The organism is endosymbiont of Galathealinum brachiosum (genome assembly GCA_003349885.1).
Classification (GTDB): Bacteria; Pseudomonadota; Gammaproteobacteria; order SZUA-229; family SZUA-229; genus SZUA-229.
In genome coordinates, this window is the sequence record QFXC01000011.1 from 692,056 (window position 1) to 736,864 (window position 44,809).

General features: G+C 40.5%; 39 protein-coding genes, 1 pseudogene and 1 riboswitch (1 of these 41 cut by a window edge). Of the genes and pseudogenes, 11 read left to right on the forward strand and 29 right to left on the reverse strand.

What is annotated here, in order from left to right; all coding sequences use genetic code 11:
• Positions 1–1,568, forward strand: the 3' end of a protein-coding gene (locus DIZ80_11625) for a histidine kinase (protein RDH82910.1). It extends 4,441 nt beyond the left edge of the window; only the last 1,568 of its 6,009 coding nucleotides appear in the window; its start codon lies off the left edge, out of view; it ends in the stop codon at positions 1,566–1,568.
• Entirely contained in the window at positions 1,568–2,023 is a 456-nt protein-coding gene (locus DIZ80_11630) for a hypothetical protein (GenBank protein ID RDH82911.1), read from the forward strand. The genes DIZ80_11625 and DIZ80_11630 overlap by 1 nt, the downstream gene beginning before the upstream one ends.
• A gap of 37 nt (positions 2,024–2,060) precedes the next feature.
• On the opposite strand, the gene DIZ80_11635 is transcribed toward DIZ80_11630, so the two are convergent.
• From DIZ80_11635 to DIZ80_11650, 4 genes are all read right to left on the reverse strand, one after another.
• Positions 2,061–2,789: a 16S rRNA (uracil(1498)-N(3))-methyltransferase gene (locus DIZ80_11635; protein RDH82912.1), complete on the reverse strand. Its 729-nt coding sequence runs from the start codon at positions 2,787–2,789 to the stop codon at positions 2,061–2,063.
• Positions 2,790–2,813: 24 nt separating this feature from the next.
• The gene (gene metF / locus DIZ80_11640; protein ID RDH82913.1) at positions 2,814–3,665 is read right to left on the reverse strand and encodes a methylenetetrahydrofolate reductase [NAD(P)H]; all 852 of its coding nucleotides are present in this window, start codon (positions 3,663–3,665) and stop codon (positions 2,814–2,816) included.
• Positions 3,666–3,772: 107 nt separating this feature from the next.
• Complete coding sequence (locus tag DIZ80_11645; GenBank protein ID RDH82914.1) at positions 3,773–5,179, reverse strand: adenosylhomocysteinase; 1,407 nt, start codon at positions 5,177–5,179, stop codon at positions 3,773–3,775.
• 93 nt (positions 5,180–5,272) lie between these two features.
• The gene (locus tag DIZ80_11650) at positions 5,273–6,439 is read right to left on the reverse strand and encodes a methionine adenosyltransferase (GenBank protein RDH82915.1); all 1,167 of its coding nucleotides are present in this window, start codon (positions 6,437–6,439) and stop codon (positions 5,273–5,275) included.
• A gap of 163 nt (positions 6,440–6,602) precedes the next feature.
• A riboswitch (S-adenosyl-L-homocysteine riboswitch) is annotated at positions 6,603–6,674 on the reverse strand.
• Between the two features lie 96 nt (positions 6,675–6,770).
• Here DIZ80_11650 and DIZ80_11655 point away from each other — a divergent pair.
• Complete coding sequence (locus DIZ80_11655; protein ID RDH82916.1) at positions 6,771–7,682, forward strand: EamA/RhaT family transporter; 912 nt, start codon at positions 6,771–6,773, stop codon at positions 7,680–7,682.
• 194 nt (positions 7,683–7,876) lie between these two features.
• Here the strand turns inward: DIZ80_11655 and DIZ80_11660 are convergent, their stop codons facing one another.
• From DIZ80_11660 to DIZ80_11675, 4 genes are all read right to left on the reverse strand, one after another.
• Positions 7,877–9,628, reverse strand: coding sequence for a DNA primase (locus DIZ80_11660; protein ID RDH82917.1), 1,752 nt, complete (start codon positions 9,626–9,628; stop codon positions 7,877–7,879).
• Between the two features lie 165 nt (positions 9,629–9,793).
• On the reverse strand, positions 9,794–10,690 hold the full coding sequence (locus DIZ80_11665; GenBank protein ID RDH82918.1) for a phosphate ABC transporter substrate-binding protein: 897 nt from the start codon (positions 10,688–10,690) through the stop codon (positions 9,794–9,796).
• Between the two features lie 247 nt (positions 10,691–10,937).
• Complete coding sequence (locus tag DIZ80_11670) at positions 10,938–12,326, reverse strand: porin (GenBank protein RDH83164.1); 1,389 nt, start codon at positions 12,324–12,326, stop codon at positions 10,938–10,940.
• A gap of 3 nt (positions 12,327–12,329) precedes the next feature.
• The gene (locus DIZ80_11675; GenBank protein ID RDH82919.1) at positions 12,330–12,767 is read right to left on the reverse strand and encodes a hypothetical protein; all 438 of its coding nucleotides are present in this window, start codon (positions 12,765–12,767) and stop codon (positions 12,330–12,332) included.
• Positions 12,768–12,987: 220 nt separating this feature from the next.
• Between DIZ80_11675 and DIZ80_11680 the strand changes: the two genes are divergently transcribed.
• Both DIZ80_11680 and DIZ80_11685 read left to right on the forward strand, forming a co-directional pair.
• On the forward strand, positions 12,988–13,581 hold the full coding sequence (locus DIZ80_11680; protein RDH82920.1) for an RNA polymerase subunit sigma-24: 594 nt from the start codon (positions 12,988–12,990) through the stop codon (positions 13,579–13,581).
• Positions 13,581–14,279, forward strand: coding sequence for a hypothetical protein (locus tag DIZ80_11685; GenBank protein RDH82921.1), 699 nt, complete (start codon positions 13,581–13,583; stop codon positions 14,277–14,279). Before DIZ80_11680 ends, DIZ80_11685 begins: the two co-directional genes overlap by 1 nt.
• Before the next feature lie 229 nt (positions 14,280–14,508).
• On the opposite strand, the pseudogene DIZ80_11690 reads toward DIZ80_11685, so the two are convergent.
• Positions 14,509–14,676: pseudogene (locus DIZ80_11690) on the reverse strand (hypothetical protein).
• Positions 14,677–14,870: 194 nt separating this feature from the next.
• Between DIZ80_11690 and DIZ80_11695 the strand changes: the two are divergent.
• Positions 14,871–15,827 carry a molybdenum ABC transporter substrate-binding protein gene (locus tag DIZ80_11695; GenBank protein ID RDH82922.1) on the forward strand — a complete coding sequence of 319 codons (957 nt, stop codon included), beginning with the start codon at positions 14,871–14,873 and terminating at the stop codon, positions 15,825–15,827.
• A gap of 150 nt (positions 15,828–15,977) precedes the next feature.
• Here the strand turns inward: DIZ80_11695 and gltD are convergent, their stop codons facing one another.
• From gltD to DIZ80_11725, 6 genes are all read right to left on the reverse strand, one after another.
• Positions 15,978–17,426 carry a glutamate synthase gene (gene gltD, locus DIZ80_11700; GenBank protein ID RDH82923.1) on the reverse strand — a complete coding sequence of 483 codons (1,449 nt, stop codon included), beginning with the start codon at positions 17,424–17,426 and terminating at the stop codon, positions 15,978–15,980.
• A 102-nt stretch (positions 17,427–17,528) separates the two neighbouring features.
• A complete protein-coding gene (locus DIZ80_11705; protein RDH82924.1) occupies positions 17,529–22,085 on the reverse strand; it encodes a glutamate synthase large subunit in 4,557 nt (1,518 codons plus the stop codon).
• Between the two features lie 312 nt (positions 22,086–22,397).
• Entirely contained in the window at positions 22,398–23,231 is an 834-nt protein-coding gene (gene galU, locus DIZ80_11710; GenBank protein ID RDH82925.1) for a UTP--glucose-1-phosphate uridylyltransferase, read from the reverse strand.
• 170 nt (positions 23,232–23,401) lie between these two features.
• Positions 23,402–24,469 (reverse strand): uroporphyrinogen decarboxylase, encoded by a 1,068-nt coding sequence (locus DIZ80_11715; GenBank protein RDH82926.1) that lies wholly within the window; start codon positions 24,467–24,469, stop codon positions 23,402–23,404.
• Between the two features lie 106 nt (positions 24,470–24,575).
• On the reverse strand, positions 24,576–25,031 hold the full coding sequence (locus DIZ80_11720; protein ID RDH82927.1) for a glutamyl-tRNA amidotransferase: 456 nt from the start codon (positions 25,029–25,031) through the stop codon (positions 24,576–24,578).
• A gap of 12 nt (positions 25,032–25,043) precedes the next feature.
• Positions 25,044–25,271: a 30S ribosomal protein S21 gene (locus tag DIZ80_11725; protein ID RDH82928.1), complete on the reverse strand. Its 228-nt coding sequence runs from the start codon at positions 25,269–25,271 to the stop codon at positions 25,044–25,046.
• Between the two features lie 134 nt (positions 25,272–25,405).
• Here DIZ80_11725 and tsaD point away from each other — a divergent pair, with 134 nt between their 5' ends.
• Positions 25,406–26,446 (forward strand): tRNA (adenosine(37)-N6)-threonylcarbamoyltransferase complex transferase subunit TsaD, encoded by a 1,041-nt coding sequence (gene tsaD / locus DIZ80_11730; protein ID RDH82929.1) that lies wholly within the window; start codon positions 25,406–25,408, stop codon positions 26,444–26,446.
• Positions 26,447–26,502: 56 nt separating this feature from the next.
• Here tsaD and DIZ80_11735 read toward each other — a convergent pair whose 3' ends face one another.
• Together DIZ80_11735 and DIZ80_11740 are read right to left on the reverse strand one after the other, a co-directional pair.
• Positions 26,503–26,979: a hypothetical protein gene (locus DIZ80_11735; protein ID RDH82930.1), complete on the reverse strand. Its 477-nt coding sequence runs from the start codon at positions 26,977–26,979 to the stop codon at positions 26,503–26,505.
• The gene (locus DIZ80_11740) at positions 26,976–27,566 is read right to left on the reverse strand and encodes a glycerol-3-phosphate acyltransferase (protein ID RDH83165.1); all 591 of its coding nucleotides are present in this window, start codon (positions 27,564–27,566) and stop codon (positions 26,976–26,978) included. The genes DIZ80_11735 and DIZ80_11740 overlap by 4 nt, the downstream gene beginning before the upstream one ends.
• A gap of 93 nt (positions 27,567–27,659) precedes the next feature.
• Here DIZ80_11740 and bioH point away from each other — a divergent pair, with 93 nt between their 5' ends.
• On the forward strand, positions 27,660–28,454 hold the full coding sequence (gene bioH, locus DIZ80_11745) for a pimeloyl-[acyl-carrier protein] methyl ester esterase (GenBank protein RDH82931.1): 795 nt from the start codon (positions 27,660–27,662) through the stop codon (positions 28,452–28,454).
• A gap of 4 nt (positions 28,455–28,458) precedes the next feature.
• On the forward strand, positions 28,459–29,337 hold the full coding sequence (gene bioC / locus DIZ80_11750; protein RDH82932.1) for a malonyl-[acyl-carrier protein] O-methyltransferase BioC: 879 nt from the start codon (positions 28,459–28,461) through the stop codon (positions 29,335–29,337).
• 11 nt (positions 29,338–29,348) lie between these two features.
• Here bioC and DIZ80_11755 read toward each other — a convergent pair whose 3' ends face one another.
• From DIZ80_11755 to DIZ80_11785, 7 genes are all read right to left on the reverse strand, one after another.
• Positions 29,349–29,744: a hypothetical protein gene (locus DIZ80_11755; protein RDH82933.1), complete on the reverse strand. Its 396-nt coding sequence runs from the start codon at positions 29,742–29,744 to the stop codon at positions 29,349–29,351.
• 39 nt (positions 29,745–29,783) lie between these two features.
• Positions 29,784–30,320, reverse strand: a complete 537-nt coding sequence (locus tag DIZ80_11760) for a GNAT family N-acetyltransferase (GenBank protein ID RDH82934.1) — start codon at positions 30,318–30,320, stop codon at positions 29,784–29,786.
• Between the two features lie 213 nt (positions 30,321–30,533).
• Positions 30,534–31,151 (reverse strand): hypothetical protein, encoded by a 618-nt coding sequence (locus DIZ80_11765; GenBank protein ID RDH82935.1) that lies wholly within the window; start codon positions 31,149–31,151, stop codon positions 30,534–30,536.
• Between the two features lie 380 nt (positions 31,152–31,531).
• Positions 31,532–31,825, reverse strand: coding sequence for a hypothetical protein (locus tag DIZ80_11770; GenBank protein ID RDH82936.1), 294 nt, complete (start codon positions 31,823–31,825; stop codon positions 31,532–31,534).
• Positions 31,826–32,207: 382 nt separating this feature from the next.
• Entirely contained in the window at positions 32,208–33,215 is a 1,008-nt protein-coding gene (locus DIZ80_11775; GenBank protein RDH82937.1) for a carboxymethylenebutenolidase, read from the reverse strand.
• A gap of 174 nt (positions 33,216–33,389) precedes the next feature.
• On the reverse strand, positions 33,390–33,803 hold the full coding sequence (locus tag DIZ80_11780) for a hypothetical protein (protein ID RDH82938.1): 414 nt from the start codon (positions 33,801–33,803) through the stop codon (positions 33,390–33,392).
• Between the two features lie 500 nt (positions 33,804–34,303).
• Entirely contained in the window at positions 34,304–34,627 is a 324-nt protein-coding gene (locus tag DIZ80_11785) for a hypothetical protein (protein RDH82939.1), read from the reverse strand.
• A gap of 454 nt (positions 34,628–35,081) precedes the next feature.
• Between DIZ80_11785 and DIZ80_11790 the strand changes: the two genes are divergently transcribed.
• Both DIZ80_11790 and DIZ80_11795 read left to right on the forward strand, forming a co-directional pair.
• Complete coding sequence (locus DIZ80_11790; GenBank protein RDH82940.1) at positions 35,082–38,510, forward strand: hypothetical protein; 3,429 nt, start codon at positions 35,082–35,084, stop codon at positions 38,508–38,510.
• Entirely contained in the window at positions 38,507–40,102 is a 1,596-nt protein-coding gene (locus tag DIZ80_11795) for a hypothetical protein (protein ID RDH82941.1), read from the forward strand. The genes DIZ80_11790 and DIZ80_11795 overlap by 4 nt, the downstream gene beginning before the upstream one ends.
• Before the next feature lie 359 nt (positions 40,103–40,461).
• Here DIZ80_11795 and rpoH read toward each other — a convergent pair whose 3' ends face one another.
• The 5 genes from rpoH to DIZ80_11820 all read right to left on the reverse strand — a co-directional run bounded on the left by rpoH (position 40,462) and on the right by DIZ80_11820 (position 44,767).
• Entirely contained in the window at positions 40,462–41,322 is an 861-nt protein-coding gene (rpoH, locus tag DIZ80_11800) for an RNA polymerase sigma factor RpoH (protein RDH82942.1), read from the reverse strand.
• A 133-nt stretch (positions 41,323–41,455) separates the two neighbouring features.
• Positions 41,456–42,316, reverse strand: coding sequence for a hypothetical protein (locus DIZ80_11805; GenBank protein RDH82943.1), 861 nt, complete (start codon positions 42,314–42,316; stop codon positions 41,456–41,458).
• Between the two features lie 204 nt (positions 42,317–42,520).
• Positions 42,521–43,477, reverse strand: a complete 957-nt coding sequence (locus tag DIZ80_11810) for a cell division protein FtsX (protein RDH82944.1) — start codon at positions 43,475–43,477, stop codon at positions 42,521–42,523.
• On the reverse strand, positions 43,470–44,150 hold the full coding sequence (gene ftsE, locus DIZ80_11815) for a cell division ATP-binding protein FtsE (protein ID RDH82945.1): 681 nt from the start codon (positions 44,148–44,150) through the stop codon (positions 43,470–43,472). Before ftsE ends, DIZ80_11810 begins: the two co-directional genes overlap by 8 nt.
• 134 nt (positions 44,151–44,284) lie before the next feature.
• Complete coding sequence (locus DIZ80_11820) at positions 44,285–44,767, reverse strand: hypothetical protein (GenBank protein RDH82946.1); 483 nt, start codon at positions 44,765–44,767, stop codon at positions 44,285–44,287.
• Positions 44,768–44,809 lie beyond the last annotated feature (42 nt).

Consider the following 44,809-nt stretch of genomic DNA (forward strand, 5'->3'; position numbering starts at 1 on the left):
CTACAATGCAGCAGATATCTCGAAGCTTGCAGGAAACAGTGGGTGATATAGAAAGTATTAAAGATCTGTTATCAGAAGAGGTTCGTGACTCTGAAACATTACTGTTACAGGAGTCCAGAGTAAGTTCTGAATTACAGGAAGGTTTAATGCGTACGCGTATGGTTCACTTCGGTGGGCTTGCTTCTAGATTGAGAAGAATTGTACGCCAGACTGCGCGTGAGTTAGATAAAGAGGTTGAGCTTGAGATCGTTGGTGAAACATCTGAGGTCGATCGGACGGTACTAGATCGTATTGTTGCACCGCTTGAACATATGTTAAGAAATGCGGTTTCTCACGGCATAGAAAATGTAGATGAACGTAAGGCTGCAGGTAAACAGGGAACAGGAACATTAAGAATAATTGTTGATCGTGAAGGTTCAGATGTAGTTATAACCGTTGATGATGACGGGCGTGGTATTGATGTTAATGCCATACGTAAGAAAGCTACAGATAAAGGATTGTTAACTGCGGATAGCGTGATAAGTGACCATGATGTGCTGCAATATATTATGGAAGCCGGTTTTAGTACGGCAGAAAAAGTAACACAAATATCCGGCCGTGGTGTTGGAATGGATGTTGTTGACAGTGAAATAAAACAGCTTGGTGGTGTGCTTGAAATAGATACAGTTCAGGGTAAAGGCACAACGTTTAAAATTCGCCTGCCACTGACACTAGCAATTAATCATGCGTTACTGGTTAACGTTGGTGAGGATATCTACGCGGTACCATTAAACAGTATAGAAGGTGTAGTGCGTTTATCTGGGCCAGAGCTGCAGCAGTTTTATAATAGTGGTGAAAACAGTTATGAGTTTGCTGGTAGTTCGTATGAGCTAAAACACCTGGGTGCGCTATTAACAGGTGAGCAAGCAGATTATTCAAGGCAAGGTCAGTTATTCCCTGTGTTGCTTGCACGAACAGGCGATCAGAGTGTTGCACTACATGTCGACGATTTAATTGGACGACGTGAAGTTGTTGTAAAACCAGTTGGTGCGCAGATTAGTACAGTGCGTGGTATATCTGGTGCAACCATTCTTGGTGATGGTCGTGTGGTTATTATTCTTGAAATGAATTCACTGGTATTAGGTGACTCGCTCTTCCATGTAACCGACTCAGATGATGAGTTAGGCGAAGAAGTAGAAGCAATACCCGTTATTGAAGAGAAACGAGAAACTATTGTTATGGTGGTCGATGACTCAATAACAATACGTAAAGTAACAGAACGAATGTTAACACGACATGACATGAAGGTTATTACAGCAAAAGATGGTGTCGATGCTGTGTCGCAATTACAGGAAGTAAAACCTGATGTTATGTTGTTAGATATAGAAATGCCAAGAATGGATGGTTATGAAGTTGCGACTCATGTTAGAAATGATCCGCGTCTTGCCGATTTGCCTATTATTATGATTACATCTCGAAGTGGCTCCAAGCATAAAGATAAAGCGATGGAAATAGGTGTAAATAAATATATGGGTAAACCATTCCAGGAAGATGAATTGCTAGAAAATATTCACGAGCTGATTGACTGATGTCCGAAGAAATAAAATGCATGATATTAAAAATTAATGGTGACGAACTGTTAATGCCGAATGCGTCGGTGGCAGAAATAATACCTATTAAAAATATTATTAACGTAGCGAATAAGCCAGCCTGGATGTTAGGTTATCTTGACTGGCGTGGACATTCTGTTCCGCTGGTCTCGTTTGAAGCAATGGGTGAAGTTCGAATGCCTAGTCTGGCTTCTGGTAATGTGAAAGCAGCCGTTTTGTTTTCTATCGGAGAAGACTCAAACTTTCCGTTTATGTCTATTTTAATGCAGGATGCACCTTCAATTATTAATGTAAAAGAAGCAGATGTGATTTCAAATAAAGAAAAAATTAATCATCCAGCAGTAGGTGATAAAGTTATGATGGCTGATGGAACGTATAGCATTATAAATCTTGAAAAGCTGGAATCAATTGTAAAAGAAGTTATGACGCATTAGCAGTTTGATTTAAGTCATTTTCTGGCCCAAAAAGGCACTACCTACCTAAATCACCCCAAAGAAGTTGAACTGAAGTTATTGCAGCTAATGCTGCAGTTTCAGTACGCAATATCCTGGGTCCAAGTTTGATACCTTCGAATCCGTTGTTCTTTGCTGCAATAATTTCACTTTCAGAAAGCCCGCCTTCAGGACCGATTAAAAGATGAATATTGGTGGCAGCTGATAGAGATTGAAGGTTATTACTTGAAAGTGGATCAAGTAATAACCTTGAATCAGCAGAGCTGTCATTGAAGATTGTTTCTAGTTTACCTACTGGATTTATTGCGGGTAGGTAGTTGCGACCAGATTGTTCGCATGCGCTAATTGCTATTGAGCGCCAGTGATCCAGTTTTTTTTGTTCTCGCTCGCCTTTCAGGTTGACTACAGTTCGCTCGGTGATAACAGGCGTAATTTGAGTGACACCCAGTTCAATTGATTTTTGAATCGCAAAATCCATGCGATCGCCTTTTGAAATACCCTGAAACAGGTGAATGTTAATATTGGATTCATTGTCAATAACAGTTGAGGACTCGATGTGAGCAATCGCTTTTTTTCCTGAAACTTCCAGGCGAGCTGAATACTCAGTGCCTTCGCCATTAAATAAAGTAAATATATAATTGTTTTTTAATCGAAGAACTTTAATCAGGTGGTTGCTTGAAAACTTATCAAGTTGAACGATGTCATCCTTGTCGAACAGCCCCGATTGATATATTCGAATTGATTTCATGTAAAAATTTAAAACAATCTCAAACTATAGTTTGAGATTGTTCCATATTTTTAAAGTTGCTTCTGACTGATTCATAGAATAGAAATGCAGTCCAGGAGCACCCATTTCCAGTAACTTTTGACACATAGAAGAAACGAAATCGGCTCCAAATTCTTTTATGGAGTCAGTGTCATCGGCATATGATTCCAGCTTTCGTCTTAGCCAGCGTGGAATTTCAGCACCACACATGTCAGAAAAACGAGCCAGGTTGCTGTAATTAGTGATTGGCATGATACCGGGTACTATTGGTAAGTCTAACCCCGCTTTTTCGCAATTATCAATAAAGTAAAAGTAACTATCAATGTTATAAAAGTATTGAGTGATTGCGGAGTCTGCGCCAGAAAGTACTTTATTTTTAAAGTTTAACATATCCTGATTGGCGTTTTCAGCTTGTGGGTGTGTTTCAGGGTAAGCGGCAACTTCAATATGAAACTGATCATTGTAATTATCACGTATAAAGCCGACTAGCTCATTAGCGTAATTAAAGTCGCTTTGTGAAACTGTACCAGATGGCATGTCTCCACGTAGCGTAACGATACGCTTAATACCCTGATTTTTATAATCGTCGAGAATATCTTTCAGTTGTTGTTTGCTAGAGCCAATGCATGAAAGGTGCGGAGCTACATCGCAGCCAGTACTTTGTTGAATCTTTGTGACAGCATTGAATGTGGTTTCACGAGTGGATCCGCCAGCACCAAAAGTAACAGAAAAAAATTCAGGATTAATTTCATTTTTTAATGTTTCAGCCGTGGAGAGCAGGTTTTCCATTCCCTTGTCAGTTTTGGGTGGGAAAAATTCACAACTGAAATTTTTATCTAGTTTTTTTTGGGTTTCCATCAATAAAACCTGTGTTAATCAATTATTCTTTAAAGCTATCCTTTCAGAAGTAACAGGCAACAATAATGAATGCTTGTCATTTCTAAAAGGGCAGTAAGGCCGCTGAATTAGTAGCGGTAGTGCTCAGCTTTGTATGGGCCTTCAACAGGTACATTAATATAATCTGCCTGTTCCTGAGAAAGCTCTGTTAGGTGAGCACCAATCTTGGTTAAATGTAAACGAGCTACTTTTTCATCTAATTGCTTAGGAAGAATGTAAACTTTATTCTCATATGCTTCAGCATTAGTAAAGAATTCAATTTGTGCCATAACCTGATTGGTGAACGAAGCAGACATTACAAAACTAGGGTGACCTGTTGCGCAGCCCAGGTTTACCAGACGACCTTTAGCGAGAATAATGATCTTTTTGCCATCAGGAAAAATCACGTGATCAACCTGTGGTTTAATTTCTTCCCACTCATATTTTTCAAGTGAAGCGATATTGATTTCAGAATCGAAGTGACCAATGTTACAAACGATTGCTTCGTTCTTCATTGCTTCCATGTGGTGATGATCAATAACATTTAAGTTACCAGTTGTAGTAACAAAAATATCGCCCTGACTTGCAACTTCATTCAGGTCTACAACGCGGTAACCTTCCATTGCTGCCTGAAGTGCACAGATAGGATCGATTTCTGTAACCCAAACCGTTGCCCCCATACCTTTGTATGCTTGAGCGCAGCCTTTACCAACATCACCATAACCGATAACAACACAGATTTTACCAGCGATCATTACGTCAGTTGCGCGTTTGATACTATCGATTAATGATTCACGACAACCATATAAGTTATCGAATTTTGATTTAGTAGCAGAATCATTAACATTCATCGCAGGGAATAATAATTCACCTTTTTCCTGCATTTCATATAAACGGTGAACACCTGTAGTGGTTTCTTCGGTTACGCCTTTAACGCTAGCCGCAATATCGCCCCAAACTGTTTCGCCTGATTTGATTGTACGGCGAAGCACGTTAAGCACTTCTTTGTATTCTTCGTTATCATCATCTTTAGTAGCTGGAACAGCACCGGCTTTTTCAAACTCAACACCTTTATGAACTAATAATGTAGCGTCGCCACCATCATCAAGAATCATATTTGGTAACTCACCGTTAGGCCACATAAGAGCCTGCTCCGTGCACCACCAGTATTCTTCAATCGTTTCACCTTTCCATGCAAATACAGGAATATTCTGTGCAGCAATTGCAGCAGCAGCATGGTCTTGTGTTGAGAAAATATTACATGAAACCCAGCGTACGCTTGCACCAAGATCTACTAATGTTTCGATCAATACAGCAGTTTGAATTGTCATGTGAATGCTGCCCATAATACGGCAACCTTCTAAAGGTTTTTTGCCAGCATATTCTTCACGTAGAGCCATAAGACCTGGCATTTCGATTTCAGCAATTGATATTTCTTTACGACCCCAATCGGCCAGTGACATATCTGCAACTTTATAATCTGTAAATTCGCTCATTGTAATAATTCCTAAATAATTTTATTTTGTAGGTTCGAATTTATTCGAACAAGTGTGAAATGAAAGTGCGAACAGGTTCGCACCTACAAAAAACTAAATGCCAGCTGCATCTCTTAATGCATCAGCCTTGTCAGTACGTTCCCATGTGAAGTTATCTTCTGTGCGGCCAAAGTGGCCGTAAGCAGCAGTGTTTTTATAGATAGGGCGTAATAAATCTAACATTTGAATCAAACCTTTTGGTTTAAGATCAAAGTGCTCACGAACCAGTTCTTCTATACGGCTGTCTTCTATTTTTCCTGTGCCAAATGTTTCAATAGAAATTGAAGTAGGTTCAGCAACGCCAATAGCATAAGAAACCTGAATTTCACATTTGTCAGCAAGGCCAGCAGCAACAATGTTTTTAGCAACATAACGACCAGCGTATGCTGCAGAACGGTCTACTTTAGATGGGTCTTTACCTGAGAACGCGCCACCACCATGACGAGCCATACCACCATATGTATCAACAATAATTTTACGACCAGTTAAACCACAGTCACCAACCGGGCCACCAATTACAAAGTTACCTGTTGGATTAATATGAAACTGAGTAGCTTTATTAATTAAAGACTCTGGAAGTACATGTTTGATAACCTCAGCCATAATCGCTTCGCGTAATGCGCTTAAACTAATATCCGGTGAATGCTGAGTTGATAAAACAACGGCATCGATAGAGGTAGGTACACCATCTTCATAACGGAAAGTTACCTGACTTTTTGCATCTGGACGTAACCAGCTTAAAGTGCCGTTTTTACGAACTTCAGCCTGACGTTTAACCAGTTTATGTGCGTAAGTAATAGGTGCAGGCATAAGTACATCAGTTTCGTTACAGGCGTAACCAAACATAAGGCCCTGATCGCCAGCACCTTGTTCCAGGTCATCACCTTCGCCTTCATTAACGCCCATCGCGATATCTGGAGATTGTTTATCTATAGAGGTGATGACGGCGCATGAATCAGCATCAAAGCCCATTTCAGAGCTGGTATATCCAATATCACGTACTGTATCACGCACGATTTGCTGCATATCAACCCAGGCTGATGTGGTGATTTCACCTGAAAGTACAACCATACCCGTATTTATCAGGGTTTCGCAGGCAACACGAGCTTTAGGGTCCTGTTCAAAGATAGCATCTAAAATGGCATCAGATATCTGGTCAGCAACCTTATCCGGGTGACCTTCTGATACAGATTCAGATGTAAATAAATGACTTTTCGACATGTTTTATTCCTCGATACAAGTAACTAGTTCGCCAGAATACCTATAATAATCAATGGCCTATTACCATAGGTAACTTAAGGTAAAGCAATATGAGGGAATCAGAGGTTGGTAGATTATTCTACCGAGATAAGATCCGTGCCCATTTTTAGCTAAACTAGAAACTAATAAATGAGCGCAGTTTAAAATTGATGCACCAAGCCTGACAGAGATATCTGCTGCAGCGCTCCTCAGTGCGGATAGAGATTATAGTTCAAAACATAAGAAATGGCTAATTTATAGTCTATATCAGTATGTTGAGGGTAGAATGCGGTAATTAAAAAATTGGATCAATGTGTTGTTTAACAATCTATCCCCCCTTTCTCCAAAGATATCAGGTTTTTTATTAGCCATAATAGGCACGGCTCTCTTTTCGCTTAAATCAATATTTATAAAGCTGTCTTATATGCAGGGACTAAATGCAGACAGTGTGTTAATGCTTCGAATGGCAATTGCGCTGCCAATATATGCAGGTATTTTAATATGGTTGTACAGCAAACAGGAATCGGTTCCAGAGTCTTTACATAAAAATATCTATAAGATTATCTTTCTGGGGTTTATCGGATATTTTTTATCTTCATGGCTTGATTTGAAAGGGCTTGAGTATATTTCTGCACAACTGGAAAGGTTAACGTTATTCAGCTATCCAGTTTTAGTAGCTGTTCTTGGTTCGGTATTTTTTAAAACACCACTGACTAAAAATATTGTACTGGCATTAATTATTACTTATGCAGGCGTTTGGGTAGTTTTTAATCAGGAGTTAACATTGTCAGGTGAGAATGTTGAGTATGGAACATTACTGGTTTTTCTAGCGGCGCTGAATTTTTCAATATATGTATTGATGGGTAAAAAAGTAATACATGAAGTAGGAAGTCTGTGGTTTACAAGCATAGCAATGATCGTATCAAGTGTATTTGTATTGTTATATTACGCAGCATTTTTTAACTACAGTTCGTTGGTAGTGACAGCTATGGCCTGGTTTTGGCTGATTTTGTTAGCCATTTTTAGTACGGTTATCCCCAGTTTTATGATTGCCGAAGCCATCGCAAAAATAGGCCCCGCACAAACAGGTGTCATCGGAACATTAGGGCCAATGATAACAATAGTACTGGCCGTTGTATTTTTGAATGAGTCGTTTACCGTTTCACATGCAATTGGCATATGTCTGGTTATAGGTGGCGTAACCGTTTTAGCAAGAGGGAAGTAGTCAATGAGTTAAGGAGCGTTTCCATCAGGGGCTGGCTCCGTTTTTTTGGGGGGCAGTCCTATGAGGCGAGGCAACCATTAAGTTGAGCGAAGTCGTTCATCGCGCTGTTAATGTGATGGTTATACATAAAAGGGGACAGAGCGGGAAAAATGCTCTGTCCCCGATGATGAAGTACCTGAGCCGAGAAGGATTTATTAGTTTTGGTAAAGATTACTCAGTTCTGTTTTTTCTTCTGCACTAAGTTCGGTGCTTCGACTTTTATTCAGTAGCTCCTCTAAACGCAGGCCTCTGTGTTTTTTTAGTAAATTACCAAATGCGTCATTAAGTGATGTTAATTGCGTCTCTTTATTTGAATCAGGAATGTCCAGCTGCATGAGTTTGTTAATAACGGCAGCATCATCTGTATTACGCCAACGTTCTACAAGAACGGAAGGTGAGCAGGTTTCAGTTTGTAGTATAGTTTGATGTATTTTGATTAATAAATTAATGCCGGGTAAGTCAGATGCCTGTAATTCATTGGGTATATCACATTCTTTTGCAAGTACTGGAAACTGTAGTAATAAAGCTATGGCAAGGCGTGTGGGTGTCATGCTTATTTGATATTTCGATGAAGCTGGTTTTCTGTTGTTAATTTGATGAGTGTGTTCTGGCTGGCTTCCTGTTTCCGGAATATGGTGTTGTAAATTTGAGGTTGATAAACCGATCAATTTTGAAAGTTGATTTAATAAAAGATCTTTAAAAACACCATCAGCAATTTTACTGATTAATGGTTTCGCTTTTTCAGATAAACGACCACAACCATCAGCGGATGATAAATCCAGATCTTCAGATAAATGCTGTAACATGAAATCAGCGAGAGGCGTGGCATTGCTTAAACGTTGTTCAAAAGCTTGCTGACCTTCCTGGCGGACCAGAGTGTCCGGGTCTTCGCCATCCGGCAAAAATAAAAAACGAGCCTGTACACCATCACGTAGAACTGAAAGAGAGTTTTCTAAAGCTCGCCAGGCGGCTTTTTTCCCTGCTGCGTCACCGTCGTAACAAAAAATCAACTCAGGAACAATACGAAATAATTTTGATATCTGTGTGCCGGAAGTTGCAGTGCCCAGAGTTGCTACAGCATATTTAATACCATGCTGAGCAAGAGCAACGACATCCATATAACCCTCAACAATAACAATACGATTTAAATCTTTAACTGACTGGCGTGCTTCATATAAACCATATAACTCTTCACCTTTATGAAAAACAGGTGTTTCTGGTGAGTTAAGATATTTGGGCTCGCCCTTGTCGAGTATACGCCCACCAAAACCAATGGTGCGACCGCGCCGATCGCGAATAGGAAACATAATGCGATCACGAAAGCGGTCATATTGTTTCTGCGGGTTTTTCTCGATCGTTAAACCGGATTTCAAACAGGCTGCTTTTCCTTCATTATCGGTGCCCAGATGTCCTGATGTGAAATCCCAGCTATCTGGCGCGTAACCCATTTGAAAGTCTTTGGCAATTTCCCCGCTAAGTCCTCTTTGTTTGAGGTATTCTACAGCTCTGGGAGTTGTCTTTAATTCGTTAGAAAAGCGGATAGCGGCTTTTTCCAGAATTTCATAGAGAGGTTTTTTATCGTCCTGTTGCGCAGTGAAATTGCCCTGTTCACGCGGAACATCGACGTGGTACTCTGCAGCAAGAACATCAATAGCATCAACAAAATCAAGGCGTTCATACTCCATTATAAAACCCAGAGCGGTTCCGTGGGCGCCACAGCCAAAGCAATGGTAAAACTGCTTATTCTGGCTTACTGTAAAGGAAGGGCTTTTCTCATTATGAAACGGGCAGCAGGCAATATATTCTTTTCCGCGCTTTTTAAGGGCGACACGTGAATCTACTACGTCGACGATATCTGCGCGGTTTATAAGGTCATCAATGAACTGCTGGGGTATTCTGCCTGCCATGTGTGTATTTTGCCACAGAGACACAATGAGAACAGAATTTTATCAATGTAATCGCACTATTTTAAGTAGATGACGCTTCGCCTGACCATACGTAAGCTTAAATGCAGATCATTAATTAAGTATTCACTTAAACGGCTGAATTAGTCATTTATGTAAGTTGGTATTTTATTTATAAGTCAAATTCGCATTACTGTGTAATTGAGAGTTTAATGACTGCCGTGACTGGATCATTACAAGTCTTAATGCGTTGATATATGGAACTACACCGTTATCGACCATTATGTCTCTACCGGTTTTACTATGAGCAAAGCGTATAAAATCTTTAATTTGATTTAAATTCTTACTCTGAGGGTTATACGTAATATAAAGGGGGCGGTATAAAACATAATGCCCGCTTTTAATTGAGTCATAATCAGGCTGCTTGTTGTTCAGGCTTAATATTTTTACCTCTCTGAGGCGAGCACTGCTGACTCCGGTAATGGCAAAACCATTAATATTTGATTCGACAGCTTTTTCAATAGGGCCGCTTGATTTTAATATGGTGGAGTTAGGAAACTTCTTTTCTATATCTGAAAATATTAAAGAACGAATAGAGTACCCAACGCCGGATATTTTTCCTTTTCGTGTGAATAATTCGATCATGGCGTCATTGCCACCGACTTCTTTCCAGTTAGTTATATTGCCAGAATATATTTGTTTAACCTGAAAAAGTGATAGATTTTCAACAGGGTTATCAGGGTGGGTGATCAAAGCCAGGGCATCCCATGCAACAGGTTCGAATCCAACTTTCATTTCCTGATTGTTTTCAGGAAGATAAAATCGACAGGCGCCACCAAAGTCGGCTTCTAAATTAGAAACATCTCGTATGCCGCGAGTTGCACCGCCACCCTGCAGATTAATATCAGTCTTTGTCTGATCGCTGTATGCTTTAGCCAGACGTGTCATATAAGATTTTTTACTTATACCGCAGCCTACCCAGTTAAGAATATCCTGCTGTGAATAAAGTGTGCTTGAATAAAAAATAAATATGCAGCTGCAAAGCTGTAATAAGAAATGTCGCAATGAAGTCCCCTTATATATCTACATGTTAAAAAATTTAACAAGAATAACCACACTGCTTAATAATCTGATGTCCTGTCAGATGTAAGTATTAAAGCATAAAAATATAGTTAAGTAATTGCTAAATGCAATATGCAACTAAAATAAGTAATAGATAATAAAAATCCTCCCTCGTTAGAGGGAGGAAAACGTTTCCATTTGTGATCTGACTTTTTCATTAATTAAAATAATTAAATAAGTCTTATAGTTATTAAAATATTACTAATAATTGTAATGATAGTAAATCATCTAAGCTATCAGCGATTTGATTTGGTGCTGCTGTACTGGCAAAGTCAGGAGCTTCCTGGTTGCGTATTTCATAGTTGAACGTTATGCGGCTCTTTTTATTTAGAAAGTATTGAGCACCTAAAGTTAGAGTGTCGAATTTACGCTCACCTGCAGCCGTTTCTGTAGCTCTGTTTAATACATCATAGCGAACATCTAGTTCAAGTTTGGGTAGTACCTTGTACCCAAAATCAACGTAGTATCCATCAGACTTATCTTCAGTAAGGACGTTGATATCAGATTTAGCATCACCGGCATTATTGGTTGATCCAGGAATCGCACCCGCATCGGAGCCATTAAAAATCATACCGTCAGCTGTCATATATTCAGCGCCAAATCTATATTTGTCTTTAAGGAATGTCACCCCTAAACCTGAACGGTCACGATCGTACTCACCTTTACCATTAGCATCAGATGTTGTTAAAGTTCGGGTGCCCGACTGGTTCCATGCGAATAGTTTCATGCCCTGACGACGAGCACCTTTGCCACCAAAGATCAATTCAGATGACCAGTAAAGGTAAGTATCTTTAGCGTCATTATTATCAGATCGATTAATTCCATTGCCGTTTCCGTACATCACAGCATAACTGTGTTCCCAGTCATTAACTTTAAAAGTATCAAATACCTGAATACCCTGGTCACGGAAAGCACCTACAGAACCATTAATGCCGTTGAAGGTACCACCGGTTTTAAATTTAGGGTTTGGAGTAACACCATCGGCTAAAAATTCTGGCTGACCATTAACTTCTGAGCCATCTCCATCGGTATATCGCTCTAACATCATCTGATTAGTTATATTAGTGAAATTCACATAGTTAAATACATGAATAGCCTGTAAACCTTCCTCAGATGTAGGGGTTTTAAACTGACCAACTCGAACTCGTGCGCCGGGAATGTGATTTAATGTGATGCTTGCATCAGTTAGAGCTACAGCAGTTTTACCATTTTTAGTTATACCATTATGGCCAAGCTCAGCTAATAAAAAATAATTAACTTTATCGTCTAGAGGGAAGCCTGTGCCGCGAACGCCAATTCGTGCACGGCGAATATTAAAAGTTTCAGTTGATGTGTTATCAGGTCTAATCACATTCGGTGACATAATCTGACCTGCAAAAGGACCTGCTTTAAGTTCTCCGCCATCAGTGCTTTGATATTCAGGCTGAACAAAACCCCAGAGTTTAGCTCGAGCAGAGGAGCCGGGTTTTTCAGTGCCCTGTAGTGACAACCAGTTAGCTGCATAGGTTTGTGTGCTTAATAAAGTTAAACCAGCAAGTAGTGATAATTTTTTTATATTCATTAAATTTTCCTTAAACATCATTTATGGTTTTACAAGGGTGTAACCCTTGGCAGTGAGATCGAGAATTCGAACAACACCTGCGTTGACAGGAACAGCCTGAGACACAAGCTCAGGTGTATGGCCAAGTTTTTTAGCAAAACCAGCAATGGTATTTTTGCAGGCTGAAAATTGAACGCCTGAAGAATTTAAACCACTAATACGAGACTGATTACTGTTGCCAGCCATTAGCAGACGTAAACCTGGACCGAAAGCAACAATTTCCACGTCTACTTTGTCCTGTCCGTAATGTTTAATTAGATTATTGGCAACATTTAAAACAAGAGTTTGTTTAAATGGGTTAGGATCACTTATTTGCAAAACAATACGTTTTTCAGCAAAAGGCTTTGATTCGCTATCTGCAAATACTGGTATTGAAACCAGGCTAAGCAGTAGCGTTAATAATAGTGTTATAGATTTCATTTACGTATTAACCTCCTAAGGTATATTTTTTATCGACTCAGAAATTAAGATGTAACTCGATCCAGATATATTCCATAAATTGAAATAAAATCAATAATTTAGAGCCAGCCAATATTCACTCTTACTAATATTTATAAAAAACGTAAATAAATGGAATAAAATCAGATATAGGTGTATCTCTATGTAGAGAAAGAAAAAAGTTGTAAGAAGAGAGCTTTGTATGGTGAAAATAATAAGGTTGGCCTGCCGTAAAGTTGCGCTTGTAAAACGAATAGAGCGTAGCCGGGACAGGTTATTTCGTATGGCATATGCCTGGTGTCATGACCAAATGCTTGCAGATGATCTAGTTCAGGAAGCACAGATGAAAGCATTGCAGAAAATAGATCAGTTAAAAGATGAAGCTGCATTTGATGGCTGGATGTATGCGATATTAAATAATGCCTGGTTAGGGTATTTGCGCAAAACGCGACCATGTGAAGATATAGAGAAAATTGTTATCAGTGGCAATGAATCACCCGAGCATGAAATGTTATTGCTGCAGATAGATGAGATGATTGCCGTTGGTATGGCGAGTTTGCCAAATGCTCAACGACAGGTAGTGAGTCTGGTTGATATTGATGGCCTCAGTTACAGTGAAGTTGTTGATATATTACAGGTGCCGATTGGCACGGTAATGAGTCGGTTAAATAGAGCGAGATCAGCACTAAGTAAGAGTATTAAAAAAAGCCGTATAGAATATAAAAATAAGGCGCATTTATCAATTAAAGCATCGGGTAGTGGTGCTGAAAACAGATTAAAAGTGGTGAAAAAATAATGAAATTTTCTAATGAAATTATAAATGCCTATGCAGATGGTGAATTGCAGGGTGGTGAAAAAATAGAATTTGAAAAAGTTCTGCACAATGATGATGAATTGCAACAGGAACTGGATGATTTGTATGCACTGAAGGCTCAATTACATAATGCATATAAAAACGTTGAGTTACCAGTGAGGCAGCAGTATGCATCTGGACGAGCCCGGTATGCTATGTATGCTGCTCTGTTGCTATTAACATTTTCAGGTGGCTGGTTTAGCGGCGAAATGATCAACAATAGTTCTATTGCGAAAATAGAATCATTTGATCCTGCTATGAAAGTTATTACAGAACAGCCGGGAAAATATATTCTACACATTAGTGTTCATGATAAAAATAAGTTTAAACAAACACTTGATCAGGCAGAAATGTTGATGGCGAGTTATAAAAATAAAGGTCAGAATATTGAGCTGGAAATACTGGCTAACTCGGGTGGGTTAGATTTGTTCCGTGAGGATGCAACCCCATATACTCATAGAGTTAAACAGTTAAGTAAAGATTATCCCAATATTCGATTTATTGCCTGTAGTAATGCAATTCAAAATCTTCGTGAAAAAGGTCTTGAGCCAAAATTAATCAATACGGTACATCAGGGTTCGACCGCAATTGATCAGGTAGTAAAACGTGTTCATCAGGGCTGGTCATACATTAAAATTTAGTGATTGTTGTTCTCATTAGCAGGGGTCGGAGTTATTTTTTAGTGGATTTATTAAGGGTGTATTTGAGTTAGGTTATAAATATGACTCCGTCCCAGATTGCACCTGTTATATTATTTTACCGTTGCGTATCTGTAAGTTTATTTAATACTTTTGTCGTTTTGTTAATAATAGTGGCTCGATCGTTGATGCCGTGTCGTTGACTAATATATGAAGGGTCATTATACCTCAATCATACCTGTCCTTTTGCATACTCCCATGTGAGCACTTTCATCGGCGAATCAATTTCAGCTGTTTGATTAGAGGTAAATAGCTGGCTTGCTGGTTTTTGATTACCAGAAAAAGCTAATTCGGTTGGTCTTAAGTTGACTCCAGCCTCCCTTGCTCGTTGGTTATGATTCCATCTGTGCCTGCGTCAGATATTAAAGATTAATGCGTAAGATCTCTGAATAATAGTTGTAATATCTCTTTTGAAACAACCAAATTAAATTCTAATATCAACGTGTTTAGCTATCGTTAAAATAAATGGAATAAAAATTAATTAAAATCATCCTTATATAATTGAAATATAAAATTAATTAACAGGAGATAGAAATGAATAAAACGTCATTAATGATTATGGTGTCTGCTTTTATGCTGATGCTGTTTACATCGATTGTGAATTCAAAAGATGCAGGTCATGGGCACGATTATAGAACTTTTCATACAAATGGAAATATAGGTTATGGTGAAATAAAAGATTCATATACGGCTGATCTGGTTATGTATCTTGCAGGGAATCAGTTTATGGTTATGGAAGAGTTGATTAAGGATTTTCAGAATAAGAATAAAAATATAAAGAGTATATATGTTGAAACCATTCCCCCGGGTCAAATTCTAAAGAAACAATTGTTGGCTCAGGGAGAAATAAACGGTGTGAAAACATCGATGACACCAGACTTGTATGCAAGTGTTAAAATAAATCACCTTAAAAAATTAAACAAAAAAGGTCTGTTAGATACGCATATTATTTATACCCATAATAAACTTGAGTTGATGGTTGCAAAAGGTAACCCAAAAGAAATTAAAGGTGCAGCTGATCTTGCCAGAGCTGATATTGTTCAGTCTCATCCTAACCCATTAACCGAAGGTATTTTTAAGTTTTATGGAAGTGAGATGTTAAAAGATTTAAAAATACATGATCAGGTGACCGGCGGTAAAAAATGTAAACAATGCTGGGCGGTTCCGGGTAAAACCTGGTTTACAGCTCGTCATCATCGAGAAACACCTCATCGTATAGAAAATGGAGAAGCCGATGTCGGTATAGTCTGGACAACTGAAGTTGCACACGCAAAAGCCGGCGGGCGTAATATAGACGGTGTGGAAATTAAATCACCATTAAATAAGCAAGATAAAGTAGCGTACGCAATAGGGATTATGAACAAGGCAAGAAATACTGCGAATGCAGAGTCTTTTTTAAAGTATCTTGGCACGACTAAAGCGCAGGAGATTTATCAGTCGTATGGTTTTGTTGCAGCAAGTAAAGATGAATTAAAAATCAGAACTTTCTAATAAAAAAATGCTAAAGCGAAACTCAATCGGGGAAAGGTCGCTGCTTTTTGCGCCCTGTCCCCTGTTGTCATACCACTAAAAGAAGATAGCATGGTTTCAAATGGAGTTTGTAATTGTAAGGGTGAGTGTAGGGCTGCCCTTACAATTATTTTATGCGTTTAAATAAATATCTATTTCACATGCAGCCTGGCGGCCTTCGTTTATACCCCAAACCACTAATGACTGACCACGACGACAATCACCGGCAGCATAAATGCCTTCAATGTTTGTAGCGTATTTACCGTATTCAGCTTTATAGTTTGAACGTTCGTCGTATTCAACTTCAAGTGCATCACTTACATAATGTTCAGGGCCAGTAAAACCCATTGCCAGTAATACTAAATCAGCTGGCCATTCTTTTTCAGAACCGGCAACTTCATGCATTTTCCATTGGCCGGTTTCTTCATCACTTTGCCATTCAACTTCTATAGTTTTAACACTGGTGATATTACCGTCAGTTCCTGAAAAACCTTTGCTCAGTACACAGTAAGTACGCGGATCTTCGCCCTGTACTTTCTGCGCTTCTTCGTGGCCATAATCTACACGGTAGATATGAGGCCAGGCCGGCCACGGGTTATTCTCAGCACGGGCTTCAGGCGGTGTAGGCATTAACTCAAAGTTAACGACAGATTTACAGCCATGGCGTAATGAAGTGCCAATGCAGTCAGTGCCCGTGTCGCCACCGCCAATAACAACAACATGTTTATCTTTAGCGTTGATATAATTGCCGTCTTCAAGATTCGAATCTAACAGGCTTTTTGTATTTGCAGTGAGGAAGTCCATTGCGAAATGAACACCATTTAAATCACGGCCATCAACCGGCAAGTCACGCGGTGTGGTTGCACCTGTGGCAAATAAAATAGCATCAGTGTTTTGTTTTAGTTCTTTAATATCGACATTGTTACCAACATCGGCATTGGTTATAAACTCAATACCTTCGTCTTTCATTAACTGAACTCGGCGGTCAATAACGCTCTTTTCCAGTTTCATATTTGGTATGCCGTACATTAACAGGCCACCAATACGATCAGCACGTTCATAAACAGTAACAGAATGGCCTGCGCGATTTAATTCCTGTGCGGCAGCCATGCCTGCAGGGCCAGAACCAACAACCGCTACTTTTTTACCACTGCGATTTTCAGGTGTTTGTGCTTTGATCCAGCCTTCATCAAATGCACGATCAACAATCGCGCATTCAATATTTTTAATGGTTACTGCAGGGTTGGTGACGCCTAACACACATGAGCCTTCACAGGGTGCAGGGCATACGCGACCAGTGAATTCAGGAAAATTATTCGTATGGTGTAAGCGCTCATTAGCATCTTCCCAGCGATTGTTATAAACCAGATCATTCCATTCAGGAATCAGGTTATCAACCGGGCAGCCATCGTTAGACTGGCAGAAAGGGATGCCGCAATCCATACAACGTGCACCTTGAGTAATCAGGTGTTCATTATCATGTTCAGTATAAATTTCACCGAAGTCTTTCAGGCGCGTAGTAACATCACGATAAGGCGCTGTTTTGCGTTCGAACTCTTTAAAACCTGTAATTTTGCCCATGTTTCTTTCTTTAACCTATGTGTATAAAAGAAAACGCTCAATCGTGCATTCTCTTTAGTCTCTCTTTTATTTTAAAAAATAAAATTATGCCACTACAATTAATTATGCAGCGTCAGCTTTTTTCTTTTGCTCTTCAAGCACACGTTTGTAATCCGTTGGCATTACTTTTACAAACTGACTTAAAGCGCCATCCCAGTCTTTTAATAAACGATCAGCAACCGCTGAATCGGTATATTTAAGATGGTTTTCAATCATTGTTTTTAGTTCAAGGATATCTTCATCAGCTGAAACCGATTCAAGTTCAACCATACCCATATTGCATTTGGTTGATAGGTCGCCAGCATGATCCCAGATGTAAGCGATGCCGCCACTCATGCCAGCAGCAAAGTTACGACCAATAGAGCCCAGAACTGCAATGCGTCCGCCTGTCATATATTCACAGCCGTGATCGCCAATGCCTTCAACAACAGCCGTTGCCCCCGAGTTTCTTACGCAGAAACGTTCAGCAGCGATGCCGCGGAAATAGGCTTCACCTGAAGTTGCGCCGTATAAACAAACATTACCAACAATAATATTTTCTTCAGCAATAAAGGTTGCGTTTTTAGGTGGTGCGACAATTACGCGTCCACCACTCAGGCCTTTGCCAACATAGTCGTTAGCATCACCTTCAACTTCAATGGTTATACCACTGGCTAAAAATGCACCCAGTGACTGACCAGCAGAACCGGTTAATTTAATATTAATAGTTCCATCAGGTAGTAATTCTGAGCCGTATTTTTTTGCAACTTCGTTTGACAACATGGTGCCAACAACACGATTCGTATTGATCACCGGTAAATCAATATTAACTTTTTTACCACTTTCTAAAGCATCTTTAGATAATTCAATTAGCTGATTATCCAGAGCTTCATCCAGGCCGTGATCCTGCTTGATGGTTTGATGAACTTCCACATTCGCATGTGGCTTTTCAGCAGGCGTTAATAACATCGCTAAATCAATGCCGCTTTGTTTCCAGTGCTCAGAGTCAGTTGCCTGCTCCAGACAGTCAACACGACCAATCATTTCATTAATGGTGCGGAAACCTAATTGCGCCATAATCTTACGCAGATCTTCTGCAACCATGAATAGATAGTTAACAATGTGTTCCGGTTTGCCGGTGAACTTCTTACGCAGTTCTTTATCCTGAGTCGCAATACCAACAGGGCAGGTATTTAAATGACACTTCCGCATCATGATACAACCCATGGTAATTAATGGAGCCGTTGCAAAACCATATTCTTCAGCACCTAGCAGTGCGGCCATTGCAACATCCCGGCCGGTTTTCATCTGCCCATCAGTTTGAATAATGACGCGCGAACGCAGGTCATTCATAACTAAAGTCTGGTGTGTTTCTGCTACACCTAATTCCCAGGGCAGGCCTGCGTGTTTAATTGATGTAATTGGAGATGCACCGGTTCCGCCATCATGACCAGCAATAACAATGTGATCTGCATGAGCTTTAGTGACACCGGATGCGATTGTGCCGACACCATTTTCTGCAACTAACTTAACCGAGATGCGTGCAGCACGATTAGCATTTTTTAAATCGTGAATTAGCTGAGCTAAATCTTCGATAGAATAAATATCGTGATGGGGTGGTGGGCTAATTAAACCCACGCCAGGAGTAGAGTGACGCAAGCGTGCAATTAAGTCATCTACTTTAGTGCCGGGTAGCTCTCCGCCTTCACCCGGTTTTGCACCCTGTGAAACTTTAATTTGAATTTCATCAGCATTAGTTAAGTAATTAATCGTTACACCAAAGCGACCGGAAGCAACCTGTTTTATTGCAGAGCGACGTGAGTCGCCGTTTGCTTCAGGTGTCCAACGTGCATCATCTTCACCACCTTCACCGGTGTTAGATTTGCCGCCCATACGATTCATCGCAATCGCTAATGATTCGTGTGACTCAGGTGAGATAGAACCGAAACTCATGGCCCCGGTTGCAAAACGTTTTACAATTTCTTTGGCTTCTTCAACTTCACTAATATCAATAGCCGCGTTTATGCCGGTTTTGAAATCTAACATGCCACGTAGTGTGCATTTTTTAGTGTCTTCGTTTGCCAGGTTTGCAAAATGCTCGTAAGCATTTTTATCACCGGTGCGTGCAGCCTGCTGCAAAGTAGAAATACTTTGCGGGTTCCACATGTGGCTGTCACCTTTGGCGCGCCAGTGCATATCACCCTGGTTAGGTAAGATAGAAACATTAGTCTCGTTATAACCTAAACCATGACGACGCATTGATTCTTCTGCAAGCACATCAAAACCAACGCCCTGAATTCGGCTTGCAGTTCCATCGAAGCAGCGAGCGATAATTTCATCGGCTAAGCCAACCGCTTCAAAAATTTGTGCCGCTTTGTAAGATTGCAATGTAGAAATGCCCATTTTAGCAAACACTTTAAACATGCCTTTGCCAACAGATTTTCTATAACCTTCAACAATTTTATCGTCAGAGTTATATATATCGGAGTCCAGTAAGCCTTTGCGTTGTGCATCCCATAATGCTTCGAAAGCAAGGTATGGGTTAATTGCATCAATACCGTAACCGGTTAATAAACAATGATGATGAACTTCGCGTGCTTCACCTGATTCTAAAACCAGGCCAATGCGAGTACGTAAATGTTTTTGTACCAGGTGCTGATGAACTGCACCGGTCGCTAATAATGCACTAACTGGAATGCGAGAATCAGAAATATTTCTATCAGATAAAACAATTAAACTGTGACCGTCGTTAATGGCCTGTGCTGCTTCATCACATAAACGGTCAATCGCTTTAGCAAGACCTGCAGTGCCTTCAGATTTGTCATACGTCATATCTAAAGTTGCAGTCGTCCAGCCACGGAAATCCATGTGTTTAAGTGCTGCTAATTCTTCATTAGTCAGAATAGGGTGTGGCACTAATAAACGATGAGCATGTTCTTCAGACGTTTCCAGAATATTTTTTTCCGGACCGATGTAACACTGTAAAGACATAACCACTTCTTCACGAATTGAATCGATCGCCGGGTTAGTGACCTGTGCAAATAATTGTTTGAAGTAATCATAAATCATACGAGATTTATCAGACATGCAGGCCAGTGCTGCATCGTTACCCATTGAACCAACCGGATCACGACCTTCTTTAACCAGAGGTAATAACATGAACTGCATAGTTTCAGATGTATAACCAAATGCACGCATGCGTTCTAATAATGTGTCCTGATTAAAACCGTGTGGTTCCTGATTGGGCTCTAATTGTGACAGCGCAATACGTTGATTAGATAACCACTGATGGTATGGCTGTTTAGATGCAAACTCGTGTTTTAATTCTTCATCTGGAATCATGCGACCCTGGTCAAAATCAATTAAAAACATTTTGCCCGGCTGTAAACGGCCTTTTAGTTTTACATTATCTGCATCAATGGGCAGTACGCCAACTTCAGATGCCATAACAACACGGTCATCATGTGTTAAATAATAACGACTTGGGCGTAAACCATTTCTATCTAAAGTTGCACCAATGTAACGACCATCTGTAAATACAATTGAAGCCGGGCCATCCCATGGCTCCATTAATGCAGACTGGTATTCATAAAAAGCGCGTTTTTCTTCAGACATGCTGGCATCATTTTGCCATGCTTCAGGCACCATCATCATTACAGCTTCCTGTAATGAACGGCCACCCATTAATAAAAATTCTAATACGTTATCGAAGCTGCCCGAGTCAGAAACATCAGGTTCAATAACAGGTAAAACACGTTTAATGTCATCACCAAATAAATTACTTTCAGCAGTGCCTTCACGTGCTGTCATCCAGTTAGCATTACCCAGACGAGTATTGATTTCGCCGTTGTGGCTCATAAAACGTTTCGGTTGTGCACGATCCCATGACGGGAAAGTGTTGGTCGAAAAGCGTGAGTGAACCATGGCTAAATGCGCAGTGAAATCGTCTGCAGCTAAATCAGTGTAGAAAGGCATCATCTGATCCGGGTTTAACATGCCTTTATAAACAATCACTTTTGTAGATAACGAACAAACGTAATATAACTCGCGTTGAGTGATGTTTTCATCGTTACGAATAGTATGTCCAGCGTCTTTACGCAGGATATATAACTTGCGTTCAAATTCTTCGCTTGAAACGCCATCAGCTGCAGCAATAAATAATTGCTCCATATGAGGCTGAGCAGCACGGGCAGTGGGTCCGATATCAGCTTTGATCGGATCAACTGGAAGCTCACGCCAGCCAATGAGTGTCTGGCCTGATTGTTCAATCAGTTCATTAATCAGCTTTTTGCACTGTGCACGTTCGGTTTCATTAACCGGTAAAAACACATTACCTGCAGCGTACTGGCCTTTCTCAGGTAACTCGGCACCTAAATCTTCTTTAGCAACGCGGGTTAGAAATTCATAAGGCAAACTGGTCATAATGCCAGCACCATCACCAGTGTTAGCTTCACAGCCGCAGGCGCCACGGTGTACCATGCGACGAAGAATATGGTCTGCATCTTCAACGATTTGATGACTGGCCTGACCCTTAATATGGGCCACAAATCCTACACCACAGTTTTCCGTCTCATTTGCAGGGTCATATAAGCCATGCTTGTTTGGTCTGGTGTATTGATTGAAGATATCGTTATTACTCATTGCTCGCCTCTTAAATGCTTGATTTTATTCAAGTATTCTTTAAATTTCGCCGTCCTCATACGACCGGAAATAACACGGGTCGCGGACAAGGGGTCGGGTATTTTACAGTAAAATAGGGTTAAAAAAAAGAAGTTGTGACTGAGGAAGGGTAAAAGTATTTTTAAGTGAGATATCGAGGAAATAGTGGCCAGAGTGGGCGATGGAAAGCGAGCCGCTTAAGAGGTTTTATTTGTAAAAACAGCTTCTTATTTGGCGGGCTCGCTATGTATCGCAATGGTTTGCTTAACTCTTACCGATTAATGGGTAATGCTTTTATCTCTTTTTAAAGATATTTTCATAACAGTAGTTAGTGGCCTCAACAAAACCTTCAACGCTGCCACAGTCAAATCGACGGCCTTTGAATTTGTAGGCCAGCACTTTGCCATTTTTAGCCTGTTCTTTGATGGCATCAGTTAATTGAATTTCACCACCAGCACCGGGTTTTGTGTCACTCAAAAGATCAAAAATATCAGGTGTTAGAATATAACGACCAATAACAGCAAGGTTGCTTGGTGCTTCATCTGCAGGTGGTTTTTCTACCATATCGTTCACACGAAAAAGATTGTCGTTAATCATTTCCGCATCGATCACACCGTAACTGCTGATATTCTCTTTTGGCACTTCTTCAATGGCGATAATGGAACATTGATGTTCTTCGTAAAGGTCGGCCATCTGTTTCATTACGCTGTCTTCACCTGGTTCGGTGATGCACAAGTCATCTGCTAAAATAACACCAAATGCCTGATCACCAATCATGTTCTTGCCTGCGAGAACAGCATGGCCAAGACCTTTCATTTCTTTTTGAGGGGTATAGGCAAAGGTGCAATTGTCTAATAGTTTACGAATATCAATTAGTTTTTCTTCTTTGCCGGTGCCTGAAATTTCAGTTTCCAGTTCATAGCTGATATCGAAATGATCAGCTATCGCGTGTTTGCCCCGGCCGGTAACAAATGCATTGTTAACCATGCCAGCATCAAGCGCTTCTTCAACTGCATAATGAATAAGAGGTTTATCTACTACGGGTAACATTTCTTTTGGAATAGATTTTGTGGCAGGTAGAAAACGGGTGCCGTAACCGGCTACCGGGGAGAGGCATTTGCTGATCATGCTGAAAAGTCCTTGGCTGTAATGTTTTTTAGTTTGGAGCATCATACTAAAAAAGAAGTCGTAAGTCATAAGTCGTGAGTCGTAAGTCAAAAAACAAAGTTAAAAGCAAAAAAAGAGCCCTCCGAAGGAGGGCTCTTTTTGACTAACGACTACTGACTTAAGACTAACGACTATGTCTTATGGTATTGCTCGCTCAATTCATGAACCGAATCAACAAGTACTTTCACATGGTCAGGGTTAATATCTGGTGTTATGCCATGGCCTAAGTTAAATACATGCCCTTCGCCTGTGCCAAAGTCTTTCAGTATTTTGGCAGCTTCTTCACGAATTACGTCAGGTGATGCATAAAGTGTATTAGGATCCATATTGCCCTGAAGGGCTACACGGTTACCAACCTGCGCTTTGGCATCAGCAATGCTGGTGCTCCAGTCAATGCCCAGTGCACTGCAACCTGTATCGGCCATTGCATTTAGCCATTGCCCGCCACCTTTAGTGTATAAAATAACAGGTACTTCACGGCCATCGGCTTCACGTGTCAGGTTCGATACGATTTTTTGCATGTATTCTAATGAAAACAGACGATACATCTCAGGGTTTAAGTTGCCGCCCCAGGTATCAAAAATCATTACAGCCTGTGCGCCAGCGGCGATTTGTGCATTTAAATAACTGGTTACAGATTCAGCGATTTTGCTTAATAACTGGTGTGCCAGCGCAGGGTCATCAAACAGCATGGTTTTAGACTTGCTAAATGTTTTACTGCTGCCACCTTCAATCATGTAAGTCGCTAATGTCCATGGGCTGCCAGCAAAACCAATCAATGGCACATCGCCATTTAATTCACGGCGAATGGTGCGCACCGCATCCATTACGTATTTAAGCTCACCTTCCGGGTCAGGAATGGGTAGATTTTTTACATCAGCCGCAGAGCGAATGGGGTTCTTGAATTTAGGGCCTTCACCGGTTTCAAAATATAAACCTAAACCCATTGCATCGGGAATAGTAAGAATATCTGAGAACAGAATAGCGGCATCAAGATCAAATCGTCTTAATGGTTGAAGAGTGACTTCGCAGGCCAGATCAGGGTTCATGCACAGACTCATAAAGTCGCCTGCCTGTTCACGAGTGGCGCGGTATTCAGGTAAATAACGGCCTGCCTGACGCATAATCCATATAGGTGTTTTGTCTACTGGCTGCTTTAGCAGGGCGCGAAGGAAACGATCGTTTTTTAGTTCTGTCATGTTTTCAGTCTTTTTCTGTCATTCCCGTAAGTTTCTATCGGAAATCCAGTGACTTTAGGACGCTAGTTTCACGATCGGAAACAACAGGAGTGTAGGAATTATAGAGTCAGGCGTTTAGCTGAGCTTTAATTTTACCACTCACCGCACCCATATCAGCACGGCCTTGCATCTGGGGTTTAAGAATCCCCATTACCTTACCCATGTCTTTTATAGACGCGGCACCAGTATCACCAATGGCTTTGGTAATCATCTGGTCAATTTCATCGTCGCTCAGGGCTTCGGGAAGGAAGTCTTTTAAAATAGAAACTTCATACTCTTCCTGCTCCCGTAAATCATCACGACCCGCATCTTTATACTGGGTGATAGATTCACGACGCTGTTTAACCATTTTATCAAGCACGGCAAGTACTCGATTATCATCAAGCTCAATTCGCTCATCTACTTCTATCTGTTTGATAGCAGCAAGCACTAAACGAATAACGCCCAGACGCTTCTTGTCTCCACCTTTCATGGAGGCTTTCATATCAGCAGTCAGGCTTTGCTTGAGAGTCATATCACTCATAGCGATGCTTTATTAGCGGCGGCGATGAGGATTACGAGTTAAACGCTCGCGCTCTTTCGATAATTTCTTCAGGTTACGCTTTACAGCAGCTGCTGCTTTACGCTTACGCTCAGTTGTGGGCTTTTCATAGCACTCACGACGACGGATTTCGGTAAGGATACCGGCTTTTTCGCATGAACGTTTAAAACGACGTAGAGCAACGTCAAACGGCTCGTTGTCTTTAACTTTTACTTGTGGCATTCAGAACTCTCACTCTAAAATAGAACATAATTTATTAACAGGCACCAATCCGGTACCGTGGAACCGCGGGATTATAGCCCCTTGAGCGATAATTACCAAATTAAATATGAAGAAAATTCAGGAAAATGTAAAGAATGATTGTTTTAGGTATTGAATCGTCCTGTGATGAGACAGGTTTAGCGGTGTATGACACCGAGCATGGACTGCTTGCGCACGTATTGCATTCACAGATTGCGCTTCACGGAGAATACGGTGGCGTAGTGCCAGAACTGGCTTCACGGGATCATGTGCGATATTTATTGCCCCTGACTGAGCAGGTGCTGGAAAAAGCGAAAATCACAAAATCTGACTTGGATGGCATCGCTTACACAGCTGGCCCGGGTTTAATGGGCGCGCTAATGGTAGGTGCCTGTACCGGTAGGGCAATGGCCATGGCGTTAGGCGTTCCTGCAGTAGGTGTGCATCATATGGAGGGTCACTTACTTGCTCCAATGTTAGAAGAAAAAGCCCCCGAATTTCCTTTTGTCGCTTTGTTAGTGTCAGGCGGGCATACCCTGCTGGCTGAAGTTAAAGGCATTGGTCAATATGAATTACTTGGTGAAAGCCTGGATGATGCAGCAGGTGAGGCCTTTGATAAAACAGCCAAAATGCTGGGGCTGGGTTATCCCGGTGGCCCGATACTGGCTAAAATGGCTGAAAAGGGTGAAGCCGGAGTTTATAGATTTCCCCGTCCAATGTGTGATCGACCCGGGCTGGACTTTAGCTTTAGCGGCCTGAAAACATTCAGCCTGAATACCTGGCAGAAAGAAGTAGAGCAGGGAAATGAAAATGAGCAGACACAGGCAAATATCTGTCGGGCGTTTGAAGAAGCGGTGGTGGATACGTTAATGATTAAGAGTCGTCGGGCTATTCAGCAGGTTGGCGCAAAAACACTGGTTATTGCCGGCGGCGTGGGTGCAAACCTGCGTTTGCGTGCTTCATTACAGGCGATGATGGAAAAAGAGGGTGGCGAATTGTTCTATCCAAGAATTGAATTTTGTACGGATAACGGGGCGATGATTGCCTATGCAGGTGCTTTACGACTGGCCGCGGGTGAAACAGAACCGTTATTAATTAGCGCCAGACCACGGTGGCCGATGAGTGAATTGAGCGCAGTCGTAAGTCAGAAGTCGTAAGTCGAAGCGTTCAGGTTGTGCCTGTTTGCTTTTGTGTTTCTTTGAGAGTGATTTTGTTATTTAGCCTGTTGCCATAAACCTGATTCTTTCAGCGCGGTTGTGCAGTTGTTATCTAATTTCGTCTCATGTTTCTTAAGACAGTTTACTATTCGCCACTCGCCAGGTATTACATCAAGGCAGTAAGAATCAGCACTGGATTCACATGCCTCTATTGAATGGTTAATAGCAAGTATCTGTTTTTTCAACGTAATGCTGGCATCGAGAATGCCAAGTTTGCATTGGCCTGATAATTTGTTTTCGTGTTTCATCAGGCAAACATAGGCTTTTTGACTGTTTCGAGGAGAGTCAGGGCAAAGAATTGCAGAATCTGCATAACAACTGCTAATTTTAGTGCCTGTCAGGGCACTGCCTTTTAATAACTTATCAGCCAGCTTTTTGTCTTCAGCCTGGGCTGAGTGGGTTAAGAAAAAAAGAGCTGAAAGCAGAAGAGGTATGTGCATTCTTGTGTTGGTGTATTTATGTCGTTTATTCACGATTTTTTTGAGCCAATTTTATCTTCTTTTCCAGAAAGCAAATTCTGGATATTGCTCTTATGCTTCCAGATCAACAAAATAGCCATAAAACACACGCTGCCCGTAATAACCGGTGATTGAGTAATAAACCATGTCAGAACAGGTGAGCCACTGGCCGCAACCAGAGCAGATAAAGAAGAGTAACGGATAGTAAATGCAATAAATAACCAGATAGCAATGGTGCCCAAACCTAGCAGCCAGTTTATGCCCAGTAAAACTCCCAGAATGGTTGCTACGCCTTTGCCGCCCTTGAAGCCATAATAAAGCGGAAAAATATGCCCAAGAAATGCTGCCACACCTGCAGCGGCTATCACTTCATTTTGCATGTCGCTGAGCACAGCAATTAAAACAGGTGTCAGGCCTTTTAGCATATCCCCGATTAAGGTGATGGCAGCCGCTTTTTTACCGCCCGCGCGTAACACATTGGTGGCCCCCGGGTTGTGTGAGCCCACGGTTCGTGGGTCGGGTAATCCCATAATTTTACAGGTGATAATGGAAGTGGAGACTGAGCCAAGTAAATAGCCGAACAGGGCGAAGCCAGTAATTATGAGTATAATGTCTGCCGTGAAGTCCACAGGGTATCCAGTAGGTAATGTTTAAAACGCGCAATTTAACACGAATTGAAACAACGGTGAAATTCTATGGTGATGAATGAGGGGCAGGTAACCTGCCTGTTTGTGCATGGCTGGGCAATGAATAGCACCATATGGCAGCCGCTAATTGAGAAGTTACCGAACTGGATTAATGTTGAATCAGTGGATTTACCGGGGCATGGTTTAAGAATAAATGAGTCATTTACCAGTCTGGATGAATTAACAAAAGACCTACAGGCTCAATGTGATCAGTATAAAAAAGACAATGAGCCATTAATACTGGTTGGCTGGTCGCTAGGGGCTTTGCCCTGTTTGCAGTTATGCGTGAATGATGCAGAAGAAGTAGATGCATTAATGGTTGTAAGTAGTAATCCCTGTTTTGTAAGCAGAGATAACTGGCGTTGTGGCGTGGAGGCTTTAGTTTTCGATGAGTTTGCAGCGTCTCTAAAGAATGATTTTTCAGGTACAATTCGCCGCTTCCTTTCCTTGCAGGTAAAAGGCTCGGATTCTGGCAGAATTGTTTTACGCGATTTGCGTGAAAAAATTTTACAGCAGGCGGTGCCGAATGAAGTGAGCCTTGATGCGGGACTGGAAGTGCTTAAGCAGGTTGATCTACGTGATCAGTTAGAAGAAATAACAAAACCCGTAAGCTGGGTTTTGGGTGGGCAGGACGGACTTGTGAAGCAAGGCCTTGTCGGTGAATTAAAAATACTGATGCCACAGGCAGAAGTAGAGCTGTATGAAAAAGCAGGGCACGCGGCATTTTTGTCTCATAGCGAAGAGTTTTTGCAGCAATTAATAAGTTTTGCATCAACTACTTTAAAAATTAAACATGTAAAATAAAAATATGAGTCAAACTGAAAAACATCGCATACAACAACATTTTGATGCAAAAGCCATGTGTTACGAATCATCTGCTGTTTTGCAGCGCAGTGTGTGTGAAGAATTATTGCAGCGCCTTGATCTTACAAGTTTAAAACCATCCGTTGTGCTCGATGTAGGTTGCGGCACGGGTTGGGGTACGCAGGGCTTATTAAAAAAATATAAAAAAGCAAAAATCCTGTCATTAGATCTATCACCTGAAATGCTTAAGCAAACTAAAAGCAAAGGCAGCTGGTTAAGAAAACCAACATTAATTTGTGGTGATGCCGAAGAAATTCCCCTGCAAGATGAATCAGTCGATCTGGTATTTTCAAGTTTAATGCTGCAGTGGTGCGATTATAAAAAAGTATTTGCAGAATTTAAACGCGTCCTAAAGCCAGATGGTTTATTAATGTTTACAACATTCGGGCCCGACACATTAAAAGAATTGAGAAAAAGCTGGGCGCAGGTTGATGATAATGCACATGTAAATGACTTTACTGATATGCATGACCTGGGTGATGAATTAATTCATGCAGGTTTAGCCGAACCGGTAATGGATATGGATTTACTGACACTGACTTATAATGATGTCGTTTCAGTAATGGCAGATTTAAAAGCAATTGGTGCAAATACAATTTTAAAAAACCAGAAAAAAACAAACAGACAAGGTCTGGTTACACCGGGAAAACTAAAACGAGTCATTTCTCATTATGAGAATTATCGAAAAGAAGGTGTGGTGCCAGCCAGTTATGAAGTAGTTTACGGGCATGCCTGGAAAACAACACAAAGAGCGACAAAAATATCTCAGGACTCGATGTCCGGCTCAGAATTTACGATTGCAGTAGATCAAATTAAAAAATAACGTATCTCTAGCTAAACGCGCTTACCGTCTTTAATGTATAAGCCTGATAGAACAGCTAAGTAAAAGGCAATGGCGCCTGTTTGTAACCAGTAGGGCATTGTGGATTGACCCTCTTTTAATACCGACGCGAGCTCATTTGATAGGTTTACTGAGCTAAGGCCAAGCACTGTTATGGCAAGAACAATAATTGCATTAAGTGCAACTGCTCGATGTTGTGATGCTGAATAAAATAAAGCAATGTATGCGCAAACCGCAAAAGAAATTATTTTATCCTGATAGGCGTAAAATGGAGTGTCGTAGTAAACGAATAAAATGGGAACTTTAAAGCTAAAAAAATGGGCAGTAGCCATACAACAAAAATAAGCAGCACCAGCTAAAAATGCATATTTAGTTAAATTAGAATTCATAACTTATTCTCTCTGTTTGATTGCTTAGATATAAGGTTTTTACCAATATTCAGATTTATTGAAAGCGTTAACGCAATATGACGTACCTGTAATGGGTTTAATTTCATCATCAACTAATGACTGACCAAGCCAGCCTTCAGGGTGTGTTAATGCGTGAGGTGCCTTAATTGTTTTTTCGCTAATAAGACTAAACCCGACTTTAGAATAAAACATAGGGTCACCATAAGTAAAAATTAGCTCAACACCTTTTTCTTTTAAGTGGTTAATGCCATAATTTATCAACTTCTGACCAATGCCTTTTCCCTGGTGACTTGTATCTATAGCGACAGGAGATAAAAGAAAAGCATTATCCTTACTTTTAAACGTCAACGGGCTAAAGAATATACTGCCGATAATTATCTCATTTTCAATCGCAACAAAACCATAAAGATCCTGAGTCTTCGTACCAGACATCAAGTTATAAACGAGATTCCCAATCACCTGTCCTTCAGTTTCTCCTTCCGAATCTGAAAATACTCTTGTGAATAGTTGTTGTATTTCATCAGTATCGTCTGGGTTGTAAGGTAATAGATTCATGAGATTAGCTTAGCATAAAAAGGAATATTTGATTGCTTAAGCTATTTTTCAGCTCAATAACTTTTTGAATGATTAAATTATTTTAAGCATTAGGGCTGCTCATGAAACATTCTTGGCTCTAAAATTCCATTGGTATGATGTATTGTATCGCCATATGTGGAATGGTAGTTAGTGCGTTCTTTTTTTGCTTATCCTTCAGCATGTAATACTGAGTTAGTGCATGTGTGGTTTTGGTATATCGAATTTAAACGACTTGTTAGGCTTTTTTCGAAATAAAAAAAGAGGAACTAAAGACATAAATAAAAGTTGAAATGATGGTGGTAATGGAACAGGTGAAACTGATGCATTACCAGTGTATTCATTGTCATTATTAATGATAAGTAATGATGGTTGAAGTATTTCTACTTCACCAGAGATAGATGAGATAATAATAGAGCCTTCTAAATCTAGCCAGGGTATAAAGGCATCTCCAGAACCTAAAAAGTCTTGCCAGAGAAAAATGTAAGCATGTGTTTCAGGGTCTTGCCCATCAATTACATGTGTAGCAAATGGATTTATATCGCCATGATTTTCATAAAAATCAATTTGAATTGACTCATTGAGCTCTAGGTGGCCGTTGTAGAGATGAGAGTCTTCAAGTCCGCCAAGATCAAATGAGTTTGCGAAAGTAAACTGTATTTGTACGCGATCCTCATCTGTTGTGATTGACTCGTTAAAGGTGGTAGGTGAAAAATTATGTATTTCATATCCTCCTTCTAAAATAAAAGCAGCGTAAGTGGATGACGAGAAAAAAATAATGAATGTAATGGTAAGTGTTTTAATGAGATTCATGGGATCCTTCTTATAAAAAACTAATATGGATAGTACTAAATATTAGTATGTTCCATCATAAACATAATGCCCAGTTAAGGGAGTATGCTATTTTAAGCTCTGTGTGAGCGCATATTTTTATTTTTTTGATGATGATATTGATAATACACCTATTAAGCCAGATAGGAATAAAAATATTGGAGCGGGAAAAAGTGCAGGTGTAACATTAAATTAAATATTGTAATCTCAGGAAACGCGCTCTTGATTACCATCAAAACTCCGATAAATTTTTTGCCACTGAAATAGATTCACTTGTGGTAAGTGCATAATTGCTATGTTTTCATTTCCATTAGCTGTGGCGATGTCTATGTGCTGTTGGATTTGAGCTATTAAAGAGAGTGCTAGCCCCCTTCATTTGATACGAGATTGAAAGAATAGGTAGCATTACTTAATAATGTGTTGTCTGGAATGGTAAATTTTAAATAATCAAAGTCACTAGAAAATAGTGTAGTGAGCAGATCGAAAGAAGCTGTACCAGTTACCCTATTATCTCCAGTCATGAAATTAAACGTTGGAATTGATGCGGTACTAATATCACCATCCAGGGCTTCATCGTAAACAAAAGTAGCTACTGCATTCAGATTAACAAGTAACAGCATGTGGTCAATTAGTGCTAAATAATATGCTTTAAGCATGTGGGGTACACCTGTAATAAAATTAAGAAAAGTTTCAGTGTAAGTAGAGGGGGGTAGTTTTATGCGCCTGGCACACTCGGACGACTTGTTATGTAAAAATCATTGTTGGTATTCGTTGTAGGTCGATCTGCTTTGAATTCTGTACAAGCGTTCTATCTCTTGTGTGTTTATAGATATGATTTATATAGCTAATTAGAGTGCATCTTCAGTAAATAGATCTGCACAAGTTAATTCGGTAGAAAAAAGAAATACTGAGATTGATTAAAATATCTAGTTTACGTTTGAGTTAACTTGACGACGCGTTTTGTGCGCCGGTCAAGTTGGACGATTTGTTATGCGATACCATTAAGTCTTAATCCGACTATAGAATCTGATAATTATTCTATAGTAACTGAAATAACGAACTGATAAAATTACTTAGTTCTTGCTTGGTTTTATCATAAGCAGCACGATTAAACGCTATTGTCGGTCCTCGTTCTACACATGGATCATTATAAGTAAAATCTTTACCGCTCTTAACATTAACGATAACCCCCTCATCAACCTCTTTTAGCCTACAGGCGCGAGTAGTCTGGGCCTTCTTAAGCACGATAGGCTTCACTAGCTTTGTATAATCAAACACATGGTGTGCATTGGGATATTCATGCAATACAACATCTTTTCCATCTTTCTTTAATCGATTAACGAAGGCGCGACATGTAACAACAGGGTTGTAGTTATCTGCCCCACCATGAAATATTCGTATAGGGTTATCAACGACTTCCTGTTCTTCTTTGTATTGAGTTATACAGGACGGATAAAATGCAATATATCCAGAAAACTCATGCTTCGAACCATGTAAGCGTTGAAAACGCTTCATACTCGAATACAAAGTTACTTGGCCACCTCGTGAAAAGCCCATTATTGCAATCTTTTTAGGATCAACGCGGTTATGTTCCGCCAATAAATCTAAAGCGCGATAAGCATCGAATATCATAGCAAGTCGACCAAGCTTGCTCTGGTCGTTATTTACTTTATAAAGACCGCGACCTGTGAAACTATCTAGTATGAATACCGCAACGCCCATCTTGTTGATTTCCTGGGCCCAGTCATCAACATAACCGGACACACCACCAGACCCATGAACCAGGACAATAACCGGATATTTTTTCATTATCTTACGTGGATATCGTAGTTCTCCTGAAATCGTTACTGGATTACCATTTTTTTTGCCCATCAAAAATTGCTGGTCAGTCAGCGTTATTGACTGGATCGTATATAATTCAATCCTTCCAACATCAGCGATAACTGGTTTAATAAATACTAAATTAAAAATTATGAAAAATAGAAATGCTGCATAATACGAATATTCACCACATGAATATTCCTTCCATGACATAAATTTAAGCATAATATAGGCTCTCTTATGGTCGGTTTAGGATGCAACTAAGATTGTAATTATGACGCATAACGCCCAGGTAAGGGGCAGATGACCCAGCAGGCTGGTTGTTTGAAATAGTGATTAGTAGTGTAAGTCATAAGAGCCATAAAAGTTAAGGGTTATTTGTCCCGCTTGACCGCCTTGTTAGAGCTTTTGTAAATACCTTAAACCTACAAACCATGACAGCCAACAAACTGATAGTGAGTAAAGGGCTGTGCTTAATATTAACTCAATATCTGTATTTATTAATGAAAGTAATATAGGTGGAATTAATGATGCTAATAGTAGGTATGAAATTGATAACAGTTTTAAATGCAATAATAAATGCCATATAAATGTGCCGTAAGTAAAAACTACAATATATGCAATGCTTATACCCCATAAACTTACAAAGAATGAATTGCCAATTATTTCTTTTGTCGTTTCAAATTCAGGGGTTAGTGTGGAGCTAATGAATAAAAGAAGAATGCTTGTTGGTAAGACAGCGATTGGGCCAATTACTATTGCCCGCCAGTATGTAATTTTTAATAACTTCTCCATTGTTATTGGTTCTTTCATTTTTGTAGCTCTAACGCCCTGCTAAGTGGAAAATTACCCAGTAGTAAGGCTTGTAATTGTAGTTATTGGTAGTGTACGTTAAATATGGCATAGAAGTTAAGGGTAAATTTTCCACCTTGAGCTACTTGTTAGGCTTGATTTTTACATATGATAGTAAATTTAATATTTCAGTTAAAGTGTAATTCGAACCAAAAACTAGCCTGTAGCGTTTAGGGCCATAGTAAACATGGGCAATTCTATAATTATTTTTTACATTTTCAACTAATAAACCATTTAATTTTGAACTAGAGATAATAGATGCTATATCTGATGCGTTGAGTAATTCTTCTTTTCTTTCTAATAAGTCGTATATTAATGAATTTTCAATGTGATTATTTTATATACTAATATCATTAGGGTTTATTTTTAGAGTGGCTTTGTAAAATTCGTGCATGCTATTAATATGGTGACTGCCAAAATGCTTACTAAATTTTGCTGAGACATTTTCATTTTCATTAATTTCATTGAAAGTCTGTTGCTGGTATTAATGTTATTTGTTTTCCATCATCTCCACGGCTGAACATGAGAGTGTTGTTGTTAGGATTCTTTATTTCTCTGTATTGCTCTTTCTCAATACATATTTGTATATTTTCAAAAAATATTTTTCTATGTGTTTTAAGCTGACAAGTATTTGGTTTTATATAAATATTATTAGTGTTGTTTATATATAAGTGTGGTGAGTTGGCTTTGTTGTCTTTTTCATGAAATAACACCGATAAATCAAATTGTGAATAGGCGTAACCAAAAAATGCAATTAGAGCTGCGGCTATGATTATTATTCGCATAATTGTTTGTATTTTTTTTTAGCCTAACAGTTAATTAGATAGAAAGTGTAATATTGAATATTTGACATTCTGTCTATTTCTTTTGTATTTTGTCTGTAAGTTACGCATTATTTGATTAGATTTAAACTTTAATTATATAAGGATGTACTTATGACTGATATGGATGTTAGTAGTCAGGTTTCCTGTTTCTGGGAAAAGTTTATTATTAAATCAAAGAGATATAATATTACAGATAATTTAGTGTGCTGGTATGTTCGGTATGATGAGCTTATGAAAATTTAATTAGCACATTACGTATAAGCTTAAAAAATACTGTAAACACCTACTTGTGTTTAAAATATAATGTTGTAAACTTTTGCTATGCTTGTTCGCCTGATCAGGTGAGCATGCCGGTTAATCAACCGGTTAATTTGAGGCCTTTACTCAGTTCAACACTGAGTAAATGAATTCGTAAATGCGCAAAAAATTTATTTTAGTTTCTTTTGTACTATTACTGTTTGGCCTGGTGGGCTGTGGCTCAGACAGTGGCACGTCGGCGCCGAAGGCAGACGTGGACGCGACTAAACCAGCATCTCCCAAAATAAGTTTTTTGCTATCCTCAGATGCCACTAGCATTTCTGTTTCCTGGCTTCCCTCAACGGACGATAAGTCGGCTACTGATGACATCACTTATAAAATATACGCTTCCACTACCCCCAGCTTCACCCCTGATGCTGCAACCTTAAAAGCCGAAGTTGTTGCTAAAACCACAACACAGGTAAAGGGCTTAACAGCAGCAACTCAATATTACATTACTGTTCAAGCTGTAGATTTAGCGGGTAATGTGAGCGACGTCACCAGCTATGGCGAAGTAACAACTGCAGCCACACCAATGGTACTAAGTAAGCAGCTAATGCAAACGGCTGAATCACTCAATCTTACAGCGCCCACAATTTCTGCTGATGGTGTGACTTATATCTTTACAAAAACAGCCACAAGTACACTACCTACCGTTGGTGCCATTTTAATTGATGCAAATATTGGTGCCGATACCGGTTATCTACGCAAAGTCGTTTCAGTTGTAGAAGCAATGGATGAAATTATAGTGACCACGGAAGCCGCATCATTAGACGAAATCATTGAGAAAGGTGAATTCCATTCGGCATTTACAGTTTCTGATATTGACCCGAATCTTGCAACAGGCAGCAAGAGTTCCTTTTTGGCAAAAACATTTGGTTCTAACAATTCCGGTAAATCAACGACAATCCTGACGCTAGATAATGGCAACACGGTAATTACACAACATAAATATGGTTTAGCACAGAATAAACACGAACGTTTACAAAAAATCGCAGCAAGAAGTGATGACCCGAACATTCGTGCGGTGGATTTATCAACTTACGATTTTTCAACAGACGCAAGTGTCGGTGATGCAAAATTCGCCATGGGCTTTAATTTAGATATTGAACCAACCTTTATTGCCGATGCGAAATTTTCAATCCTGGGTGTTGAAAGCGCTACCGTTGCTGTTAAAGCTACTCTGGATTTTGATGCCTTGTTAGGCCTTGAATACGGCGCAGAGTCAACAACGAATTATGAAAAAACTGTTTTACAAGTAGTGCAACAAAAAGTTTACCTGCTTGGTGACATCCCTGTAGTACAGGAAATCATTTTCTCGCTAAAACCTACTATTACAGTAAAAGCAGCAGGTGCGATTGCTGCAACTGTAAAACTTGATTCATCTGCAACAGTAGAATTTGGGCTGGAATACGCTAATGACGCATGGACACAATTTGACGATGAAACACATAAGGACGATCTTACTTACACCTTTACCGTAAAAGGTGGTGTTGAAGTTACGGTGAGATTAGTGCCAGAAATGAAAATTCGTTTTTACAAGTCTGTTACAGCCTCGCTTGCACTCGAACCCTACATATATGCTACGAGTACCGCAGAATTAAACCTTCTCGGCTCCTCGTTTAGCAACGATATACTACCGTTAGTAAATTTAACCGATTTCAGTGTAGGTTTAGGACTTGATGGTACGGTCTACGCTGACATTACCGTATTCTCAAAAACCATTGCACGAGAACCGGAAGAAGGTAAATACACACCCTTACAATTAAGATATCCAGTTATCTCTTTGCCAAAACTAGAATGGGAAGCCTCATCACCTGTAGGCGGGCCAAACATTAATGCTGAAGGCCCTTCAGTTGAATTGTTTGCCAAAGTTACGCCAGGTATTAATATTTATGCCAGTGACGTAGAAAATGATTTTGTAACAGCGTCAGCAAACTGGTTATGTTACCCACAGTCTTCATGCATCGTTGAGGCTAACGCAAACGACCCCTACCGTGCTAACTTTACACCGCTTGTAGAAGGCTTCACTTATACCGTTTTCTTTGTCGGCAGCAGTGAATTAACCGGTCCCTTAGGCCTGCAATACAGCAGCGTTGAAATTGACATGAATGATGCCGATAACGACGGCATGCCCAATGGTTGGGAAAAGTTTTATGGACTAAACCAGCTTAGCGATACTGATGCTGATACAGATTTAGATAGTGACTTGTTGAGTAACCTCAACGAATACCTGCAGGCAACAAATCCAAAGATTAAAGACACAGAAGACGATGGCATGTGGGATGGCTGGGAAGCTCTGTATGGACTTAATCCGTTAGTAGATGATTCCGCCCTTGATCTAGATGGTGATAAAAAATCTAATCTGACAGAGTTTAATTTTGACCCTATTAATCATGAGCTCGATCCAAGCGAACCTGATACCGATGGTGACCTCATGGATGATGGCTGGGAAATCGATTTTGATATTAATCCGTTAATAGACACGGCTAATGATGATCCCGATGGTGATGGTTTAACTAATCTTCAAGAATATGAGGGAAATACCCATCCTAACCTGGGTGATGTTGATGGTGATGGACTAGATGACCCTGAAGAACTTGCTGCTGGTACCGACCCATTTAATGAAGATACAGATGAAGATGGTATGTGGGATGGATGGGAAGTGTTGTACAACTTTGATCCACTGTCCCCCGATGATGCAAATCTGGATTTTGATGAAGATGGCCTGACTAACTTGCAGGAATTTATCAATGGATCAGACCCAACCGATGGTGTACCACCACCGGTTGTGGTGCAGCCAGTTATTAATCTAAATGATACTGGTGCATACCTGTGTTCCGATGGAACCACATTTGCTGCCACATGCCCAGTTGCAGACTATCCGCAACAAGATGCTGAGGTGGGTCGTGATAGTAATGCTGATAAGTTAATTAAAACTGGTGGTGGCTCAGCTGGATTTGATTTCACAAAACTTGATGCAGTAGGGGAACCACTTGCGGATCAAACTCAAGATTACGCAACACAGCCCTGGGTGTGTGTACAGGATAATGTTACTGGTCTGATGTGGGAAGTGAAAAAACCTGATCCGGCAAGTACTGCTGGTGTTCAATATTTTGAAAATGAATGGAGTTGGTATGATAGCAACCCAGACACTAATGGAGGGCATGCAGGCACCATTGATGGAAGCTACTGCTCACATACTGTTGATGGTACTTGTGGCATACGTGGTGATACAGAGTCCTTTGTAAACGAGATGAACAGAATCAAACTTTGTGGTTATGACGACTGGCGGGTTCCATCATTGAATGAAGCAATTTCAAGAACCAACGTTAATGACCGCAATACAAATTACTTCCCACTTGCAGGCGGTTACTCCTGGACATCCACTACTTATAAGGATATCCGGTTTATTACCGAAGGCACGGAAAACACCTTTGCATTTATTGTTAATAGATGGGGTGACGTATCTACTGGTAGAAAAGGGGATCCCGATGGTGCGTCTGCAAGACTCTATGAATTGCAATTAGTGAGGGGTGTGCAATGAAAATAATTAGACCATTGTCTCGACACTTTTTTGCACTCCTAACCATGTGTTTGATGTTGGTTAGTGCGCAGGTTTTAGCAGCACAGATATGCTCAACTGATATGCCAGATGAAGCACCGGATAGCCGTTATACAGACAATGGAAATGGCACAGTCACTGACAAGTATACGGGTTTGATGTGGAAGCAATGTGTCGAAGGTGCGACGACAGATGGCTCATCAAACTGTACTGGTATACCAAGCTCTGTGAATTGGTCATCTGCAATTCAATTGGCCGACAGTGTGAATAATGGTACAGGTGAGAGCTTTGGTTACGAAGATTGGCGCTTACCCAATTTCAAAGAATTAGCTTCATTACATAGACCAAACTGTACACAGCCTGCAGTTAATGCCACCGCCTTTCCACCTACTGCACAGGCTTTGGCAGACGAATATGCGAGACTCATTTCATCGACCCATAGCTCGTCAACATCAACGCCAAGATATTTTATCTTCGATGTTTATGGTGGAGATTTTTATCATCAACCGGGAACCGGTGGAACGTTTGTTCGATTAGTAAGAGATGCCAGATCAAAACTACTATTCTTAAGTGATCAATCTAACGTTGGCATTGAAAGTGAAGAAGATATTCATACAGTCAACTCTGACGGATCAGAACTAACTCGATTAACCGGTACAGGTGAAGAAAATCTCGAGTATTCATGGGCAGACTGGTCACCAGACGGTAGTAAAATAGTTACTTTTAGATACGACTGGTGGAGTGGCAATCATAAATTACTTACTATGAATGCTGATGGTTCCAATGTTACTGATATTACAAACCCGCCAACTGTTAATAGTATTTCACGTCAAGCAAGAACGCGCTGGTCACCTGATGGAACAAAAATAGCCTATCTGGTTTCGTCGGACGGTGATTTATATGTCATGGATGCAGATGGTAGTAATAAACTGGGTTTAACTGATCAGGTAGGGAAAGTAATTGCTCTTGCTGACGCGGCTGAAGATTCTGAAGTATTTGCCTGGTCTCTAGACAGCTCAAAAATATATTTCATGTCAGATTTACATGACGTATATTCTGTTGATACGGATGGAGCAAACATAACAAAACTAAACACTACACCATTAACTCAATTGGGAGATTTCGGTTATCGATGGTCACCCGACAGGCAAAAAATTGCCTGGCTCAGTTCTGGCGGCATTAAGGATATTTATGTGGCGAATATCGATGGAACTGAGCAGATAGTATTATATTCATCAACGGCGAACAATATCAGCGCGCCAGCATGGTCACCTGATTCATCTTCCGTTGCATTTTCTGAATTAATCTCTGTCCCATTGTCGATGAAAATAAAAATTAAGGATGTAAGCAGTGCAACCAACCCAGTGACATCAATAGATATAGGCGTATCAAGCGCCGCATATTCTTTAAGTTGGTCACCGAGTGGCGATAAGATTGCCTATATTTTTGGTGGTGAAAGCGTCGGTGAGACCGGTGCTGACTCATTGTATGTGCTTGACTTGAATACTCGAATTGCGATAGATGTTTCTCTCTCAACAAATTCGAATCATGTTATGACCTTTGATTGGCGATAAATTACTTAATCTACTAAATCTAGCACCCATTTTAATATTTCAGATAACGCTTTAATAACTTGCGACTTTGAGTGGCGGGCTGCTTTTTAGGCCGTAACTCAAAGTTGTGATGTTCCCCTGCTAAAATAGACACATGTAAAATTATGCTGGGATTGGCATATGTCGATAATCCTTTTTCTGCTTATTCTCTGGCACCTTTGCCAGCAGCGTTCTGATTGTTTGGTTCTGGGGGGCTGGGGTTCTAGGGTTGGTTGGTGTTGTTAGAAGAAAACAGTTTTAATTTGATGTTTTTATCGCCTTACTTAAGGAAATAAAAAAGGCGCTCAGTGAGCGCCTTTTTCTGGTTTGTTACTTTTGCTTTAAGCTTCCAGATTGGTGCGAATTTTTTTCATCGCATTTTTTTCCAGTTGTCTTATGCGTTCTGCAGATACACCGTATTTTGCGGCCAGTTCATGCAATGTTGCTTTGCTTTCTTCGTTCATCCAGCGAGACATGAGTATGTCACGGCTGCGGTCATCCAGCACTTTAAAAGAATTGGTAAGTGCATCACTGCGTTGCTGTTGCCAGTCTGATGATTCTAGCTGTTGAGCCGGATCATGAGTTGGGCTTGCAAGGTAAGTTGAAGGTGCAACCATTGCATCGTCGTCATCATCAGATGTGGCATCAAATGCCATATCGTAGTTGCTCAGGCGTGATTCCATCTCAAGCACCGTTTCAGGTTTTACGCCGAGATCTTTTGCTACGCCTTCTACTTCTTCTTTTGTAAACCAGCCCAGGCGTTTTTTAGAGCTACGCAGGTTAAAGAACAGTTTACGCTGTGCTTTAGTGGTAGCTACTTTAACTATGCGCCAGTTTTTCAGCACGTATTCATGTATTTCAGCGCGAATCCAGTGAACCGCAAATGAAACCAGACGTACGTTGTGGTCAGGGCTAAAGCGTTTTACTGCTTTCATCAGACCAACATTGCCTTCCTGAACCAGGTCAGCCATTGGCAGGCCATAACCCTGATAACCACGAGCGATGCGTATAACAAATCGTAGGTGAGACATAATCAGCTTTTGTGCTGCTTCCAGATCGCCATTTTCAGACAATGCGTAGCCATACTCACGTTCTTCCTCTGCTGTAAGCATGGGAAAAGCCTGTGCATTCTGGATATATTGATCCAGACTACCGCTAGAGATGGGTAGGTGATTAGTTGCAAGTACCAGTTCGTTTGACATATCAACTCCAATGTTCGGTGCCCATATTAGCACTCTTTTTGTTAGAGTGCTAATTCATATATAAGTTCAATCTAATATGTGTAAGGGGCTGATATGAAGGGGTTTTCGTGTAAAAACACGAGAATAACAGGCGTTATTGATTCATTACGATGGGGTTATCCGGGTGGTGAATTTCAAGAAATTGCTTGCGTAACATTAACAGGCTGTTCAGTCTGGCGACGAGCATAGGTTCTCTAATAGGCTTTTCGAGGATGTCGTTGGCGCCGGATGAAAAGATTCGATTCAGGCCATTCGGGTCTGCATCAAAATTACTGGATGTGGTAACGAGGATGGGTAGTTGTTCATAACCTAACCCGAGCCCATGGCGAATCTCACGAATAAGATCACGGCCACTCATATGGCCTTCCAGTTGAATATCGGTTAACAACAGGTCAAAAGGCTGAATGTTGTCTTTGGTAAATGAGTGTTGAATGTATTGCAGTGCCTGCTCGGCATTAATGGCGTGAAGGTAGTTGTAATCGTGCTTTGTGAGCATGTTTTTTGTGGCAAGTGCCACCGTGGCGCTGTCTTCAACGTACAGTATATTACCGGTAATAATGGATTTTGGCGGGTCTGTGTTTAAAAATGAGTTGATGTAATCAACCAGTTTTTGCTGCCCCAGTTTCTTGTCGAAATAACCATTAACCAGGTTGCAGGCCATATTCTCTTCATAAATGCCGGTTTTTTCACCCGAAATAACAATGAGAGGGGTTCTTTTTACACCTATCTCTGTACGAATTTTATCAATCATATCGTGGCAGTCGATATCAGGTAAATTTCGTGAGGTGGTGATCAGGGTATATTTGTGTTCTTCGAGTAGGCGAAATGCCTCTTCGGCATTCATCGCAGCATCCACCGTGACATTAGGGATGTTTTTGGCGATCAGTTTGCTAATAATAGCCAGACTGGTGCCTGAATGGTCGATAAGTAATACACGTTGTATCTCTGGTGACATAATTTTTTCTGCTCTTGCCTGCTGACAATCCCTGAGAGCGTTAGGCTATTATTTTATTTTTTTTTATAATTAGATAATAGGTCAAAAATGCCACAAAAAGACAATTCTGATAAGGCGATTAGTCGATCGTTTATAGCGGCTTATCTGAAATATAGCAGCTGATCAGGTTTTTGGAATGCTATAAACAGGGTAGAGGGGGGGGAATTAACTGGGTTCAATTTCACTTAAGTGGCGGCCTACTGCGATCCAGGAGCCAAACAGGCCAAGAAAACAGCTAAAACCAATCATGTTAATGCCTTCAGAAAAACTTAAACCTTTGAGTTGAAAACCGCTGTTATACAGGCTGGCCAGATGTTCTACCGAGTTATCCAGCAGACTGATAGAAAGAATAGTGAGTATCCAGGCAAGCAGGCCGCCGCCAACGCCATACCACAAGCCGGTATAGAGAAAGGGGCGACGAATAAAAGCATCGGTGCCGCCAATGAGTTTGGTTACTTCTATTTCTTCACGACGGTTTTGAATATCCAGTCGAATGGTATTGCCCACAACCAGTAAAACCGCAATACCCAGCAGGCTGGCAATAACCCAGATAGCCCGGTGGGCAATTTCTAACATGGCAAACAGGCGTTTTACCCACTGTAAATCCAGTTGCGCCAGTTCTACCTGTTTATTCTGATTTAGCAGTTTTATCAGGTGGTGTATTTTATCCGGGCGATTCGCATCAACAACGGGTTGAATAGTGAGTACGTGGGGTAGGGGGTTGTCACCCAGTGATTCTATAGCATCACCAAAACCGGATATTTTTTTGAATTCGTTAAGTGCCTGTTTTTTGTTGATCATTGAAACCTGATCAACATCATCATACAGGCGCAGTTTTCCCATTAGTTTTTTAGCCTGTTTTTCAGTGACACTGGCTTTAAGAAAAACAGAAATCTGTGCGCTGTTGTCCCAGCCTACACTGACATTGCTGGCATTATTTAATAATACAAACATGCCCGCAGGCAGGGCCAGTGCAATCGCGATAACCGCAATTGTCATAAATGATGAGGCAGGCTGGCGAGTCATGTTGCCCAGGCTGGCAATCAGTGTGCGTGCATGATTAACCGCCCATGCTTTTAAAGGGCTACTTTTTGCAAGCTGGTTGCTGTCGCTTTTAACCATGGCTGGCCACACTTAAATCATTGTGTGAAAGTTGCCCCTGATTCAGGCTGATAACCGGGTTGCCCATCTGTTTAATGAGCTCCAGATTGTGGCTTGCGATAAGTACTGACACACCAACATCATTGAATCGCTCAAATAGTGCCATGATTTCTTTAGACAGTTCCGGGTCCAGATTACCCGTGGGCTCATCCGCTAACAGTAGCCCGGGTTTGTGAACAATGGCGCGGGCAATGCCAACACGTTGTTGCTCACCACCGGATAAGGTAATGGGGGCTGATTTTTCTTTTTTTAATAATCCGACCTGATCCAGAGCAGCGCGAACCCGTTTACCAATTTCTTTATGCTGATAACCCGCAATGATTAAAGGTAGAGAAACATTATCAAAAACCGTGCGGTCATAAAGCAGGTGATGATTCTGAAACACGATGCCAATGTTGCGGCGGATATAAGGAATTTTACGATTGCTTACGCTGCTTAGATTAATACCGTCAAGCAGCAGGTTGCCTCGACTAGGTCGCTCAATTAATGCAATGAGTTTGAGTAATGTACTTTTTCCGGCACCGGAGTGGCCGGTAAGAAAAGCCATTTCACCGCGAGGCAGGTGAAAGCTCACATTGTTTAAGGCTTCATGGCCACCGGGGTAGCGTTTGCATACATTATCAAAACGAATCATGTGGGCTATTCTGCACTAAGTTTCCAATTAAAAAAAGTAGCAAGTCATAAGTCGTTAGCCTTAAGTCAAAAGCAAAGGTGTTCAGGTTACAAAAAGCGAATGTGAATGGTTGTGCATTCAACCTATCTATAAAACTATTTTATTGTTTTAGTAAAATTAAAGCTGAAGTAATCACCCAGTGCGGCCTGCATTTCAGATACAGAGAAACTGCCATCAGCCCTGTTGCCCCAGACAGAACAGTCTAGTTTTATAATGTCTGAATTATGATCTGAGTGTAAATATACTTCGGTGTTATAACGAACGGTGCCCATTGTTACTCTTTCCTCTCCGTCTTCAGTGCGACGAATAATAAATGTATCCGGGGTGACAGTGCGCGGGCCGAAGGCTTTCATTTCAAATGAGCAGCTAATGTCATATTGATTTTTATTTTTTTCGGCAACAATTTTGCCGTGCTGAATAACAACATGCGTATTGTCTTTTGCAATCGGAAGGTCTTTATTTAAGGTTAAACTAGAGCCATCCGGAATATTGAATAAAAGAGAGGCTGGATCATTTGAGTGCATTGATATGCAGGAGGTGAGAGCAATGGATGTAATGGTGAGTAAAAAAGCTTTCATTATGATTTCCTTATTTGTGCTTGTTCCGTCGTAAGTCGTAAG

Coding starts and splice junctions, on each gene's coding strand:
- DIZ80_11630 (RDH82911.1), top strand. CDS start 1,568: ATGTCCGAAGAAATAAAATGCATGATATTAAAAATTAATGGTGACGAA.
- DIZ80_11635 (RDH82912.1), bottom strand. CDS start 2,789: ATGAAATCAATTCGAATATATCAATCGGGGCTGTTCGACAAGGATGAC.
- metF (RDH82913.1), bottom strand. CDS start 3,665: ATGGAAACCCAAAAAAAACTAGATAAAAATTTCAGTTGTGAATTTTTC.
- DIZ80_11645 (RDH82914.1), bottom strand. CDS start 5,179: ATGAGCGAATTTACAGATTATAAAGTTGCAGATATGTCACTGGCCGAT.
- DIZ80_11650 (RDH82915.1), bottom strand. CDS start 6,439: ATGTCGAAAAGTCATTTATTTACATCTGAATCTGTATCAGAAGGTCAC.
- DIZ80_11660 (RDH82917.1), bottom strand. CDS start 9,628: ATGGCAGGCAGAATACCCCAGCAGTTCATTGATGACCTTATAAACCGC.
- DIZ80_11670 (RDH83164.1), bottom strand. CDS start 12,326: ATGTTTAAGGAAAATTTAATGAATATAAAAAAATTATCACTACTTGCT.
- DIZ80_11675 (RDH82919.1), bottom strand. CDS start 12,767: ATGAAATCTATAACACTATTATTAACGCTACTGCTTAGCCTGGTTTCA.
- DIZ80_11680 (RDH82920.1), top strand. CDS start 12,988: ATGGTGAAAATAATAAGGTTGGCCTGCCGTAAAGTTGCGCTTGTAAAA.
- DIZ80_11685 (RDH82921.1), top strand. CDS start 13,581: ATGAAATTTTCTAATGAAATTATAAATGCCTATGCAGATGGTGAATTG.
- DIZ80_11695 (RDH82922.1), top strand. CDS start 14,871: ATGAATAAAACGTCATTAATGATTATGGTGTCTGCTTTTATGCTGATG.
- gltD (RDH82923.1), bottom strand. CDS start 17,426: ATGGGCAAAATTACAGGTTTTAAAGAGTTCGAACGCAAAACAGCGCCT.
- DIZ80_11705 (RDH82924.1), bottom strand. CDS start 22,085: ATGAGTAATAACGATATCTTCAATCAATACACCAGACCAAACAAGCAT.
- galU (RDH82925.1), bottom strand. CDS start 23,231: ATGATCAGCAAATGCCTCTCCCCGGTAGCCGGTTACGGCACCCGTTTT.
- DIZ80_11715 (RDH82926.1), bottom strand. CDS start 24,469: ATGACAGAACTAAAAAACGATCGTTTCCTTCGCGCCCTGCTAAAGCAG.
- DIZ80_11720 (RDH82927.1), bottom strand. CDS start 25,031: ATGAGTGATATGACTCTCAAGCAAAGCCTGACTGCTGATATGAAAGCC.
- DIZ80_11725 (RDH82928.1), bottom strand. CDS start 25,271: ATGCCACAAGTAAAAGTTAAAGACAACGAGCCGTTTGACGTTGCTCTA.
- tsaD (RDH82929.1), top strand. CDS start 25,406: ATGATTGTTTTAGGTATTGAATCGTCCTGTGATGAGACAGGTTTAGCG.
- bioH (RDH82931.1), top strand. CDS start 27,660: ATGGTGATGAATGAGGGGCAGGTAACCTGCCTGTTTGTGCATGGCTGG.
- bioC (RDH82932.1), top strand. CDS start 28,459: ATGAGTCAAACTGAAAAACATCGCATACAACAACATTTTGATGCAAAA.
- DIZ80_11755 (RDH82933.1), bottom strand. CDS start 29,744: ATGAATTCTAATTTAACTAAATATGCATTTTTAGCTGGTGCTGCTTAT.
- DIZ80_11760 (RDH82934.1), bottom strand. CDS start 30,320: ATGAATCTATTACCTTACAACCCAGACGATACTGATGAAATACAACAA.
- DIZ80_11765 (RDH82935.1), bottom strand. CDS start 31,151: ATGAATCTCATTAAAACACTTACCATTACATTCATTATTTTTTTCTCG.
- DIZ80_11770 (RDH82936.1), bottom strand. CDS start 31,825: ATGCTTAAAGCATATTATTTAGCACTAATTGACCACATGCTGTTACTT.
- DIZ80_11775 (RDH82937.1), bottom strand. CDS start 33,215: ATGCTTAAATTTATGTCATGGAAGGAATATTCATGTGGTGAATATTCG.
- DIZ80_11780 (RDH82938.1), bottom strand. CDS start 33,803: ATGAAAGAACCAATAACAATGGAGAAGTTATTAAAAATTACATACTGG.
- DIZ80_11785 (RDH82939.1), bottom strand. CDS start 34,627: ATGCGAATAATAATCATAGCCGCAGCTCTAATTGCATTTTTTGGTTAC.
- DIZ80_11790 (RDH82940.1), top strand. CDS start 35,082: ATGCGCAAAAAATTTATTTTAGTTTCTTTTGTACTATTACTGTTTGGC.
- DIZ80_11795 (RDH82941.1), top strand. CDS start 38,507: ATGAAAATAATTAGACCATTGTCTCGACACTTTTTTGCACTCCTAACC.
- rpoH (RDH82942.1), bottom strand. CDS start 41,322: ATGTCAAACGAACTGGTACTTGCAACTAATCACCTACCCATCTCTAGC.
- DIZ80_11805 (RDH82943.1), bottom strand. CDS start 42,316: ATGTCACCAGAGATACAACGTGTATTACTTATCGACCATTCAGGCACC.
- DIZ80_11810 (RDH82944.1), bottom strand. CDS start 43,477: ATGGTTAAAAGCGACAGCAACCAGCTTGCAAAAAGTAGCCCTTTAAAA.
- ftsE (RDH82945.1), bottom strand. CDS start 44,150: ATGATTCGTTTTGATAATGTATGCAAACGCTACCCCGGTGGCCATGAA.
- DIZ80_11820 (RDH82946.1), bottom strand. CDS start 44,767: ATGAAAGCTTTTTTACTCACCATTACATCCATTGCTCTCACCTCCTGC.